The following is a 55957-nucleotide window of genomic DNA, read 5'->3' as shown; positions in this document are numbered from 1 at the left end:
CGTTTATTTCTTAAATTTGTTGACAAGTCACTGTAGAGATGATAATATACAAAAGGTTGATAGTTGTTGACCGTTAACTTTTCAGAAAGAAAAAATGTTCTTTTGAATAAGTGCAAGGCGATAAGCAATCATCATTATAAAATTACAGTAAGCAGAGATCTCTGGAGTTACTGTCACCCGTTTTTGTGTGTGCACGCACAAGAACTTTGTTTTTACTTAAAAATGAACCACCTGGGTGTGTGGTATTATAAAAAACTCGGAAGGAGGAACAACCTGATGCCTACAATTAATCAATTAGTCCGTAAACCTCGTAAATCGAAGTCGGAAAACTCTAAGTCACCGGCTCTAGGAAAAAGCTATAACAGCTTTAAAAAGTCTATGACAAACGTGAACTCACCACAAAAAAGAGGTGTTTGTACACGTGTTGGTACTATGACTCCTAAGAAGCCGAACTCGGCACTACGTAAGTATGCTCGTGTTCGTTTAACTAATACATTGGAAGTAAACGCATATATTCCAGGTGAAGGCCACAACTTGCAAGAACACAGTGTGGTACTAATCCGCGGAGGACGCGTAAAAGACTTACCGGGTGTTCGTTACCATATCGTACGTGGAGCACTTGATACAGCTGGAGTTACTGGCCGTATGCAAAGCCGTTCGATGTATGGAGCTAAAAAGCCTAAAGTTAAGAAGTAATACAAAACTAACAATATTGAAAGGAGGAACTAATTATGCCTCGTAAAGGTCCTGTAACAAAACGTGATGTACTACCTGATCCGATTTATAATTCCAAGCTTGTAAGCCGCCTTATCAACAAAATGATGGTAGACGGTAAGAAAGGTACTTCTCAAAAGATTCTTTATGGAGCGTTCGAAATTGTTAAAGAACGTTCTGGACAAGAGCCAATTGAAGTATTCGAAGCAGCTTTAAATAATGTAATGCCAGTTCTTGAAGTGCGCGCTCGCCGTGTAGGTGGAGCTAACTATCAAGTACCGGTTGAAGTACGCCCTGAACGTCGTTCTACTCTAGGCCTTCGTTACCTTGTAAACTATTCACGTACACGTGGAGAGAAAACAATGGAGGAACGTCTAGCGAACGAAATTCTTGATGCATCAAACAACACAGGTGCTTCTGTTAAACGCCGTGAAGAAATGCATAAAATGGCTGAAGCCAACAGAGCATTCGCTCACTATCGCTGGTAAGGTCGGATAAACAATAGCAGTAATCCGAAACGGAAGGAGATTACAAAATGGCTAGAGAGTTCTCACTAGAGAATACTCGTAACATTGGTATCATGGCTCACATTGACGCTGGTAAGACAACGACAACAGAGCGGATCCTTTTTTACACAGGTAAAATCCACAAGATTGGTGAAACGCACGAAGGTGCATCACAAATGGACTGGATGGAGCAAGAGCAAGAACGCGGAATTACGATTACTTCTGCTGCTACAACAGCAGCATGGAAAGGTCACCGCGTAAACATCATTGATACACCTGGACACGTAGACTTCACAGTTGAAGTTGAACGTTCACTTCGTGTATTGGATGGTGCTGTAGCGGTACTTGATGCACAATCAGGGGTTGAACCGCAAACAGAGACAGTTTGGCGCCAGGCGACAAACTACAAAGTACCACGTCTCGTATTCGTAAACAAAATGGATAAGACAGGTGCTGATTTCCTTTATTCAGTAGGAACACTACGTGAACGCCTACAAGCGAATGCACACCCTATTCAATTGCCGATCGGTGCGGAAGATAACTTCTCAGGAATTATCGACTTAATCGAAATGAAGGCAACTATGTATCCAAACGATCTAGGGACAGATATTACAGTGGAAGAAATTCCTGCTGAACATCTTGAACTAGCTAATAAATACCGTGAGAGCCTAATTGAAGCTATTGTAGATTTCGATGAAGATCTTATGGAAAAATATCTTGGCGGCGAAGAGCTTACAACAGAAGAAATTACAACAGCTATTCGTAAAGCTACGTTGGCAGTAGAATTCTACCCTGTTGTTTGTGGTACTGCTTTCAAAAACAAAGGTGTACAACTAGTACTAGATGCGGTAGTAGACTACTTACCATCACCACTTGATGTACCACCTATGATGGGCTTTAACCCTGAAACTGAACAAGATGAAGTGCGTGAGTCAACTGATGAAGCACCATTCTCCGCTTTAGCATTTAAAGTTATGACGGATCCTTACGTAGGGAAGCTTACATTCTTCCGTATCTACTCAGGAATTCTTCAAGCGGGTTCTTATGTAACAAACTCTACAAAAGGCAAGCGTGAGCGCGTAGGACGTATCCTACAAATGCACGCAAACAGCCGTGAAGAGATTTCTGAAGTTCACGCGGGTGAAATCGCTGCTGCTGTTGGTTTGAAAGATACAACTACTGGAGACACATTATGTGACGAGAAACAATTGATCATTCTTGAATCAATGGAATTCCCTGAGCCGGTTATCTCTGTAGCAATCGAACCGAAAACAAAAGCAGACCAAGATAAAATGGGTCAAGCTCTTGGTAAGTTACAAGAAGAAGATCCAACATTCCGTGCACACACAGATCAAGAAACAGGAGAAGTAATCATCGCAGGTATGGGTGAGCTTCACTTGGATATTATCGTCGACCGTCTACGTCGTGAATTTAAAGTGGAAGCAAACGTGGGTGCACCACAAGTTTCTTACCGCGAAACATTCCGTCAGTCAGCTGAAGTCGAAGGTAAATTCGTTCGTCAATCAGGTGGACGTGGACAGTTTGGTCACGTATGGATCGAATTTGGTCCAAACGAAGAAGGTAAAGGTTTCGAATTCGTGAATAACGTTGTTGGTGGATCTGTTCCTCGTGAATACATCCCAGCAGTTGAAGCAGGAGTTCGTGATTCATTAGATAACGGTATTTTAGCTGGATATCCTTTAATTGATGTCAAAGCACGCCTGTTTGACGGATCTTACCATGACGTTGACTCCAACGAGATGGCATTTAAGATCGCTGCGTCAATGGCTTTGAAAAATGCTGCATCGAAATGTAATCCTGTAATTCTTGAACCGACAATGAGAGTAGAAGTTATCATTCCGGAAGAGTACATGGGCGATATCATGGGTGACATTACATCACGCCGTGGCCGTGTAGAAGGTATGGAAGCTCGTGGTAACGCACAAGTAGTGCGTGCGATGGTTCCACTTGCTGAAATGTTCGGTTATGCAACATCTCTACGTTCAAACACGCAAGGACGAGGAGTATTCTCAATGGTGTTTGATCACTATGAAGAACTTCCAAAATCTATTGCTGAAGAAGTAATCAAGAAAAACAAAGGTGAATAATCAAGTTCATCCTTGTTTCCTATAAGTAATACTTGTAAGATATGGATAGTCGAGGGGACGCTTTCGGCTTCCATACTAAAAAAACTAAACTTGTTCAAATTAAGGGAGGACCTCTAAAATGGCTAAAGAAAAATTCGACCGCTCCAAGGAGCACGCAAACGTAGGAACAATTGGTCACGTTGACCATGGTAAAACAACTTTGACTGCTGCAATCGCAACAGTTCTTTCTAAAGCACAAGGTGGAGAAGCAAAGTCATACGCTGACGTTGATAACGCACCTGAAGAAAAAGAGCGTGGAATTACAATCAGTACTTCACACGTAGAGTACGAAACTGACAAGCGTCACTACGCACACGTTGACTGCCCAGGTCACGCTGACTATGTTAAAAACATGATCACTGGTGCTGCACAAATGGACGGCGGAATCTTAGTAGTATCTGCTGCTGATGGCCCGATGCCACAAACTCGTGAGCACATCCTTCTTTCACGTCAAGTAGGTGTTCCTTACCTAGTTGTCTTCATGAACAAATGTGACATGGTAGATGACGAAGAACTACTTGAATTAGTAGAGATGGAAATTCGCGAACTTCTTTCTGAGTATGACTTCCCTGGTGATGATATTCCAGTAATCAAAGGTTCAGCTCTTAAAGCTCTTGAAGGCGAGCCTGAGTGGGAAGAAAAAATCATCGAACTTATGCAAGCTGTAGATGACTATATCCCAACTCCAACACGCGATACTGAAAAGCCATTCATGATGCCGGTTGAGGACGTATTCTCAATCACAGGCCGTGGTACAGTAGCAACAGGACGTGTTGAGCGTGGAGTAGTTAAAGTCGGAGATGTTGTTGACATCATCGGTCTTGCTGAAGAACCAAAATCTACAACTGTAACAGGTGTAGAGATGTTCCGTAAGCTTCTTGACTATGCAGAAGCTGGCGATAACATCGGAGCTCTTCTTCGTGGTGTAGCTCGTGAAGATATCGAGCGTGGACAAGTTCTTGCTAAGCCAGGTACAATCACTCCACACACTCAGTTCAAATCTGAAGTTTATGTTCTATCAAAAGAAGAAGGTGGACGTCACACTCCATTCTTCTCAAACTACCGTCCTCAGTTCTACTTCCGTACAACTGACGTAACAGGTATCATTCAACTTCCTGAAGGCGTAGAAATGGTTATGCCTGGAGATAACGTTGAAATGACAGTTGAACTTATTTCTCCTATCGCGATTGAAGAAGGTACTAAATTCTCAATCCGTGAAGGTGGACGTACAGTTGGAGCTGGCGTTGTAGCAACAATCACAAAATAATTTTTTGGATCCCGCCCTTGAGGCGGGATTTTTTGTTTTTCGCGAGACTAAAGTTAACGACATATATCGAAAAGTGTTTAAAACCGTTTTATAGGAAACTGTGAACAAGATTCTATAAGTGGACTTCAAATCACGTGCAAATCGCGAGGGAAGGTGGTAGGATAGTAAACGGATTAAAAGTTAAACTAATTTCTTCAAAAGGGTTGCACAATCCTCTTATATTATGTATAATGTTGAATGTTGGTCTTTGACTGCGATGAAGCGAGAGGTTACCGATACACCCGGCCGCTTTGCCATGGCGCGTGTAAGGAAAATTTTCGTGGAGAATTGTCTAGAAAATAGGCGAAAGGGAGGGAAAGTAATGGCAAAACAAAAGATTCGTATTAGATTAAAAGCTTACGATCACAGAATGATCGATCAGTCAGCTGAAAAGATTGTTGAAACGGCTAAACGTTCTGGAGCTAGTGTTTCAGGTCCAATTCCGTTGCCAACTGAAAGATCAGTTTACACGGTATTGCGTTCTGTTCACGTATATAAAGATTCACGTGAGCAATTTGAAATGCGTACACACAAACGTTTAATTGATATCGTGAATCCAACGCCACAAACGGTGGATGCACTTATGAAGCTTGATTTACCGTCAGGCGTCGACATCGAAATTAAACTATAAAACATAAAATTAAACAATATTACAGGAGGTGTGACTAATGACCAAAGGAATCTTAGGAAGAAAAGTCGGAATGACGCAAGTATTTGCTGAAAACGGCGATCTAATCCCAGTAACAGTGATTGAAGCTGCTCCAAACGTTGTTCTTCAAAAGAAGACAATAGAAACAGACGGCTACGAGTCAATCCAACTAGGATTTGATGATAAACGTGAAAAGCTTTCAAACAAGCCGGAACAAGGCCACGTAGCAAAAGCTAACACTGCACCTAAGCGCTTCATTCGCGAAGTTCGCGGAGCTGACGTTAGTGCATACGAAGTTGGTCAGGAAGTCAAAGTCGATACATTCGCAGAAGGCGAAGTAGTAGACATTACAGGAGTTTCAAAAGGTAAAGGATTCCAAGGTGTTATTAAGCGCCACGGTTACTCACGTGGACCAATGACTCACGGATCACGTTTCCATCGCGCGCCAGGTTCACTTGGAGCAGTCGATGCACAACGCGTATTCAAAGGGAAAAAACTACCTGGACGTACTGGTGGCAAAACAGTAACGATCCAAAACGTTGAAATCGTTCGAGTTGACGCTGAGCGCAACTTGTTATTAGTAAAAGGTAACGTTCCTGGAGCTCGTAAATCACTTGTACAAGTGAAAAGTGCTATCAAAGGAAACTGAGTAAAACAGAAAGGAGGAAACAGGAATGCCTAAAGTATCTGTAGTAAGTCAAACAGGTTCTGCTGTCGGCGACATCGAACTAAACGATGCGATTTTTGGAATCGAGCCGAATGAAGCAGTATTATTCGAAGCAATTGTTCAACAACAAGCCTCTTTACGCCAAGGTAACCACAAGGTTAAAACTCGCGCGGAAGTAGCAGGCGGCGGTCGTAAACCGTGGCGTCAAAAGGGTACAGGTCGTGCTCGTCAAGGTTCAATCAGATCACCACAATGGCGTGGAGGCGGTATCGTATTCGGTCCATCACCGCGTAGTTACAGCTATAAAATGCCTAAGAAAGTTCGCCGTTTAGCACTTCTATCCGCTCTTTCTACGAAAGTAGCAGCTGAAGAACTAATCGTTCTAGAAAACTTAGCATTTGATGCACCAAAAACAAAAGGCTTTGTTAAAGTGCTTGAAGACCTTTCAATCACTAAGAAAGCATTATTTGTTACAGCTGATCTAGAAGAATCGGTAGCATTGTCTGCCCGTAATATTCCAGGAATCAGCGTCATTTCAGCGAATGGTATTAATGTTCTTGACCTAGTCGGACATGACCAGCTAGTTATGACAAAAGCAGCAATAGAAAAAGTCGAGGAGGTGCTTGGTTAATGGAAGCACGTGATATTCTGAAACGTCCGGTCATTACCGAGCGTTCTTCTGAACAAATGGAAGACTTAAGAAAATATACATTCGAAGTTGATACACGCGCGAACAAAACGCATGTGAAACAAGCTATTGAAGAAATCTTCGGTGTTAAAGTTGAAAAAGTTAACGTTATGAACTACAAAGGTAAGTTCAAGCGTATGGGGAAACATGCTGGTTATACAAACAAACGCCGTAAGGCAATTGTTACATTAACTACTGATTCCAAAGATATCGAACTTTTTGAAATGTAATTAACTCATACTAAATGAAGGAGGGAACACAAAATGGCGATTAAGAAGTACAAAGCTACCTCCAACGGACGTCGTAACATGACTTCTTCTGATTTTGCTGAGATTACAGCTAGCAAACCAGAAAAATCATTGCTTGCACCAGTCAAGCGTAAAGGCGGACGTAACAACCAAGGTAGAATGACAGTTCGTCACCAAGGTGGAGGACATAAGCGCCAATACCGTGTCATCGATTTCCAACGTCGGAAAGATGGCATTCCAGGACGCGTTGCTACGATCGAATATGATCCAAACCGTTCAGCAAACATCGCATTAATCAACTATGCAGATGGTGAAAAGAAATACATCCTTGCTCCTAAAGGATTGACAGTAGGTTCCACAATCATCTCAGGACCTGAAGCGGATATCCGTGTAGGAAATGCTCTACCACTAGAGAACATCCCTATGGGTTCTACGATTCACAATATTGAAATGAAGCCAGGCAAAGGCGGACAATTAGTTCGTTCAGCAGGAACTTCAGCTCAGTTACTAGGACGCGAAGGCAAATACGTCATCATTCGTCTACAATCAGGAGAAGTTCGTATGATTCTTGCTACTTGCCGTGCTACAATCGGTCAAGTTGGTAACGAGCAACACGAATTGATCAACATTGGTAAAGCAGGTCGTTCACGTTGGTTAGGCAAACGTCCAACTGTCCGTGGATCTGTAATGAACCCTAACGATCACCCACACGGTGGTGGTGAAGGACGTACACCAATCGGTCGTCCAAGTCCTGTTACTCCTTGGGGTAAACCAACTCTTGGATTCAAGACACGCACGAAGAACAATAAATCAGATAAACTTATCGTTCGTCGTCGTAAAAAATAATGTTATTGCACTGCGGTTCAGTAGATGGACCGTAGTACATACTCGGAAGGAGGTTCCAGAATGGGCCGCAGCTTGAAAAAAGGACCTTTTGCAGATGACCATTTACTAAAAAAGGTTGACGCACAAAAAAACTCAGAAAAGAAACAGGTTATTAAAACATGGTCACGCCGTTCAACAATCTTCCCGACTTTCATCGGATTAACGATTGCAGTATATGATGGGCGTAAACACGTTCCTGTCTATGTAACAGAAGATATGGTAGGTCACAAACTAGGTGAATTCGTACCTACACGCACATACAGAGGCCATGGTGCCGACGATAAGAAAACAAAACGCTAATTTGAGAGGAGGTTATCCTGATGCAACAAGCTAAAGCATCTGTACGCACAGTCCGTATTGCTTCTCGCAAAGTTCGTTTGGTCGTTGATCTTATTCGCGGCAAGAATATAGGTGAAGCTATGGCTATTCTACGACTTACGCCTAAAGCGGCATCTCCAGTCGTGGAAAAATTATTGAAATCAGCAATTGCAAACGCTGAACATAACTACGAAATGGATACTGAGAACTTAATCGTCAGTGAAGTATTCGTAGATGAAGGACCAACAATGAAACGTTTCCGTCCACGCGCACAAGGTCGTGCAAGTGCGATTAACAAACGTACAAGCCACATCACATTAGTGGTATCTGAAAAGAAGGAGGGGTAATTAGTGGGCCAAAAAGTACATCCTAATGGACTCCGTGTAGGCGTCATCCGTGACTGGGACTCAAAATGGTACGCGGAAAAAGACTATGCGTCCTTACTACATGAAGACTTAAAAATCCGTGAATACATTGAAAAGCGTCTTATCGAAGCTTCAGTTTCAAAAGTTGAAATTGAGCGTGCTGCTAAGCGTGTTAACATTACAATCCACACTGCAAAGCCAGGTATGGTTATCGGTAAAGGTGGTTCCGAAGTAGAAACACTTCGTAAGCAACTTAACGAAATCACAGGCAAGCGTGTACACATCAACATCGTAGAAATCAAACGCGCTGATTTGGATGCGAGATTAGTCGCAGAATCAATCGCTCGTCAATTAGAAAGTCGTGTATCATTCCGTCGTGCACAGAAACAAGCGATTCAACGTACTATTCGTTCTGGCGCAAAAGGAATTAAAACACAAGTGTCTGGTCGTCTTGGCGGTGCTGATATCGCTCGTGCAGAACACTACAGTGAAGGAACTGTCCCTCTTCATACATTACGTGCAGATATAGATTATGCACATGCTGAAGCTGATACTACTTATGGTAAGCTTGGCGTAAAGGTATGGATTTATCGTGGTGAAGTCCTTCCAGTAAAAGTTAAGAAGAACTCTGGGGAAGGAGGCAAATAATATGTTAATGCCTAAACGTGTAAAACATCGTCGTGTATTCCGTGGGAAAATGCGTGGTGAAACAAAAGGTGGCGCTACAGTTCAATTTGGTGAGTATGGTCTTCAAGCTCTAGAAGCAAGTTGGATCACAAACCGTCAGATTGAATCTGCTCGTATTGCTATGACTCGTTACATGAAACGTGGCGGTAAAGTATGGATCAATATTTTCCCGCACAAACCATATACTAAAAAGCCTCTAGAAGTCCGGATGGGTTCCGGTAAAGGTGCTGTAGAAGGCTGGGTTGCAGTTGTGAAACCTGGTAGAGTAATGTTCGAAATTGCAGGTGTTTCAGAAGAGGTTGCTCGTGAGGCACTTAGACTTGCATCGCACAAACTTCCTGTAACAAGCAAGTTTGTAAAACGACAAGAAATTGGTGGTGAGTCTAATGAAAGCTAATGAAATTCGTGACTTAACAACTGCAGAGATCGAGCAAAAAGTGAAATCACTTAAAGAAGAGCTTTTCAACCTTCGCTTCCAGTTAGCGACAGGTCAATTAGAAAACACTGCACGCATCCGTGAAGTACGCAAATCGATTGCGCGCATGAAAACTGTAATACGACAAAGAGAAATCAGTGCAAATAACTGATGAAGGAGGTTGCAGCCATGACTGAGCGTAACCAGCGCAAAGTATACACAGGCCGTGTGGTTTCCGATAAAATGGATAAAACCGTAACGGTAATGGTAGAAACATACAAAAAACATTCTTTATACGGTAAGCGTGTAAAGTACTCTAAGAAACTTAAAGTTCATGATGAGCTAAACGAAGCGAAAATCGGCGATGTTGTTCGTATTATGGAAACTCGTCCATTATCGGCAACTAAGCGTTTCCGTCTTCTAGAAGTCGTTGAAAAAGCGATCATCATCTAATAGGTTTTTAACCCAGATTTCGGAAGGAGGTAACCTCGATGATTCAACAGGAAAGTAGAATGAAAGTTGCTGACAACTCTGGTGCACGCGAAGTACTAACAATTAAAGTACTAGGCGGATCAGGTCGTAAAGTAGCTAACATCGGTGACGTAGTTGTTGTTACGGTTAAGAAGGCAACACCAGGTGGCGTTGTTAAGAAGGGTGACGTCGTTAAAGCCGTCATTGTTCGTACGAAAAGTGGTGTTCGTCGTAAAGACGGTTCATACATTACATTCGATGAGAATGCTTGCGTTATTATTCGTGATGATAAAGGGCCACGTGGAACACGTATTTTCGGACCAGTTGCTCGCGAACTACGCGACAGTAACTTCATGAAAATTATTTCACTTGCTCCAGAAGTTCTTTAATTCTAATGACAGAGCCAGTCAAGGAGGTGCGATAAATGCACGTTAAAAAAGGCGACAAAGTAATGGTGATCTCTGGGAAAGATAAAGGCAAAACAGGTGTGATCCTAACTGCTTATCCGAAAAAAGACCGTGTGCTTGTTGAAGGTATTAATATCGTCAAAAAACACACAAAGCCGAACCAAGAAAATCCACAGGGCGGAATTGTAAGCCAAGAGTCTACAATTCATGTCTCAAACGTGATGGTAATCGATCCTAAAACAGGCGAGCCGACTCGTGTAGGTTATAAAATGGAAGACGGTAAAAAAGTACGTATTGCAAAAAAATCCGGTGAATCACTGGATAAGTAAGTATTGCATGAAGGGAGGTCCGACTGATGAGTCGTTTGAAAGAGAAGTTTTCTAAAGAAATCACACCTGCTCTAATGAGCAAGTTTGAATATACATCTGTTATGCAGGTTCCTAAAGTAGACAAAATCGTTATCAACATGGGTGTTGGTGATGCTGTCCAAAATACAAAAGCACTTGATGCAGCTGTAGAGGATCTTGCAACTATTTCAGGTCAAAAACCAGTCATTACTAAAGCGAAAAAATCTATCGCAGGATTCCGTTTACGTGAAGGTATGCCGATCGGAGCAAAAGTAACGCTTCGCGGTGAGCGCATGTATGAGTTTCTCGATAAATTAGTTTCAATCTCATTACCACGTGTACGTGACTTCCGTGGCGTTTCTAAAAAAGCGTTTGACGGTCGCGGTAACTATACTCTTGGTGTGAAAGAGCAACTTATTTTCCCTGAAATTGACTTCGATAAAGTATCAAAAGTACGAGGGATGGATATCGTCATCGTGACGACAGCTAACACTGATGAAGAAGCACGTGAGTTGCTTGCACAGTGTGGCATGCCATTCCAAAAGTAAAATAATAGGGAGGCGAAAACGTGGCTAAGAAATCTATGATCGCTAAACAGAAACGTACGCCAAAGTACAAAGTACAAGAATATACACGCTGCGAACGTTGTGGTCGTCCACATTCAGTATATCGCAAATTTAAACTTTGCCGTATTTGTTTCCGCGAACTTGCATACAAGGGACAACTTCCTGGCGTTAAAAAAGCCAGCTGGTAAACCCCTAATTAGGGAAGGAGGTTAATTCAAATGACAATGAGTGATCCGATTGCAGATATGCTTACACGCATCCGTAATGCGAACATGGTTCGCCACGAGAAGCTTGAGGTACCTGCTTCAAACGTAAAGAAAGAAATCGCCGAGATCTTAAAACGAGAAGGTTTCGTTCGTGATGTGGAATACGTGGAAGATAACAAACAAGGCATCATCCGCATTTTCCTAAAATACGGTCAGGATAACGAACGCGTTATCAATGGCTTAAAACGTATTTCTAAACCAGGACTTCGTGTATATGCTAAATCAAACGAAGTACCTAAAGTACTTAACGGCTTAGGTGTTGCACTAGTTTCTACATCAAACGGTGTATTAACAGACAAAGAAGCCCGCGCTAAACAAGTCGGCGGAGAAGTCGTCGCTTACGTTTGGTAATTAGCTACAATTGAATGGAGGTGCAATAGAATGTCCCGTATTGGTAATCGTCAGATCGAAGTTCCTGAAAGTGTTACTGTAACAATTTCAGATGCAAACTTCGCTACTGTTAAAGGTCCGAAAGGTGAACTTTCGAGACAATTAGATAAAGAAATTACGATCACTCAAGAAGGCAATGTAATTACATTTACTCGTCCTTCTGAATCAAAAGCTCACCGTTCAATTCACGGTACTACACGCTCTGTTCTTAACAACATGGTAGTGGGAGTATCTACAGGATTTGAACGCACACTTGAATTGGTTGGGGTTGGATATCGTGCTTCTATGCAAGGGAAGAAACTTGTATTGAACGTAGGTTACTCACACCCAGTAGAGTTCACACCAGAAGAAGGTGTAGAAGTTGAAGTTCCAGCGAACACGAAAATAATCGTTCGCGGATACAACAAAGAACACGTAGGTGCTCTTGCTTCTAACATCCGTCAAGTACGTCCGCCAGAGCCGTATAAAGGCAAAGGTATTCGTTATGAAGGCGAAATCGTTCGTCGTAAAGAAGGTAAAACAGGTAAATAATACCGCTTGAGGTATTTGGAAGGAGTGACTCCGATGATCACGAAACAAGATAAAAACGCTGTCCGTAAAAAGCGTCACGCACGTGTGCGTACGAAAATCAGCGGAACTGCAGAGCGTCCACGTCTAAACGTTTACCGTTCAAACAAACACATCTATGCACAATTGATTGATGATTTGAATGGCGTAACAATCGTTAGCGCTTCTACAAGAGATAACGATGTTGAGGCTGGATCTACAGGTAACACTGAATCTGCAGCTAAAGTCGGCGAGCTTATTGCAAAGAAAGCTGTTGAAAAAGACGTTAAAGCGGTTGTATTCGACCGCGGCGGATATCTTTTCCACGGCCGTGTAAAAGCATTAGCTGACGCTGCACGCGAAAATGGTCTGGAATTTTAATTAAGAGGGAGGGACATATTTCATGCGTCGTAATGATCAGAACAAAAGTGAGTTTGAAGAACGCGTAGTAACGATCAACCGCGTTGCGAAAGTTGTAAAAGGTGGACGTCGTTTCCGCTTCACTGCACTTGTCGTAGTCGGAGATAAAAACGGTCGTGTCGGTTTTGGTACTGGTAAAGCACAAGAAGTTCCAGATGCAATCCGTAAAGCAATTGAAGATGCGAAGAAAAACTTGATTGTAGTGCCAATGGTCAAAGGTACAACTCCACATGAAGTAATCGGACGCTTTGGTGCAGGACAAATCCTCATCAAACCAGCTGCTCCGGGTACTGGTGTTATCGCAGGTGGACCTGTCCGTGCGGTACTTGAACTTGCAGGCGTCACGGATATACTTTCTAAATCTCTTGGATCAAGCACACCGATCAACATGGTACGTGCAACAATCGAAGGGTTGCAGAATTTGAAACGCGCAGAAGACATTGCCAAATTGCGTGGTAAATCCGTAGAAGAACTGTTAGGTTAAGGGGGGAAATACAATGACGAACAAACTTGAAGTCACCCTTACGAAAAGTGTTATTGGTTCAAAGCCAACACAGCGTAAAACAATTGAAGCACTAGGCCTTCGAAAGTTAAATCAAACAGTTGAGCATCAAAGCAACGATGCCATCCGTGGTATGATTACAAAAGTTAGCCACTTGGTAACCGTTAAAGAAATTTAAGTACTATTTTACAATAAGGAGGTGCCGATAAGATGAAATTACATGAGCTAAAACCAGCTGAGGGATCTCGCAAAAACCGCAAACGTGTTGGTCGTGGGATTGGATCTGGAACAGGTAAGACTTCTGGTAGAGGTCATGACGGCCAAAACGCTCGTTCAGGCGGCGGTGTACGTCTTGGTTTCGAAGGTGGACAAATTCCTCTTTTCCAACGACTTCCTAAGCGCGGGTTCACGAACATCAATCGTAAAGATTATGCCATCGTTAACCTCGACACATTAAATCGTTTCGAAGAAGGCACGGAAGTAACGCCGGAATTGTTAATTGAAACTGGTGTTGTAAGCAACGCTAAATCTGGTATCAAGATTCTGGGTAACGGAACACTTGATAAGAAGATCACAGTACGTGCTAACAAATTCTCCGCTTCTGCAAAAGAAGCAATTGAAAAAGCAGGCGGGCAAACAGAGGTGGTATAATGTTTCAGACAATCTCTAATTTCATGCGTGTGAAGGAGATCCGGTCTAAAATAATTTTCACCCTCCTAGTGCTCATCGTTTTTAGACTAGGGACATTTGTTCCGGTTCCAAACGTTGATGCAACTGCTTTACAACAATCAGATAACCAGTTTATCGGATTCTTGAACACATTTGGTGGGGGAGCACTATCCAACTTCTCGATCTTTGCAATGGGGATTATGCCGTATATCACGGCATCCATCATTGTACAACTCTTGCAGATGGATGTTGTTCCAAAGTTTACTGAGTGGTCAAAACAAGGTGACGTCGGAAGACGTAAACTTGCACAATTCACAAGATATTTCACGATCGTTCTAGCCTTTATTCAAGCACTTGCCATGTCGTTTGGTTTCAACCAAACATTTGGCGGTACACTGATTCAAGACAATAGCGTATCTACGTATATCACAATTGCGATTGTGTTGACTGCCGGTACTGCTTTCCTTCTATGGCTTGGTGAACAAATTACTGCAAAAGGTGTTGGAAATGGTATTTCCATCATTATCTTTGCAGGGATTGTTGCCGGCATTCCAAATGCAGTTAACCAGTTGTATGTAACGCAAATTCAAGACGCTGGAGATGCACTATTTATTAGAATTGCAACGATGGTCTTACTGCTGATCGTGATCGTAGCCATAGTGGTCGGGGTTATTTACTTCCAAGAAGCATTGAGGAAAATTCCAATTCAATATGCGAAACGTGTCTCAGGACGCAATCAGTCTGTTGCAAGTCAACAAACACACTTACCTTTGAAATTAAATGCTGCAGGAGTTATCCCGGTAATCTTTGCGGTGGCATTCTTTATAACGCCACAACAAATCGCTCCATTTTTCGGTGAGAACAGTGTAACTAAAACTATTATTCGGATCTTCGATTATACGAATCCGATTGGTATGATTTTGTATGTAACACTTATTATCGCGTTTACGTATTTCTATGCATTCATTCAAGTGAATCCAGAAAATATGGCAGACAATCTGAAAAAACAAGGTGCATACATTCCAGGAATTCGTCCAGGAGCAAACACTCAAAAGTACTTAACAAGTACTCTGTATAGACTGACGTTCGTCGGCTCGATTTTCCTTGCTGTCGTAGCGGTTATGCCGATCTTCTTCATTAACTTGGCGAATTTGCCTCAATCCGCTCAAATTGGCGGAACGAGCTTGCTCATCGTAGTAGGGGTTGCCCTTGAATCAATGAAGCAATTAGAATCACAATTAGTGAAGAGACATTACAGAGGCTTTATGAAATAAAAAGCAATAGCCTGACCTATTGTAAACAAATGGAGGGCAAGGACGTATGAATATCGTATTAATGGGTCTGCCTGGTGCTGGTAAAGGCACACAAGCAGACAAAATTGTCGAGAAATACGGAATCCCTCATATTTCTACAGGCGATATGTTCCGTGCTGCCATCAAAGATGGCACGGAACTTGGAGTTAAAGCAAAATCGTTCATGGATCAAGGAGCATTAGTTCCTGATGAAGTTACCATTGGTATCGTGCGTGAACGTTTAAGCAAACCGGATTGTGACAAAGGATTCTTGCTTGATGGTTTCCCTAGAACGGTCCCACAAGCTGAAGCACTAGATGCTTTACTTGAGGATTTAGGAAAAAGCATTGAGTACGTATTGGATATCGAAGTCGATACGGAAGAATTAGTGGCAAGGTTATCTGGCCGTCGAATTTGTAAAGTATGTGGCACATCGTATCACTTGATCTTTAACCCGCCAAAGGTAGAAGATGTGTGTGATAAAGATGGCGGAGAACTTTACCAACGTGCAGATGACAATCCGGATACTGTCATGAATCGTCTGGAAGTAAATATGAATCAGACAGCTCCTTTACTCGACTTTTATGGCGAAAAAGGTGTACTGACTAAAATTAATGGCCAACAGGATATTAATCTTGTATTCAAGGACTTAGATGCAGTTTTGCAACAAGGTAAAAAGTAATCAATCCTTTTCGGGCACATCTTCTTCATTGTTCGGAAGGTAATGGATGAAATCGAACTGCAAAAGCATTAGGTTCCTGTTATAAGATCAATGAGAGTTTATCATTAATTCCTTGGTAGTTCCGACATGCATTCTATTGCCAATGGCAGTATAATATATAATTGGCACTGCAACGAGGGCAATAAAGGATCTCATTCGTGATTTATGCGAAACAGCGAAATGTGGCAGACGTCTTTCGAACATCACTCATGCTAACTGGACATATGTTGAAGGAAGCCTTTTGAAGGCAACTGATGCCGCTCGATGGTGAAAGCCTTTATTGGGATATAGAAGGGAGACAGGATTGATGGCGAAGGACGACGTAATTGAGGTAGAAGGAACTGTTCTTGAAACGTTGCCGAATGCGATGTTTAAAGTGGAGTTAGAAAACGGACATACTGTGCTTGCACACGTGTCAGGTAAAATTCGTATGCACTTTATTCGTATTCTGCCAGGCGACAAGGTGACATTAGAACTTTCACCTTACGATTTAACACGTGGTCGTATCACATACCGTTTCAAATAAACTTTTGCACTCCCGAAATACTGAAGGAGGTTGGGTAAGATGAAAGTAAGACCATCTGTAAAACCGATCTGCGAAAAATGTAAAGTTATTCGTAGACGCGGCCGAGTAATGGTAATCTGTGAAAATCCAAAGCACAAACAAAGACAAGGCTAAAACACAAGGAGGTGCACAACTTATATGGCACGTATTGCTGGTGTAGACGTTCCGCGCGATAAGCGCGTTGTCATTTCATTGACATATATATTCGGTATTGGTAAAACAACTGCACAATCAATTTTAACTGCAGCTGATATTTCTCAAGAAACTCGCGTTCGTGATTTAACTGACGCTGAGCTTGATAAGATTCGTGAACAAATTGACGGCTTGAAAGTAGAAGGAGATCTTCGTCGTGAAACTTCTCTAAACATCAAGCGTTTGATGGAAATCGGTAGTAACCGTGGTATCCGTCACCGTCGTGGATTGCCTGTTCGTGGACAAAACACGAAAAACAATGCACGTACGCGTAAGGGTCCTAAACGCACAATGGCTAACAAGAAAAAATAATTAGGTAAAGGAGGGTTCTTTCCAACATGGCACGTAAACAACAAACTCGTAAACGTCGTGTAAAAAAGAATATTGAGACTGGTATTGCACATATCCGTTCAACGTTCAATAACACTATCGTAACTATCACGGATAGCCACGGTAATGCACTTTCATGGTCTAGCGCTGGTGCACTTGGCTTTAGAGGTTCCCGTAAATCCACTCCATTTGCTGCACAAATGGCTGCTGAAACTGCAGCGAAAACAGCAATGGAACACGGTTTAAAATCATTGGAAGTAACAGTTAAAGGCCCAGGTGCTGGTCGTGAAGCGGCTATCCGTTCACTACAAGCTGCTGGTCTTGAAGTTACTGCAATCAGAGACGTAACTCCGGTTCCGCATAATGGTTGTCGCCCGCCAAAACGTCGTCGCGTATAATCGGTTTGAATCTATTGGATTAAGAAAGACATTTTTTGTTAATACTGTTAAAATAGACTATCTATTATCAGTGAATTCAATAAGGTTAAACCATTATAGAGACGTTTTGAGGAGGGTAAATTAATGATCGAGATTGAGAAACCAAAGATTGAAACAGTAACGATCGGTGAAGATTCACAGTTCGGTAAGTTTATTATCGAACCATTAGAGCGTGGATATGGAAACACCCTAGGGAATTCCTTGCGCCGCATTCTCTTGTCTTCATTACCAGGAGCTGCTGTGACATCTATTCAAATCGATGGTGTACTTCATGAATTCGCTACAATTGAAGGTGTCGTCGAAGACGTATCTACAGTTATTTTGAATGTGAAGAAACTAGCTCTCAAAATTTACTCAGACGATGAGAAAGTTATTGAGATCGATGTGAAAGGTGAAGGCGTCGTGACGGCTGCAGACATCACACATGATAGTGATGTTGAAGTATTAAATCCAGATCTCCCGATTGCTACTCTCGGTAAAAATGGACATTTACGTATGCGTATGTATGCTGTACGTGGACGAGGATATGTTCCTTCCGATCAAAACAAACGTGAGGATCTAGCGATTGGTGTAATTCCAATCGACTCGATTTACACTCCTGTATCACGCGTTAACTTCCAAGTTGAAAACACTCGCGTCGGACAAAGTACCAACTTTGATAAGTTGACACTCGATGTATGGACAGATGGAAGCATTGGTCCTAAAGAGGCAGTATCACTTGGAGCTAAAATTCTTACAGAGCATTTGAATATATTCGTTGGTATGACTGACGAAGCACAAACTGCAGAAATCATGGTAGAAAAAGAAGAAGACCAAAAAGAAAAAGTTTTGGAAATGACAATTGAAGAACTTGATCTTTCTGTCCGATCTTATAACTGCTTGAAGCGTGCAGGCATCAATACGGTTTTAGAGCTTGCTAACAAGTCTGAAGACGAAATGATGAAAGTGCGAAACTTAGGCCGTAAATCACTTGAAGAAGTGAAAGCTAAATTGGATGAGCTAAACCTTGAGTTACGCTCTGAAGAATAACTGACATATATTGAAGGAGGGTAACTTCAAATGGGATACAGAAAACTTGGACGCACAAGTTCACAACGTAAAGCAATGCTTCGCGACTTAACGACAGATCTTATCATTCATGAGCGCATCCAAACAACTGAAACACGTGCGAAAGAATTACGTAAAGTAGTTGAAAAGATGATCACTCTTGGAAAACGTGGAGATCTTCATGCACGTCGTCAAGCGGCTGAATATATCCGTCGTGAAAAGGTAACTGTTGAAAACGGAGAAGGCGAAGAAGCAACAGTGTTTGCACTTCAAAAACTTTTTGATACAGTAGCACCACGTTATGCAGATCGCCAAGGCGGTTATACACGTATAATGAAAATGGGACCTCGCCGTGGCGATGGCGCACCAGTAGTTATTATCGAACTGGTGTAATTCCAACACTTCGAGGGTGTGTCTGTCACGCACAGCACACCCTCTTATTACAACTACGAGATTTATACGACATAAAAGCTGAGTGTTATGATCCGCGAGTAATCGACTGGTCTAGCTCTACGTACCTCATCTGAGATGTCGGCATGAGCACCCGGCATTTTCGTTTTCAAAGGCGCATTCCTTAGATGAGGTACGCGCTTTTTTTTTATACATAAGAATAATTGATTACATAGAGTTTATATTGATCCATAACATCACCTAAGAGGAGGAATCTAAATGAAGGAAATAGCGTCGATGCACCATGTGGAGTTTTCTTACGATATGGAGGAAGAAGAATCTTCGCCTATGTCAACTAAGGCATTGAATAATGCGTCTTTCACTTTGTATGAAGGAGAATGGCTGGCAGTTGTAGGGCATAACGGTTCTGGTAAGTCGACGCTAGCAAAGCTGTTGATTGGTTTGATGTTTCCTTCATCAGGTGAAGTACATCTCTTCTCGGAACGACTATCAGAAGAGAATCTTTGGGAAACACGTTCGCGTATGGGCATTGTCTTTCAAAACCCGGATAATCAGTTTGTCGGATCTACTGTGCAAGATGATGTAGCCTTTGCATTAGAAAACAACGGCGTACCATACGACATGATGGTAAAACGTGTTCAAGAGGCTTTGGAACAGGTGAAGATGAAGGATTACATTAATCACGAGCCACATCATCTCTCAGGTGGTCAGAAGCAGCGTGTAGCGATTGCAGGTGCGTTAGCTATGCATCCTGAGCTACTTATTTTGGATGAAGCCACTTCTATGCTGGATCCCCAAGGACGTGAAGAAGTAATCGAGATCGTCAAGAAGTTACGATCTGAAATTAACTTGACTGTGTTATCCATTACACATGATTTAGAGGAAGTATTATTGGCAGATCGTATTTTGGTAATGAATGAAGGACAAGTATTGATGGTAGGTACACCGCAGGAAATTTTCCAACAAGGTACTGAACTTGAAAAAGTAGGACTTGATCTGCCATTTGCTTTACGTGTTTCTGAGTTATTAAGAGCCACTGGCGTAGAGTTGCAAGGTAATCATATGACAGAAGAAGAGTTGGTGAATGAATTGTGGACATTTCACTTCAGCAAGTAGGATACTTATACGCTAAAGATTCACCGTTTGAGAAACGTGCTTTGCAGGACGTGACAGCTACGATCCCTTCAGGCTCTTATACATCAATCATTGGTCATACGGGTTCAGGGAAATCGACTTTATTGCTTCATTTGAATGGGTTGCTAAAGCCGTCTGAAGGTATTGTCCAAATAGGTGACACGATGATTACTGCCCAGACTAAAGGTAAGAAGATGAAGGAAGTTCGAAACCACGTAGGGATTGTCTTTCAGTTTCCTGAACACCAGTTATTTGAAGAAACAGTTGAAAAAGATATCATGTTCGGACCTATAAATTTTGGTGTGCCGAAAGAGGAAGCAAGAGCTCGAGCACATGAATTAGTGAAGCTTTTAGGTTTGCCGGATGATGTGCTGCAGAAGTCTCCTTTTGAGCTGTCAGGAGGTCAAATGCGGCGTGTTGCGATTGCGGGTGTCCTAGCATTCAAGCCATCTGTCTTAGTCCTTGACGAGCCTACAGCGGGCTTGGATCCTAAAGGGCGTAAAGAGATTATGGAGTTATTTCATCATTTGCATAAGACAGAGAGTCTAACGACGATCCTTGTGACACATAGTATGGAAGATGCGGCACGCTACAGTGATCGAATCCTTGTGATGCATGAGGGGACGGCTGTGATGGAAGGGACGCCTGAAGAAATATATAGTTTGGAAGATCAGCTTCATTCATTTCGACTCAGCGTCCCGCGTTCCGTGCGTTTTCAGCGTCAGATCGAAAAGATGAGTGGACAGCGTTTTGATCGCATTGCACTTACGGAAGATACATTGGCACAAGAGTTAGCAAAAGCTATTGCGAGAAAAGGGGAGCGGCCATGTTAGAAAAAATGATTATTGGCCGTTTTATTCCAGGTACATCCATTGTGCATCGTATGGACCCCCGTTCCAAGTTGCTCTTTGTCTTTCTGTTTGTAGTAGCGGTGTTCTTGGCCAATAACGTTGTGTCTTATGCCATTTTGCTTGGCTTCACAGCGTTTGCCATTGCACTCGCTCGAATTAGACCATATTTTTTGATCAACGGGTTAAAACCGGTCATCTTTTTGATCATTTTTACTCTTCTATTACATATCTTCTTTACACGTGAAGGACCCGTTATATTTGAATGGAAGTTTATCAAAATTTATGAAGAGGGTTTGCGAATGGGTATATTTATATCCATCCGATTTTTAGTTCTCGTTTTGATTACGACAGTATTGACATTAACAACTTCACCAATCTCAATTACGGATGGATTGGAAACGTTGCTCAATCCTTTTAAAAAGCTGAAATTGCCAGTACATGAGTTGGCATTGATGATGTCGATATCTCTTCGTTTTATTCCAACTTTAATGGATGAAACGGATAAAATTTTAAAAGCACAACTAGCAAGAGGATCTGATTTAAGTACCGGTTCCATCAAAGAGCGGGTGCAGGCAGTCATTCCATTGCTTGTACCACTATTTGTCAGTGCATTTAAGCGTGCAGAAGATTTAGCGATCGCTATGGAAGTGCGTGGCTACCGTGGTGGAGAAGGTCGCACAAGGTTCCGTCAGTTGTCTTGGCACATGAGGGATACTGCTGTTCTGATCACATTTGTGCTATTGGTAGGTGTATTGCTGTGGGTGAGGAAGTGAATAAATTGAAACGAATGAAAGCGACTGTTTCGTATGACGGGACGCATTTTGCTGGATATCAGTCCCAGCCAACCATGCGGACAGTTCAAGCGGAGATAGATAAGGCGCTTGTTAAATTGCATAAAGACCCGACATCACACGCGGTAGCAAGCGGACGAACCGATGCTGGTGTCCATGCGTTAGGTCAGGTCATCCATTTTGACACACCTCTAGATTTAGGTGATCGCTGGCTGATGGCATTGAATGTGCTGCTACCTAAGGACGTACGTATAACTGCGATTGAACAGGTGTCTAAAGATTTCCACGCCCGTTACGGTGCAAAAGGTAAAACGTATCGATATAAATGGTCCTATGGAGAATTGCAAAGTCCATTCGAGCGTAATTTTGCTGTTCATTTAGGTAGGTGGAATCCAGATGTAGAACGAATGAATGCAGGTGCTGTCTATTTAATCGGCACACATGATTTTACAAGCTTCTGTTCGGCGAAGACCGCTACCTCGAATAAAGTCCGTACGATCCGGAAACTTACACTTGAACGGCATCAGGACGAACTAATTCTTGAAGTGGAAGGAGATGGATTTCTTTACAATATGGTTCGTACGATTGCCGGTGCTTTGCTGGCAGTTGGCATTGGTTGGGACGAGCCCGAAGATATCCAAAAAATACTCGAGGCAAAAGATCGCCAAAGAGCAGGGAAAACTGCGGCGGCACACGGTTTGTACTTGCTAGAAGTCACTTATTGAAGTCATGGCAACTAATCCTGGCGTATACATAAAAACGCTTGACTTTATTGGCAATAAAGGATAACATGATAAATGGTATTTCAATAACCCCACAAACAAGCCCCGGAAGTTTATTTGTGTTTAGGGATAGAGAAAACAAGGGAACAGATTTGATATTTTAGGAGGAAATACAATATGCGCACAACATTCATGGCTAAAGGTCACGAAGTCGAACGTAAATGGCTAGTTGTCGACGCTGAAGGACAAACGCTTGGTCGTCTTGCTTCAGAAGTTGCAACTCTTTTACGCGGTAAACATAAACCAACGTTTACACCACATGTTGATACAGGCGATCACGTCATCATCATCAACGCTGAAAAAATCCAATTGACTGGTAACAAGTTGAAAGATAAAATGTACTACCGTCACTCTGGTTACACAGGTAGCATCAAGTCACGTACTGCTCTTGAAATGCGTACGAACTACCCTGTAAAAATGCTTGAACTTGCGATTAAAGGAATGCTTCCAAACGGTCCTCTAGGTCGTCAAACAATCAAGAAATTACACGTATTTGCTGGTCCAGAACATCAGCATGCAGCACAAAAACCAGAAGCTTTCGAGCTTCGCGGTTAATTAAGAGGAGGAAACCCACTTGGCACAAGTACAATATATCGGCACTGGCCGTCGTAAAAGTTCAGTAGCTCGTGTACGTCTAATTCCTGGCGAAGGCAAAATTGTCGTCAATAATCGTGACGTAGAAGACTACGTACCATTCGAAACACTTCGTGAAATCATTAAACAACCACTAGTTACAACGGAAACACTTGGAAGCTACGATATCCACGTTAACGTTCACGGTGGAGGTTACACAGGTCAAGCAGGCGCAATCCGTCACGGCGTTGCTCGTGCATTGCTTACTGTAGATCCTGATTTCCGTGCAGCACTTAAATCAGCAGGATTCCTAACACGTGATCCACGTATGAAGGAACGTAAAAAATACGGTCTTCGCGGCGCTCGTCGTGCACCACAGTTCTCAAAACGTTAATTTGTTTTTTCAAAAGTTCTTCTCATTATTTAATGAGGAGGGTTTTTTTGTGTTTAGCTTGAGTAGTACTTTTCGAAGTAGATATCTCGCCAGCTCCTTATGTAAGCGGGAACACTTGAATCTTCGCCGAGAAACTGTACAATAAATTAGTAGCAGTAACTCCAATTCACTTTCTAAAAAGAAAGTAAACCACCCTTCATTCCCAGTTGTTTTAGCTAGTTGAGAGGCTCACGGATCACCCCCTGATATTATGAGTCTTTAACGAATCAACTGCGACTAGACCATTTATTAAACAACTCGTTACCTAATGATATGATTCGAATTTAGAGACAACTTGACCGAAAAACTATTTTGACCGCTAACAATAGTTTATTTGTCGACGAAGTGTTATGTGGACAACGTTTATGTTAACTTGCATTTGGGTAAACTGTGACAAGTTGAACCTCTCTATACACACACGCTTTATCAATGGAATTATATGAATGAATCAAAATATGTAAAGCAATCAAAAGAGGATAAAAAGTTAATATAATTTTTATGCTTTATAGAATATTACATTTTTAATTGGAGAATTGTATTACTGCAATATATTATTTATTTTAGGAGGTTGAACAATGCGATTACTACCGCGTGAAATTGATAAGTTAATGATCGTTGTTGCTGCAGACGTTGCCAGAAGACGGAGGGAACGAGGACTTAAATTGAATCACCCTGAAGCAATGGCTCTTATTACATATGAGGTGATGGAAGGTGCCAGAGATGGGAAAACAGTTGCGGAACTTATGGCTTATGGTGCGACGATTTTAACTCGTGAAGATGTAATGGATGGGATTCCTGAAATGATTGATGACATTCAAGTAGAAGCAACATTCCCTGATGGGACGAAGTTAGTCACAGTGCATAACCCGATAAGATAGATTGTTTATGAAAAGAAGGGAGACGTAACGATGATACCAGGCGAATATATTTTAAAAGATGAACCAATCATTTGTAATGAAGGTGCAGAAAATATACATGTACAAGTTATTAATCATGGGGACAGACCCATCCAAATTGGTTCCCATTATCATTTTTATGAAGTGAATCTTGCGTTAAAGTTTGATCGGGATGTGACGTATGGTAAACGTTTAAATATTCCTGCAGGCGCTGCTGTTCGTTTTGAGCCGGGCGATGAAAAAGAAGTACAGCTAATTGACTATGCTGGAGAAAGAGAAGTGTACGGTTTTCACAATAAAGTAGACGGAGCATTGGGAGGCGGGAATACAAAATGAGTTTTAAAATGGATAGAGAGCAATATGCTCAAATGTACGGACCGACAACCGGAGACTCTGTCCGACTAGCAGATACAGATTTATTTATCCAAATCGAAAAAGACTACACAAAATATGGAGAAGAAGTTGTGTTCGGTGGCGGGAAAGTCATTCGCGATGGAATGGGCCAACACCCGTACATAACGCGCGAAGAAGATGAACGCGTACCTGATACAGTCATTACAAATGTTGTCGTGCTGGACTATACAGGAATATATAAAGCGGATCTAGCAATTCGAGACGGCAAAATTTCGGGTATCGGCAAAGCAGGTAATCCGCTTGTGCAAGACAAAGTGGATATTATTATTGGAACGTCCACTGAAGTTATTTCGGGTGAAGGTAAAATCATTACTGCCGGTGCAATTGATACGCACGTGCACTTTATTAATCCGGCACAAGTAGATGTCGCACTTACTGCGGGAACGACAACACTAATCGGTGGTGGAGCTGGACCGGGAGATGGTTCTAGAGCTACGACTGCCACACCAGGTGCTTGGCATCTTCATTCCATGCTGAAGGCTTTGGATGGACAACCGATCAATATCGGTTTAACAGGGAAAGGGCATGCAGCAGCAGGAGGCCCATTAGCTGAACAAATAATTGCCGGTGCGATTGGTTTGAAAGTTCATGAAGATTGGGGCGCAACACCGTCTGTTCTCGATCATGCATTACGCATTGCTGATGAATATGACGTGCAAGTCGCACTTCACGCGGATACATTAAACGAATCCGGATTTTTTGAAGATACGATCAAAGCCATTGATGGTCGCGGTATCCATATGTACCATACAGAGGGTGCAGGAGGCGGACATGCTCCGGATTTGATTAAATCTGCAGGCATGATGAACGTGTTGCCGGCTTCTACCAATCCGACATTGCCGTATACAATTAATACGATTGATGAGCATTTGGATATGGTGATGGTAGCGCATAACTTAAATCCTTCCGTGCCAGAAGATATCGCATTTGCAGATTCACGTATTCGCAATGAAACGATTGCAGCGGAAGATATTTTACAAGACCTAGGTGTCTTTAGTATGACAAGCTCCGATTCTCAGGCGATGGGCCGTATCGGAGAAGTTGCACTTCGCACATGGCAAGTAGCCCACAAAATGAAAAACCAGCTTGGAGTTATGGAGGGCGATAGTGAGTATTCGGATAATAATCGGGTAAAGCGCTATGTTGCTAAATATACGATTAATCCTGCTATCGCTCATGGCGTATCCGAGTATATCGGTTCAATTGAAGTCGGGAAAATGGCTGACCTTGTCCTATGGGATCCAAAATTCTTTGGCGTTAAACCGGAAATGATATTGAAGAATGGAATGGCAGTCTTTAGCTTAATGGGAGATGCTAATGCGACGATCCCAACGCCACAACCCATGATTTATCGTCCGATGTATGCAACACTCGGTAAGGCATTGTCGCAAAGTTCTATTACGTTTGTTTCCCAAATTGCATATGATCAAGGAATAAAAGAGAAGCTTGGACTTGAAAAAGTGGTACTGCCTGTTCGTAATATACGCAGTCTCACGAAAAAAGATATGAAATTAAATACAGCTACACCCCATATTGATGTAGATCCACAAACGTATGAAGTGAAAATTGACGGAAAACTTATAACATGTGATCCGATTGACGTAGTACCTATGGGTCAACGCTATTTCTTATTCTGAGGTGAAGAAAATGATTGTAGAAGAAGTCTTAATGAACGTTAGAGATTTAGATCCAAGTAAGTATGACAGCCTTCATAAAGAGAAAGTGTACTTAGAAAGTGCACATTTAATGAAAAGAATTCAACGTGTAGAAACCGATCACGGGCGTGAAATTGGAATTCGATTAAAAAAACCCCGTGATTTGGAAGCGGGAGACATTCTTTTTATGGATGATAAGAATGTTATTTTGATTGACGTACTTTCTGATGATTTAATTATTATTAGCCCGCGGACGATGCTTGAAATGGGAACGATTGCTCATCAGCTCGGAAATCGTCATTTACCTGCGCAGTTTGAGGATGAGGATATGCTCGTTCAGTATGATTATTTAGTCGAGGAATTGCTACAAGAAATGGGTATTCCATTCAAGCGAGAAGAACGAAAAGTTGCGAAGGCTTTCCGTCATATCGGACATAGCCATGACTAATAACGCATTGTCCTTGTTACAGCTATGCGATTCAAGTTTTCCGATCGGCTCTTTTAGCCAGTCATTTGGACTGGAAACGTATATCCAAAACGACAAGGTCACCGATGCCAATACGTTTTCTGAGTGGTTGAATGTCTATCTGCATGAACAGCTTGCTTATGCAGATGGCTTGGCCGTAAGACTCGTTTATGATGCACTTGATGTGGATGATCTTAATAAGATTTGGGAATTGGATCGCATATTGACTGTACAGAATCTTGCCCGTGAATCACGTGATGGAACACAACGTATGGGTGACAGAATGTTAGACATTGCCGAATCCATTTACAAAATACCAGTGTTATCTATCTACGCGCAGAAAATTCGTGACAAACAAGCTTTCGGACATCCAGCTATTGTTTTTACAATGATCGGACATCACCTTCAAGTAGAAAAGACTACAACGATTTTATATTATTTATATTCGACGGTTGTTAGTCTCGTACAAAATGCCGTGCGGGCCATCCCGCTTGGACAGACTGCGGGACAGAAGATTATTTATACGTTTCAACAACAACTTCAGCAAACAACAGACAAAATTATGGAATTAGATCAAGAAGAGTTTGGAGTCGTATCGCCAGGACTCGAGCTTTCACAAATGCAACACGAACGTGTTGGGATACGTATTTTTAGTTCGTAACGAACACAATGAAATTGAGAATAAGGATGTGCTTAGAATGGGAGCAATTAAAATAGGTGTTGGCGGACCAGTTGGTGCAGGAAAAACTATGCTGGTCGAAAAGATTACACGCGCTTTAGAGGGCGAAGTAAGTATGGCAGTCATTACAAATGATATATACACGAAAGAAGATGCCAAGTTTTTAGTTGCGAACGGTATTCTTCCAGAAGACCGCATTGTCGGGGTGGAAACAGGAGGCTGTCCACATACAGCAATTCGAGAAGATGCATCGATGAACTTTGCGGCGATTAATGAATTGCAGGAAAAGCATCCCGACGTAGAGTTGATTTTTGTAGAGAGTGGCGGCGATAATCTAGCGGCTACATTCAGTCCGGAACTCGTAGACTTTTCCATTTATATAATTGACGTAGCGCAGGGTGAAAAAATCCCGCGCAAAGGCGGACAAGGAATGATTAAATCTGATTTGTTTATTATAAACAAAACAGATTTGGCGCCATATGTCGGGGCAAGTCTTGAAGTCATGGAGTCTGACACAAAAGTATTCCGAGGAAATAAGCCTTTCTTTTTCACTAATTTGAAAGACGATCAAGGGCTAGATGAAGTAGTAGAGTGGGTCAGGAAACATGCTTTGTTAAAAGGACTAGGACAAGATGTCTGAATGGACAGGCGTTCTTGACCTTGTCATGGAAAACCGCTTAGGACGCTCCGTGGCAAAAAGTGTCTACTTCCAGGGTGCATTTAAAGTGATGCGCCCTGTCTATTTCAATAAGAATAGTTATCCATGCTACTATTTATTAAATCCTGGCGGTGGCTATTTAGATGGAGATCGGTATCAAATGAAAGTTACGCTTGGTGAACGAGCGATGCTGACGTTGACGACCCAGTCGTCGACGAAAGTATATAGAACGCCCACCAAGCCAGTGTACCAAGAGACGATCTTTCATATGAAAAAAGACAGTTATCTAGAGTACTTGCCGGATGCACTTATCGCATACAAAGATGCCAGTTGTTATCAAAAAAACAGTATATACATGGAAAAAGGCGCAACATTGCTATATTCCGATATACTGACTCCCGGCTGGTCGCCGGAAGGAGAAAAGTTCAGCTACGATATGCTCCGTTTGAAAACGGAGATTTATATGGAAAATCAGCTTGTTGCCTTTGATCATATTAAACTTCATCCAGCGTCTCAGCATATGAATGAGTTAGGTTTTATGGAAGGATACACACATTTAGGTTCCTTGATTGTCGTTGGAGAAAAGACAAGCGATGCTTTATTGGATCGATTGTATGAAACAATTCAACAAGAGGCTGGAGAATTTACATTTGGATTATCCAAGCTTGCTGTTCCTGGCTTCACCATCCGTATATTAGCAAACTACACACAGGTCATAGAACGAATTATTTCAGTGTGCCATCACGTGATTAGCGACGAATGGTATCAAACGAAGCCAAGTTTTTTAAGGAAGTACTAGACAGGGCCCGACAATTCTAAAGAGTTGTTGGGCTTTTCCTGTTAATTTTGCTGCTTATATATAAATTATTATATGACTAGTAGTTCGCGCATTGGAGTGTGTTCGAACAGCTTAGATACCAGTCCAATAAAATAATTAGAGTGTCATTTCAAATGATTGAAACACAGAAATTAGGGTATCATTAAACATATGAGTAATAACACTTGATAGGCTGGAACCAGTCGTCAATCCAAGTGGAATTATAGGTGTTTTAGGTGTATAGGCTCAACATTCGTGCTTATTATGAATGGCTTTAAAAAGACCGTTACCCAAGTGTGAATTTGGCATGCTGACTTGTAATGAGCAAAGGCGCAATAGACTGAACGGCTTTTAATCTGGCCGTGACCATCATTTTTCCACTGAATTTTGCGTTTATAACAAGTGCCTTAGAACAGTGATTGGTTTGACAACAACTTATTGCTTAGATATATGTAAATTTTATTTATATTTGAAAAGGATCTTTATAAGTAAACTTGAACGATGGAAAAATCTCACTTTGTGCCAAATAGCTTGAATTAGTAGTGATGGATGAAGTAAGATGAATTATTCTATAAAAAAGAGACTTGTTACTATTTTTGGAGGTGTTTCCTGTGGTAGACGACTTTGAAGCGGAAAAAGTTTTTGAAGACAGGCAGTACGAGCGAATTCAGTTTAAGCTCATCATAGAAGGTCGTAATTATAAGGGTGACTATCATGATGGTGAAATCCAATGGCTTCATCCACATCCGAAGCAAGACGTCGGTGAAGAAGAAGTAATTGCCATAGAGAACAAAGTGTTGGAATTGTTATCTGAGCAAGGGATTCGAAATGAAGCAGATGATATTGAAATCGAACGTTCGATTAGCAGAAATCAAACTCGGCCACTTCAGTTATTTAAATTAAAGATCCAGGGTGAAGAGTTTAAAGGAACATTTATTAACGGTGAAATCGAATGGTTTCATCCTAAACCAAGACGTAAACTAAAAGAAGAGCGCGTGAAAAAAATAGAAGAAGATGTTCAGAAAAAGCTCAAAGAACATCTAGAATAAAGATTTGAAACTGCGTGACTCTCACTAAAAATAAACCAATAAACTTATTTGGTTAAATGCCATCAAATTGAGGACTGTTGCCATTCACTGTGTTGTATGTTGGGCAGTTTATAACCTCAATTCGTTTGACTTTTCTGACAAGATATACCTATAATGATATACAAATGAAATAGTTGTTACCGCTAGGGGTGCTCTGTGGAGCTGAGAGAAGCATATTGCTTTAACCCTTTAACTTGAACCGGTTCATACCGGCGTAAGGAAGTGGTGCAGATGTTACGTAGCTCATTTCTGGCTCTGTGATGTCTCTCCGCCACTTCTGGTCAAGAAGTGGTTTTTTCATTTACTACGTAAAAGGGGAGAGTATACATGAAGTTCACTGAGCGCTTATTAGAAAAGACATTACCAATTTGGAGACAGAATCATAGTCATCCATTTGTCCAAGAAATTGGAAATGGTACGTTGGATGAGGAGAAGTTTCGATTTTATATGGTGCAAGACTATTTGTATTTAATCGACTACGCGAAAGTGTTTGCTGTAGGCACGATGAAGGCTACCGATGTAGAGATGATGGGGAAATTTGCGGCGTTACTTAACGGTACACTAAACACTGAAATGGATCTACATCGTAAGTATGCAGCTCGCTTTGGCATTACAGAAGAAGAACTCGAGAATGCCAAGCCGTCACCAATTGTCCTAGCGTATACGCACTATATGTTGCATGTTAGTCAAAACGGTTCTTTAGCGGAAGTAGTCGCTGCATTATTGCCGTGTGCGTGGAGCTACTGGGAGATCGGCAAAGAGCTTTCTGAGTTGCCAGGTGCGTTGGATCATCCGTTGTACGGTGACTGGATTCGCATGTATTCATCGGAAGACTTCGGGGAGTTGGCTACTTGGTGCTTAGACTTAATGGATGAAACAGCAAAAGGTAAGCCTGAATCGGAATTAGCGAAGTTAGAGGAGATTTTCCTTAATACGACTCGTTATGAGTATATGTTCTGGGACATGGCGTATACGAGACAAATGTGGCCTGGTGTGAAGGAAGAACAGACAATAAAAATTTAATATACCAGAGACATCTAACTATTTTAGTTGGATGTTTTTTTATTTAGAATTGAATGGTTATAATCAGCGCATGCTATTCTTAAAAGGAGGTGTGCGCCATCTTTGCGAAAATAGGCTTGGCACTTGGAGTTTTATTGACAAGTGGGTCGGGCACTAGTGATGCGCCAGTTGCTGCACTTAGTAAAGTGGAAGTACCGGCATACGCCAAATGGTCAAGGCTTGCTATCAAGCAAACGATGCTCAAGTATCCTCATGCAGATATCAAGGATTATTTGCATATCGCAACTGACTCAAAGAAAGTTACAAACACGGAAAAGTTCCAGCTTTGGTTAAAAGAGGAAGAACGGGAATTTGGTGTGCTAGTGACTGTCACCTATTCAGCAGAAACGGGTAAATTTATTCGCATCGATTTTCAAGAAATACCTGTTAATTAAAACAACACCCCTACGCCATATAACATGGCCTAGGGGTGTTGTTTTATTCGGGAGCTTTTTGATAAAAGAAAATGTAAGTCTTGATGTCGTTGGTGAACCACTTGTGTAGACATGCATCCGAATAGTTTAGGTGAATTGCAGACTTCTTATTTAATCGGAAAGTAAACCGCGTATCATTTCTTGCCCCGCGTCTTTAGGATAGGATCGGTATAGATGACCTGATAAGCGAACCGGATCTCCGAAAAAATACCGTTCATATTGTGTTTGTCTTGTGCCGAACGAACTCATCGTCAAATCCCAGGCCAACCGAAACAGTTGTACACGTTCTACCGCGGTTTTTGTAGCCCCTTGTAAGTACTTTGCGAGATCAGGTTGAATAGCCGAATGGAAATCTTTATCGGTGGGTAACGCAATCATTCCGCTTGCTCCGATTAGCTGAATGATCTCACTGAAACGCGGGTAGACTTTCGGGAAAACATTGCTGGCTACTTGAAGTGGTATTGCACTTGGACACATATACCCCCATTGATCAAGTGTCGCATCGGCTTCAGATTTATCTCGCAGTGCTTTCATTGTTTCGAGTCCAATAATTATTTCAGACAGTTTTTCTTGAATGTGGAGATATTCCGCTATATTAATCGTTTGAACGAGCTGCTCTGCTAAATTCAGCATGAACTCGGTTTTGACGATCTGTCTCGTAATGACTTGATGTGTGGCGAATGGATGGAACGAACTCATGGAAAAAAACTCTGAAGCTACTTCGGCATTGTGATGAAAGAATACACGCTCCCATGGGACGAGAACATTATCGAAAACCACTACAGCATCCATCTCTTCAAACCTTGAACTCAGTGGGTAATTAAATGTGGAACTCCCTCCTACAAATGATTCTCTACAAAGAAAACGCAAACCTTCTGTTCCAGAGGGAATGGAAAAGGCGAAAGCTTCATCAGGATCTCCAAGAAATGAAGGCGTGCTAAATACCAATACTTCATCTGTCACGCCGCCCTGTGTTGCAAGTAGCTTAGCTCCTTTAATGATAAGTCCTTTAGATGTCTTTCCTACAATCTTCGCAGAGACTGGTTCATCTGACATATTAAAGGCACTTTGAGATCGATTAATCTGCGGTGTAATGAAGGTGTGAGTAAAAGATAGGTCCTCTTCTCGTGCTCGTTCATACAGCGCTTGAATATGTTCGGGAAAGCAGTTTTCCTTGCCGAGCAAGTGAGGCGAAGAAGAGGCAAAGCTCATGATTACCGTATTAAGGTAATCGGGACTTCTACCAAGTAAGCCGCAAGAAAGTCTTGCCCATTCTTCTGTCATGACTCTACGATTCTGCAAATCTGTTTTGGTTTTAGGTTGTAAGTAAGAAATTCCAATTCGCTCATTTGTGACTGGTGAAGCGTATGTCATGAGAGATCTATGTGCAGGTGACAGTTGTAAATCATATAGAGAAGCCTTCGTTTCTATAAGCCCTTTAAAAGCGGGATGTTCAGAGATGGGTCCTTTCAATTGTTGCCCATCCAGCCAAATCTCCGCGTTTTGCTCATTTATTCTACGTACAAACTCCTTGCCGTTTATAGCACTCATACTATTCCCCCTGATTTTTCTAGTTGGTATAGTATATTATGACATCGTCTTGAATGATCAAAATAGTTCTCGTACTGGACAATAGTTTTGATACAATACAGAAAGAGTACATAGGGAATTTATCCGGATAAGTGAAAGGCGTGTATATAATGAATGAAGAATTGGTAATGAAGTATATCGTGGCGTGCACAAATCTATATGGGATTGTGCCTGTTGAAAAAGTGGTTGAGATCTACAATAATCAAAACAAAGAAGAGATTTCATTGGATGAAGTGGAAAGATTTTTGCAATCAGAGCAAGTGAAAGAAAAACTAGAGGAGAGCTTCGTTTATATTCAATCAAACGAATTTGTAGCAGAAGCGACTAGCGAAGAGGACGAAAAGGAAAACCTAAAACGAAATGCAGTTGGAAAGCCATATTACATACCTGGAAAAGAAGAATTACTGCGATTCATTGATGAAGAGTACTTTCAAGAAACACCAGAGCAGGTAATAGTAAAGAATATGTTAAGAGAAGACTTCGGTGATCAATTGAATGTAGAGGAAGAAGTCTCCGAACTAGTATATAATTTGCAAGTAAGTGGCGGCGACTTCATGATGGAACTTTCATTATTTGTATCGGGACTGGAACTGCCTATTAAAGAATCCGAGCGCTATATCCCTGCGATTGTTGAATTGGCGGATGCGACCAGATTATGGGAAAACCGAGGGCATACTATGAAAGAGTTACAACAACACTAATTAGTTCATTTCAATAGACAATGCTTAACTCAGCAAGATAGAATAAGGGTACATTAAACACTTTGGAGGATATCATTCATGACTTTAAAAGAATTAACTGCAAAAGAAGTGCAAGAGCAACTAGAAAGCGGTAAAGATCTCAATATCATCGATGTACGTGAAGATGACGAAGTAGCAGAAGGCATCATTCCGGGTGCACAACACATTGCACTTGGCAACCTACCCGTTGTAATGCATGACTTAAATGCTGAAACACCTTACATTCTCGTATGCCGTTCGGGCGGCAGAAGTGGCCGTGCGCAAGAGCTTATGGCAGATGAAGGATTCGATGTAACAAACATGGTGGGCGGCATGTTAGCATGGGAAGGCGAAACAAAATAATAAGCGAAACCAAAGCTGTCGTAAGAAGTGAGAAACTTCTTTCGACAGCTTTTTTGTGTATGCGTTCCACCGTAGAGTGTCGCATTTCTACCTAGTTACGTAGTGTGCGTGCACCTCTAGTGCAACGGTGTCTTCACTCTTACAAATCCCTAGCATAAGCCCATGGTACTCTTCGCTATCTCCTACTCTAAACAGCTTCTCATATGTTACGTAGACATAACCTCAAAAGTCCAAGCGTATAGTGAAAGAAAAAGGCGGTGTCTGTATGAAAAAATGGCTTGTAGCAGGGTTGCTAATAATTTTCTCGTTAGGTGGAGTGTTATACGGCGTCAAAGCATCTGATCGTGGCTTCTTTCTGCCCTCAGAACTTGGTGGGGTAAGCATCCTCATTGATCCTGGGCATGGTGGGGAAGATGGGGGTGCTTCAGCAGGTGAACTCATTGAAAAAGATATTACTTTAAACATCTCCCATGAAGTGAGTAAACTATTAAAGAAAAAAGGGGCAACTGTAGAAATGACGAGGGAGAAAAGTGGCGATGCGGTTGCGGAACATGCACCATCCGAGAAGTTTACCTCGTTGAGAAGTAGAAAGTTCGCAGACCTGAAACTACGTGAAAGCATGGCCGTCGATTCGAAGCCCGACATGTTTATCAGCGTACACGTTAACGCAATTCCAGAAGAACGCTGGAGAGGGGCACAAGTATTTTATCATCCAGGCGGCCATCCAGAGGGTAAGCAACTAGCGACGTCGATCCAAAATGAATTGCGTGATCAGTTGAAAAATACAGAGCGAGAAGCCATGAAAATCACAGGGGTCTACTTATTGAAAAAAGTACCGGTGCCAGCTGTGTTGGTAGAAACAGGCTTCCTGTCCAATCCAGAGGAAAGAAAACTATTGGCAAATAAATCATATCAGAAAAAAGTGGCTGCAGCGATTGTGGATGGAATTGTGAAATACCAACTTGCTGAAGAACAATGAAGCATATGACGTTTTAGTGAATAGGGAATATGATATACTGAAAGGGAGTGAATGAATTCAGTAAGGAGTGTTGAATGTGATTAATGAACAACAAGTCCGTGAACTGATTGGCGCATTGGAAGATCCGTTTTTACATAAAACATTGGCAGAAACGAATGGTATTGTGGGTGTAACCATTAAACCTGAAAAAGAACACGTCAGTGTTAAAATCGCGATTGCGAAAGTGAATACTGGAGAGCAATTGACGCTACAATCAAAAATAGTTGAAATGTTGAAAGAAGCAGGAGCCGACTCGGTGGGCATTCGATTTGAAGAGCTGCCTAAAGAAGTGTTAGAGCAATTCCGGGGCACAGTTACGGAAGCGGAAACACAAGATATCTTATCCCCTTTATCTAATATCGAGTTTATCTCGATTGCATCTGGTAAAGGCGGTGTAGGAAAATCTACAGTCTCTGTCAACTTAGCAGTAGCTTTAGCTAGACGCGGCAAAAAAGTTGGTTTGATTGATGCAGATATTTATGGATTCAGTGTTCCGGATATGATGGGTATTACAGCTATGCCTGAAGTTCGGGAGGATCGTATCATGCCAGTAGAACGTTTTGGTGTCAAAGTGATCTCAATGGGCTTCTTTGTTGAAGACAACGCACCTGTCGTATGGCGTGGACCTATGCTTGGGAAAGTGTTGGATCAATTCTTCCGCGACGTGGACTGGGGCGAGTTGGATTACTTGTTGCTCGACTTACCACCAGGAACAGGTGACGTGGCGCTTGATATTCACCAAATGATTCCAGCATCTAAAGAAATTGTCGTTACTACTCCACACCCAACTGCAGCATTCGTTGCAGCACGTGCAGGGGCGATGGCATTACAGACTGAACATGAGTTACTCGGTGTGATTGAAAACATGTCTTGGTTCTCATCGCAAGCAACAGGCGAGAAAGAGTATGTCTTTGGACAAGGCGGCGGTGTTCGTCTTTCTGAAGAACTTCGTACGGAATTATTAGGACAAATTCCTCTCGGCCAACCTGACTGGAACGAAACGGATTTTGCACCTTCCGTCTACGCAGAAGATCATCCGATAGGAAAAATCTATTTAGACGTTGCCGATACAGTAATTAAAAAAACAGAAAAGTAAAATGTAACAGACGAAGAAAGGATTATTTTCCTTCTTCGTCTGTTTTTTCTTCTTTAGCGTCACCCTTAGCGGATTCCTCACCAGCACCTTTTCCTGCCTTCATAATCAGTTCTTGCCACTTTGCTTGCATGAGAGGACTATTGATTGTATCCTCTATGGCCTTCTCCATTTCCTTCTTGAGCGTTGCTGAATTCACGATATTCTCCATTTGCTTCATCATGTCTGGTTGACCAAAAAACTTCTCCATTTCTTTTTGAAAAGAAGCATCTCCCATCAAATCTTTCATAATATCCGCTTGTTGCTTTTTCATGCTTTTTGCGATGGATTCAGTGAATTTAGGATCTTCAAAAGTTGTTTTCCAAAAAAGTTCTCCTTCTTTAGAAAGTAATACATTCTCAATGCTCTGCTTGACTTCGGGCTGTTCAAGTACTAATAACTCCCTGAACTCAGGATCAGTCATCAATTTACGGAGTGCTTTTTTTCCGTCTTCCGTTTGGATTGCATCCGTCATCATCTTTTTCATCTCATCATAGCTTGGCGCCGCCTGATGACCTCCGCTGCAACCCGTAAGGAATAGAAGGAATAGAAATAGAACTGCAAATTTTTTCATTCCACTCAACCTTCCACTTGTATTTTCATTTATTGTTCACAATATAAGAAGGAATATGCATGAATCGTTCAATGAAATAGATTTTTTTGTCGATCGTTGATACACTAGGATGGACATGATAAAAAGGGGAACAGTACTGTGACAATACGAAATTGGGTTAAATTTTTCTTACGCGCAATGGCAATTGGCGGAGCAATTACAGCGGTTGTCGGTCTAATTGTACGTTGGGATTTTTTCTATGGATACTTACAGGCAGGCGAGATATGGCAATTTCTTGGTGCTTTTTTATGGATGATTTTCTTAGGATTTACAATGAGTGTGATTGCGCAGATGGGCTTCTTCGCCTACTTAACCGTCCATCAGTTCGGCGTGAATATGTTCCGTACGCTAACATTATGGAATTGGGTGCAAATGCTGATCATAGTAGTGGTACTGTTTGATTTAGTCTTTTTCCGTTTTCAATTAACGAAAGAAGATACAAGTCGTACATTTTTGTATATTTTCTTACTCATCACCTTAATTGCAGTATCAGTAGTGACAGCGTACTTTAAAGCACAGTGGACAAAAAAACATGCATTAATTTCAGCATTATTTTTCATGATTGTCATCACGACGCTTGAATGGTTACCGGCACTAATGGTCACTTCAGGTAACAAAGATGAATGGGTAACTATTCTTTTATTTCCGCTTCTCGCAGTGAATGCGTATCAGTTATTAATATTGCCTAAATACAACAAACAATCCGATGTTGATAAAGAAAAGCTGGATCAACGCAGAACGGAAAGAAAAAATGCGAAGAAACAAGCGGGTAAATCCAAAAAAAACTGACAGGAGATTTTTCTCCCGTCAGTTTTTTTATTGTGGAATTTTTTTTGTTTTTACAGTTGACCGAAATAACAGGTCCTCTACGGATTGAAAAGTACGGCTGGCAATTAATCGCTGAATCTCAGCTGTAGCTACGTGTTCGTTACGGGCATATGGAACGGCAATAATTTCACCCTTAGAAGCTTTCGGTAATGCGCCGCCAGACCACTGAACGGTAGATCCAAGGGCGTTGATTTCTGCTTCGCTTAATTTTTGCAGCAGCGCTAAGGGGAATTCTTCATCTGTCGTACGGAACCAAAGAGGTCGCTTGCTAAACAATTCTTCAAACGTTTGAAGTTGCTCGCTCAACAGGTTTGGATCGTTTTCATAATGTTGACCCTCTGTACCGAGTAATGCGACAGGTAGAGAACGCTGTTTAATTTGCTCTGTAATATGAGGGAAGCGTGAAGCCCAGTCACTATCGATAAATAATAAAGGATAGGGCTGCGACAATTTCTCGAGAAGTTCCTCCACTTCTTTATCACCGAATGAAATATTGATGGTCAATGCCGAACCTTGTGTACCTTTCACTATCACTGCAGGTTGTTCGGTCAATCGGAAAACCGCCTTCAAGGTAGAAGAAGGCTTGGCCAATTGAGGGATAAAAGCTAAGAATAGTGCAGTCAATACAAGAAGGAAGAGAAGTTTTTTTATCATGCCAATCTCCTTAACTATGTGAAGTCTAAACTATTGTATGAAAAACCCTTGACGTATATGACTAAGCCCACTATAATTAAAAAAGCTTGAGTGATTTAAAAGTATTTGTTGCAGAGAGTTAGCAAACATGCTATAATGGATTTTGTCGTCAAACGTACTACATATAATATTATTCCGCAGTAGCTCAGTGGTAGAGCAATCGGCTGTTAACCGATCGGTCGTAAGTTCGAGTCTTACCTGCGGAGCCATTTTTTATGCTTCCATAGCTCAGCAGGTAGAGTGCTTCCATGGTAAGGAAGAAGTCGCCGGTTCGAGTCCGGCTGGAAGCTCCATGAACACTTTTATGGCCCCTTGGTCAAGCGGTTAAGACACCGCCCTTTCACGGCGGTATCACGGGTTCGAATCCCGTAGGGGTCACCATTTAAAGTTTTGAAGAAAAACAGCAATGCGAAGCTTATCGCAATTTTAACACGGTGGGGTAGCGAAGTGGCTAAACGCGGCGGACTGTAAATCCGCTCCCTCCGGGTTCGGCGGTTCGAATCCGTCCCCCACCACCATGTTTGTTTTACCTTTAGAAAAGACTAACCAGCTATTCGTTGGGGTATAGCCAAGCGGTAAGGCAACGGACTTTGACTCCGTCACTCGTTGGTTCGAATCCAGCTACCCCAGCCATTTTACTAACGTACGTACAATTCTATATTTAAAATATCCAAACCTTTTATTTTTTAAAAAATAGAGGGTTTTTTTGTTGAATAAAATACTTAAACATATAGAACAATTTGAATAATCATGTATAATAATTTGTAACACATATGGGTATTTAATCTTGTATGCATGACGAAAAATAACCAGATATAGGGATTGTGATATAGCTATGCAAGAATTTCTAAACGGCATGAATGCACTTGTTGAGTCTAGTAGTGAAAAAGAATTGCAAAAGGTTCTTAGTGATATTGCCTATACATTAGAACAGGCAGCTATCGTCGCAATCACCGACTCAAAAGGAACGATTCAATATGCCAACGAACACTTCGAAAAAATTTCAAAATACTCAAGAGAAGAATTAATTGGTGCTAATCAACGCATTGTCAACTCGGGTCATCATGATGCAGCATTCTTTAAAGAGATGTGGGCAACGATTGGGGCGGGCAAGACTTGGCGTGGCGATATATGTAATCGTGCCAAGGATGGAACAACTTACTGGGTAGACACAACGATCGTCGCATTTTTAAATCATAAAGGAAAAGCCTATCAATATATCGCAATTCGCTATGACATTTCCGAGAGAAAGAAAATGGAACTAGAAATCCGAAAAAATGCAGATCTTTACGAAATTATTACAGATAATGCATCTGACTATATTGCCGTCATTGATCGGCACGGGAAGTTTTACTATGTTTCACCATCCTTTCAGAAGCTTCTTGGGCATTCAGTGGACGAACTACATTCCAATTCATTCTATTCATATATTTATAAGCAAAATCGCCAAGAGGTAGAAAAGAAAATTTTGCAATTTGGGAGATATCAGTACCAAGCACTCAATTTGGAGTATCCTTTTTTAGATAGTAAAAATAGATTACACTTCATGGAGGCAAAGATTGATGAAGTGAGGGAATCAGTTGAATATGAAGACAAACTACTAGTCGTCATGCGTGATGTCACAGAACGTGTGAAATCAGACGAGAAAATCAAATACCTTGTCTACAATGACCCATTGACTTCCTTGATGAATCGAAATTCATTTAGGGAACAGATGGCGCTAGCATTTGAAAGAGCACGTACCAGCAAGCAAATATTTGCTCTCGTTCATATTAATATTGATCGACTACGCTATGCAAATGATTTACTTGGGCATGAAGCAGGAGACTATTTATTGGCGATGGTTGGAGAAAGGCTGAAAAAGAGAACAGGTCCTGAAAGCCTGTTAGCCCGTATTGCAGGAGATGAATTTGCCTTCATCATACCTGGATTGCTAGACGCAGAAGCGTTTTATAATCATGCGGAAGATATTCGTACTTTCTTAGAACAACCTATCCAAGTTGGAAAACAAACCTATACATTGTCTATAAGTTGTGGTGTTTCTATGTACCCTGAACACGCGAAACACCCTTCTGATTTGATCACTAAAGCCACATTGGCGTTAAGTAAGGTCAAGTTACGTGGTGGCGGGGATACTGTACTGTACAAGCCCGGTACTTCAAAGATGTCGTTAGAGCGAATTTTATTGGAAAATGAATTACGTAAAAGTGTGCAACAACAACACTTTTATCTTGAGTATCAGCCGAAAGTGTTACTGGATACTGGCGAATTGACAGGCGTAGAAGCGCTTGTACGTTGGAATCATCCAGATTTAGGAGTGATTCCTCCTAATAAATTCATTCCGCTAGCAGAGGAAACGAAAATTATCGTACCGCTAGGTGAATGGATTTTACGTGAAGTGTGTAAGCGTGCAGAGATAGAGGTGGCAGCTGGTGAAACCTGCCGATTCGCTGTAAATGTCTCCACAGTCCAAATGAAAGAAGAGGGCTTTGTTGACACTGTCTTGAATATTATTAAAGAATACCATGTACCACCTCAGATGCTAGAGTTGGAACTGACGGAAAGTTCATTTATCGATACGGAAGGGATGAAAGAATCCATTCAAAGACTTCGAAGTGAAGGTATTACTGTTGCGATTGACGACTTCGGAACCGGTTATAGTACGTTTAGTTATATTAAAGAACTCCCAGCCGATACGTTGAAAATTGATATGGCATTTGTGAGGGATGTATTGGAAAATGAGAACAGTCAAGCTATTATCAAAGCAATTGTAACTCTTGCTGAGACCGCAGGGTTGAACGTAGTGGCAGAAGGAATAGAATTACCAGAGCAGGCAAAAATGCTCTACAACTTAGGGTGCCGCGAAGGTCAGGGCTATTATTATGGTCGGCCCATGTCACTAGAAAACGCGAAAGAGATAAGAGAATACGGTTCTACTTAAAAATATAAATATCAGGTGGGAGGATTAATTATGCGCGAACTAGACATTTCTTTAATCGGAGTGCCCGTAGATCTTGGTCAGAGCCGACGTGGAGTGGATATGGGGCCAAGTGCAATTCGATATGCAGGAGCGATAGAGCGTCTGAAAGCATTAGGTCATCACGTAACAGATGAAGGGAATATTTCTGTTTCTCCTGTTCACAATTTATCTTGCAATGAAGCGGGATTGAAGAACTTAACAGAGGTGACAGAAGCGACCGAAGAGCTTGCTGCGACAGTTTCGGCTATTGTAAAGAACAAGAAGTTTCCGTTAGTGCTTGGCGGAGACCATAGTATTGCAATAGGCACACTAGCAGGGTTGGCGGAACACTATACAAATCTTGGTGTTATTTGGTACGATGCGCATGCAGATATGAATACAAGCGAAACCTCTCCGTCAGGAAATATCCACGGTATGCCACTCGCGGTCAGCATGGGGCTGGGACATGAGCAATTAGTGAATGTGCATAATAAAGGAGCGAAAATCAATCCTGAAAACGTGGTAATTATCGGAGCACGCTCAGTGGATCCTGGTGAACGACAATTGATTAAAGAAAAAGGCATAAAAGTGTTTACTATGCATGAAATTGATTGTTATGGTATGTCAGCAGTGATACAGCAAACGCTTAACTATTTTGCCTCAAGACAAGTAGATGGTGTTCATTTGTCATTAGACTTGGACGGGTTGGATCCGTTGTATACCCCAGGAGTTGGAACACCGGTACCAGGTGGGATCACCTACCGTGAAAGTCATCTGGCGATGGAATTGCTAGAAGATGCAAATGTCATTACATCCGCGGAGTTCGTTGAGGTAAACCCTATTCTGGATGAGTACAATAAGACGGCTGATGTGGCAGTTGGCCTGATGGGTTCATTATTCGGTGAAAAACTACTATGATTTGTCGAAGTGATTAAAGCCTGCCGGTTTTGATCACTTTTTTCTATTAAGGAAATTACTACCACAGATACCTGAAATAATGATAAAGTAGAGATGGACATAATAAATAAAAAAAGTGAAACTAAATGAAGTTTCTAACGTATATAAAGGGACAGCCGCATAGGAGCGGAGAGTGAAGCCTATTGGACGAATTAATTAACAAACGAGTAAAAGAAGTTTTACATGGTAATCAGGAAGCTTTTGAGGAAATCGTCATCCATTTTCAGCACCGTCTATATCAAGTATGTTACCGAATGTTGAACAATGCAGCAGAGGCGGAAGATATTGCTCAAGAAGCCTTTGTGCGAGCCTATGTAAACTTGGAAACCTATGATCAAAAGCGAAAATTTTCTACTTGGTTGTACCGTATTGCGACCAATTTATGTATTGACCGCATTCGTAAGAAAAAACCTGATTACTACTTGGATGCTACGGTGCCAGGGACGGAAGGCTTGGATATGTATTCGCAAATCGCAACGGATCATCAGTTACCGGAAGAAGAAGTAGAGAAGATGGAAATGAAAGATCGTGTTCAATACGAAGTAAACAGGCTGCCCGATAAATACCGTACAATTATTATTTTGCGATATATGGAAGACCTACAGTTGCAGGAAATCGCCGATATTTTGGAGATGCCACTTGGTACGGTAAAAACACGAGTGCATCGAGGAAGAGAAGCGCTTCGACAACAAATGGGTAGTATGTAGGAGGTTGGATTCATGGAAAAATGTCCTAAACATGTTGTCCATTATATGCATGCGTTTTTAGATGGTGAAATCACCAATGAAGAAGAGCAGATTATGAACGAACATCTGAAGTTATGTGAAGAGTGTAGAGAAATATTTGAGGAACTAGAGCAAACTGTTACTTTATTTAAGGGTGTCGATGTAGTGGAAGCGCCCGCTGGATTTGTTGATGGCGTGACGGCAAGATTGCCGAAACAGATGATCAAGAAAGGTCCGAATAAGTGGTTTCGTCAGCATCCATTTATGGTGGCGGCTGCGATGTTTTTACTACTGATGAGTGCATCTTTTTTCTCGAGTTTTGAAAATGAACAGCAGTTTTCATTTACGAAACAGCCTAATATAGTTGTTGAAGGGGAAACGGTGGTTGTACCGGCAGGCGAAACGGTTGTAGGAGACTTAGTCGTGAAGAATGGGGACCTTCGAATTGAAGGGGAAGTGGATGGCAATGTCACAGTCATTAAAGGTTCCAAGTATATGGCTTCAACGGCGGTTATAACGGGATCAAGTGAAGAAATCAATGAGATCTTTGATTGGCTGTGGTATAAGATGAAATCTGTTGCAAAAGATATTATTCCTGCGTCGAAGGAACAAAAGCTTGAAAATGAATGACGAAATAGATTGTAAAGTGATGCGGCTTCCGAGCTTACGCATCACTTTTTTTGATTTACATTCAGATGTTCAATACCTTTTAGTTGGGCATGTTAGTTGGGAATTATGTTATACTAGATGTATAAGAACTTTTTTAAAAGGTAGGGGAAGCACATGCCGGGTTTGGAGCAAGTAACAACATTAGCACCAATAGAAATACTGAAAAATATTGTGGATGTGCTTCTTGTTTGGTTCGTACTCTATAAATTAATTACTATTATTAAAGGAACAAAAGCTGTTCAATTATTGAAAGGTATTTTTGTGATTTTAATCGGTCGCTATATTACGGAATGGCTCGGCTTGAAGACCCTCCAATGGATGATGGAGGAAGTACTTCGATTCGGTTTTTTGGCTGCAATTATCATATTCCAGCCTGAATTACGTAGAGCATTGGAGCAACTAGGACGGGGGAGGCTTTTTGCGCGGACTGCTATGCAGGAGGAAGAAGAACGTGACCGCTTGATTGAGGCATTTGTCAAATCCGTTAGCTATATGGCGAAGCGACGAATTGGTGCGTTGATCACAATTGAGAAAGAAACAGGTCTTAGTGAATATATCGAAACAGGTACCCCTATGAATTCACATATTACTTCCGAACTTCTTATCAATATTTTCATTCCAAACACACCACTGCATGACGGTGCAGTCATTGTGACGAAAAACCGTATTGCTGCTGCGGGTTGTTATTTACCATTGTCGGAAAGTGCATTTATTTCCAAAGAGCTCGGTACACGACATCGTGCTGCGCTTGGTATCAGTGAGGTCACTGATTCGGTAACCATCATTGTTTCAGAAGAAACCGGTGCCATCAGTCTAGCTGTAGAAGGGGAAATCAATCGTAAATTAGATATCGAGGAGTTCGAAAAACTATTACGTATTTCCTGGTTCGGTAACACAACAGGACAAACAGATACTTCTCTATGGAAGTGGGGGAAGAGAAAAAATGGATAAATTCATGGATAGCCCCTGGTTTTTACGACTGACTGCTCTTTTTTTAGCCATTATGCTGTTTTTATCAGTAAAAGCTGAGGATCAATCTAGTCGTAATACAATAGGCGATATGTTTGATCTCATGCAAGATGTACCTGTGGAAGTATATTACGATACGGAGAATTTGGTAGTAACCGGCGTACCTGACATGGTTAATATGACAATTGAAGGGCCGGCCCAAATTGTACAGACTACTAAGTTGTTAAAGGATTTCACATTGAAATTGGATTTGCAAAATTTGACACTTGGTGAACATAATGTACGTATACAAGCAGAAAATTTATCAGATAAACTGGACGTTCGACTTGACCCTGCAACAGTGACTATTAACATTGAGGAAAAGGTAACTCAATCATTTCGTGTTGATCCAGAGATGAATACTAGATTGCTAGCAGAAGGCTATGAAGTGAAAAGCATGGGAGTCCAACCCTCCTCGATTAATGTTACAGGTGCGAAAAGTGTTGTGGATGCAATTAGTTTCGTAAAAGTTTCTATTACAAGTGACGGTAGCCTAGATAAACCTTTTGAGCAAAAATCTCGTGTTCGCGTATTGGATCGCGACTTGAATAAGCTCTCCGTTGCATTGGATCCGGAAGAAGTCACGGTCAAAGTGGATGTTCAGGAATATAGTCGTGAAATTCCGTTGAAGTTGCAACAAAAGGGTCAATCACCGACTGGAATAACTATTGAAAGTGCTGTACCCGAGAGTCAATCAGTCCGCATTCACGGACCAAAGAGTACAGTGGATGCAATCAAAGAAATTCCAGTAGAACTGGATATCACTAAAATAACTAAATCCGGAAAAGTGGAAGTAGATGTAAAGAAACCTGAAGGAATTACTAAAGTGACACCTGCCAAATTAAAAGTTCAGGTGAAAGTTTCAGGTGAAACTTCTAACGTATCGAAAAAGACGGATGATAGTAAAGAATCGTAAAGCTCGTACCAAACGTGATCTACAAAGATCAGATTGAAAGGAAGAATACAACATGACACAGTATTTCGGAACAGATGGCGTCAGAGGTGTAGCGAACAAGGAACTTACACCTGAACTGGCATTTAAATTAGGCAGAATCGGTGGATATTTATTCACTAATGATACAGAAGAAAAAGCAGAAGTGCTAGTGGGAAGAGATACACGGATTTCTGGTTTAATGCTTGAAAATGCTTTAATAGCAGGCCTATTATCTGTTGGTGTGGAAGTTATGAAGTTAGGCGTAATTAGTACACCAGGCGTAGCCTATTTAACACGTGTCATGAACGCGCAAGCAGGCGTTATGATTTCAGCATCACATAATCCGGTTGAGGATAATGGAATTAAGTTCTTCGGAGATACCGGCTTTAAATTAACTGATGCACAAGAAGAGGAATTTGAAAAACTATTAAATGCAGAAGAAGATACATTACCCCGTCCGGTAGGTGGAAGTGTTGGAACCATTACGGAATACTTCGAAGGCGGTCAAAAGTATATTCAATACCTGAAACAAATTGTCGATGAGGACTTCGAAAATATCCATGTAGCGCTCGATTGCGCACATGGAGCGACTTCAGTCTTGGCAACCCATGTATTTGCAGATTTGGATGCAGACTTGACTACAATGGGTGCTTCTCCAAACGGCTTGAATATCAATGATGGCGTCGGATCTACACATCCTGAAACACTTGCAGCACTTGTAGTAGAAAAGAGTGCAGATATCGGTCTAGCATTTGATGGTGATGGCGATCGTCTTATCGCAGTTGATGAAAAAGGAAATATTGTTGACGGTGACCAAATCATGTTCATCGTAGCTCGATATTTACATAGCAAAGGCAGATTAAAATCAGATACTATTGTCTCTACTGTGATGAGTAATCTGGGCTTCTATAAAGCGCTAGAGGAGTTTGGCATGAAGAGTGTTCAAACAGCTGTAGGTGATCGGTACGTTGTAGAAGAGATGCGTAAGAATCATTATAATCTTGGTGGTGAGCAATCAGGCCACATTATCTTCATGGATTACAATACAACGGGTGATGGCTTACTGACGGCATTGCAACTTGTTAATATCATGCAGCAAACTGGTAAAAAATTATCGGAATTGGCTAGTGAAATGAAAGTGTATCCACAGAAACTAATTAATATTCGGGTAATGGATAAATATGCGGTCATGGATAATATGCGTATTGTCGGAGTTATTAACGAGGTAGAGAAAGAAATGAACGGTCAGGGAAGAGTACTAGTGCGTCCTTCGGGTACGGAGCCTCTTGTCCGCGTAATGGTCGAATCTGAAACAGAAGCACAGTGTGCAGACTATGCAGAACGGATTTCACAAGTAGTAAAAGAAGAAATGGGTCTAGAGTAAATATGCGTTTGAGCTGGTAATAGGAAACTCTATATTACCAGCTCTTTTTTTATAGAAGTAGAATACCGGGGAATCAGAAGTACAGGCCGAGCTGGGAATGCTTTCGCTGAACGGAGAGGAAAACAGTGAGTCAAAAAAAATATCAAAATATGCTCGCACAACGAACAGAGAATATCTTTGAAGAGTGGAAAGCGCGTGGTAGTTTAACGGAAAGAGAGTTATATTATTTTCTTCATAAATTGAAGGGAACGTCCGGGACAATTGGATTACAACAGTTGTCTCTTTTTTGCACGTCACAGTTAGAGATTCTGACGTCTTCCAACGATCAGAAAATACCCGTTTCTTCATTAGAAAATTTGAAGAATCGTATTCGTTCGCATTTTGATAATACCGTTGCTGTGAAAAAAGCAGAATTTCAATTGCCTGATCGCTACGTCAATCGCCTTGATCAGGAAACGTTCATTCTAATTATTGATCAAGACTTAGAGTTCGTATCCTATTTAAAAGAGCTGCTTGAGAAGCTTGGAGCTCAAGTAATTATTTCATTGAATGGGAAGCGTGGAATTGAACAGTTTTACTCTATGAGACCAAGTATTGTGATCATAGATGCAAAATTGCCTGATATGACAGGCTTTGAAGTGTTGGATCAAATCGCAGAACCCGCGCGACAAAAAAATACGACTTTAGCCATCTCGAGTGAAGAAGTAACAAAAGAAATGCTAATTGAAACGTATCGTAGAGGCGCTATGGATTTGATACCTAAACCTTTTGATATGGATGTCTTTTTTCCTTATTTGTTCAATCGGCAAATGCGACAGCATGCGGTCAGTAGCAGTATGATTACAGATAGTTTGACGGGTGTTGGGAATCGACGCTACTTTGATGAGACGATTAATACATTGGCGAAAAAAGCCGATCAATCTGAAGCGGTTTTTTCGCTGGTCATAATAGACTTGGATCACTTTAAACAAGTAAATGATCTGTATGGACATCCTGCAGGCGATGAAGTATTGCAGAGTTTTGGCAAAATCATTAAAGAAGAAAAGTTCGAAGGTAATTATGTATTCCGTTATGGCGGGGAAGAGTTTGCTTTATTATTTGATAACATCAAAGCAGAAGATACTGTGCATGCTGTTGAGCTAATTCGAGAAAAGTTCAATGACGCAATATTCACTTCAGGTGAAGGGACGTTTCAGGTGACCTTCTCGGCAGGCAGTGCGACATATGAAGGGAATACTGCCAACTTGATATCTGCTGCTGATCAGGCTCTTTATGAAGCAAAGCGTTCAGGGCGAAATCAAACTGTGATTTACGACCAGAGAAAACGAGTAGTAAAGAGAAAGTTGATCGTCATTATCGTTGACGACGACTCATTCATCAGGCAAATCCTTCAGCAAACGTTGCTGGAATTAACATCTTCGGATATTGATATTACAGTGAAGACATATGCTGACGGCCCTTCGTTTCTTGAAGATGACTGGTATAGCCCTGACGCCTATTTCATAGTACTACTTGATGGTGTCATGCCAAAAATGGACGGTCTTGAAGTATTAAGTCGATTAAAGAGTGACCATGCCAAAACAAACGTCACGGTATCCATGATGACAGCTAGAAAAAGTGCGAATGATATTAAGGCGGCACTCTGGCTTGGAGCAGACGACTATATAATTAAGCCATTCCAACCTTCAGAAGTCCTCGGAAGAATCGATAAATTAGCTAACCGGTTATTTGATAAAAGAGATTAGAAGGAGATGCCCACTTTGACACATGTAGGAAAAAAAGTGTTAGTTGTAGATGATGAAGATATTTTGCGCATGTTGCTCACAGACACTTTGGAATTTGAAGGATTTCAAGTGGAAGAGGCTGAAGACGGGGTAGAAGCTTTGGGAAAAATTCAAAGCCATCCATATGACGCCATTCTTTTGGATTATATGATGCCACGTATGACCGGTTTGGAATTATTAGAGCATCTACAACCGTTAAAACTAACAACACCTATCATTATGCTCACTGCGAAAGCGCAGCAAGCAGATCAGGATCTTGCTTTAGCTAAAGGGGCCTCTTATTTCGTACCCAAACCATTTAGTCCAAATGAACTAGCTGAATTAGTTAAATCATTATTTTAATTACTGTGCATATCTATAAAAAACAGAACGTCCTCTCCATTATGGAAAGGACGTTCTATTTAGTCGTTCTCTGGATATAAAATTAGTCCATCCGACCGTTCTATAGTCTCCATGATAATGGATGATAAATCGCTGAGAGGGTAAGGTTTCGTCAAAAATTCACTGACATGAAACTTTTCCATTAGTAACGGTTCTTTTTCCAATGAAGAGGATATAACAATAGGAATTGATTCAGTTTGAGTATGATTTTTCATTTGGCTAATCAGATCCCAACCATTTTCACCTTCGTCTAACATTAGATCAACGACGACTGCGGTAGGTCGCCTTTTTTCTATACAGGCAAATGCTTTGTTCACCTTGGAATGATGAATGACTGAAAAACCATTGCTTGCTAGCTCTCCACCAAGTAATAATGAAATATTCACATTATCTTCTACTATCACGACCAAAGGTTTATTGGAGTCAATTTTTTCTGTTGGTAATTGCTGTTTTAAAGGAAGAGCAAAGAAAATAGTCGTCCCTACATTTTCTTCGGAATCTACCCAAATTTGTCCATTATGGTGGTGGAGAATCTCTTTACAAATAGATAGACCGAGACCTGTACCACCAATTTTTCTACTGTAACTATTATCGAATCTATAGAATTTTTCAAATAGATGTCCAATAGTATCTGAAGGAATTCCAATGCCTTCATCCGCTATGGAAACGGTAACTGCGTCCTGTTGATTTAACAGAGTGATATTCACGCTTCCGCCGTCAGGAGAAAACTTAATGGCATTTCCGATTAAATTCATGAATACTTGCAAAATACGATCATAGTCGGCTCTGATTATAGATGAATAAGTCAGATCTTGCACGTTTATCGTATGGCGAGGTGATTGAATCAATAAATTAGCCACAGCCTTTTCAGCCACTTCACTGATCGATATATCGTCTACTGTGTACGATTGACGACCAGATTCCATCCGCTGAAGATCTAAGAAGTCATTAATGAGCGCAGTTAGTCGGTTTGCTTCGCTATGAATAGTCTCAAGATAACGTTTCTTGCGTGTATCATCCATATCTTTATTTAGTAAAAGCTCAGAGAATCCGACGATACTCGATAAAGGTGTTCGTAATTCGTGACTGACAGTCGAAACCAATTCTGTTTTCATTTTATTGACTTCGTGCTCATGAGTTATATCACGGTGTACGAAGATCGTACCGACTTTTTCATCTTGAATAATAATTGGGACACTATACACATTCATGACTCGAGATTCGTTAGAAGGTAATGAAAGTATATATTGGTTATTAATGAACTCCGTAGCTTCGGATTGGTTTGCCTCATCAAGAAATACTTTGTATTGAACCGGATCATCGATTTGCTTTAGGAAAACCTCCGTCCACTCTTCTCGAGACCATATCTTGTGTTCCGTTTCAGGTTTCATGCCAAGTAAATCGAATAAGGCTGCATTATACTTATCATTCTCATCTCTATTTGAGACGAAACGAATGCCTTCATTGATGCTATCCAGGATGTTTTGATTCAACTGACGTTCATGACTAATGAGTTCGTATTGCTCAATTCGGTCCACCGCAATGGCAATTCGCTTAAGTAAACCATATAAATCTTTTTGGTCGTCTTCCGTAAATGGCCTACCGATACGCGAGAGGACGGAAACGACGCTTAATTCGTTTGCGACATTATAGACACCTGTCACAAAATCATAGACATATGTAATATTGTCGGCTATGCCTTTTTCATATTCCGCTTCTCGTTTGATAATGAAATAGGGCTCCGTTTCAAGTCTGGTTTTTATATATTCTAACCGTTCTCGTTTAATTTCATCAAAAAACTCTTGTGAAATTCCCTTTAATGTATGAATTCCGCTTCTAGGAAGCCAAAGAAAACCCAAGTCGGATTGATAGATTTGATTTAAATAGTCAGAAGTTTGGTCGCATACTTCTTGCTTATCGAGTGAGAATGATAAGATATGACTCAAACCATTGTAACGTTCCAAACGAATACGTGAAAATCGAGCTTCCGATAAAGCGAATTCCATCTTAGTCTGGCGACTGAATAATTCATCTTGCTGTGTAATTAATTCTTCATTTTGGGAGAGGAGTTCCTGTTCATTCATTTGAATGCGTTCCATCATTTTATGAATGGATTGCGAGAGTGCACCGATTTCATTCTTCCTCTGAATAGGTTGGAATAGCACGGTACCTTCTGTTTCATACTGATCTGCCGCACGCGTAATATCTTCTATTGGCTTAACCACACGGTGAATAACGTTCCAAATCATATAGATTGGAATAAGCAAGAAGATGAAGCCAAATATGGTGATGATCAAAAAGAAATTTTTAGTTTGTTGCATCGTATAATCATCTGCATTTCTTTGCTTATCCTTTGAAGAATTTTCGTATTCACTGGCATATTTAATGAAGCTATTAACGGTTAGGTTGGTACCACTATTTGCTAAGTTCCGTAAGCCATCATAATCATTTTCTTCAACAAATTGAATGGCTTTTGGGAGGGTGACATTTTCGTATTCCGTTAAGAAGTTATCGATTTCGGCAATGATTTGTTGTTCTTCTACATTTAGATGAAACGATTTAAATTCCTTGGAATGAGCATGAATGTCTTCGAGTGCTTGATAAGCATAGTTTAGTTCTTCCTCTATTTGAAAAGCATAGTAACCACGGATCCGAAAGAATAGATCTTGGATCGAATCGGATATTTCTTCCACTAGTTTTGACTTTGTATAAGCGTCTTGCTGTTGATCTTCTAGTTCATCCCAAGAGTTACTAGCATAGAAATACATACTAGCCATTCCGACAATCGTGATGACTATTGAAACGACAAATACTTTTATGTATTGTTGGCGAATTCCTTTTTTCTGCACGATCCGATTGCCCCTTCCACTATCTCATCTACTTCTATTCTACCATTTGCCCCGACTCTATACGTATAGAATTTTCAGTTAAGAAATTATATCTTTGAGATAAGATAGGAAGAAATTATTACGTATGAATACTAGCCAAAATAAATCGGGTTTCAAGTGAAGAGTATAGTAATCAGTGGAAAAAGAAAAAGACAAGCCGATAAATGATAGGCTTGTCCTCTAGTAAGAAATTTGCACATTTACTCAAAAATATATTTCAGAGCTAAGACTGCTTGATCTACCGATTCTACGGTAACATGTGCTTTGCGGGATAGTTCTTTTAGTGGATGATGATGATTTTCCTGACGGATCAGAATAAGTGGTTTCCCGAAAGCGACTGCTGCGCTGGCGTCCATCGCGGTATTCCACTGTTTGTACTGTTCGCCAAATAACGCCATAACGACATCTGATTTTTTCATTAAAATTTCCGTTCGTAAGTTATTAAGGCTAGAAGCTGCGGCATCTTTAAATATTTTATCCGGTTGTTCGCCTAGAATTTCTTCCCCGATATTGTCTGAGCGGTCATGGTCTTCCATGGGTCCGACAAAGTCCACAGGTAATTGTAAATCCTTTGCTTGTTGTTTGATCTCATCTCGCCAAGATGTGTGAATTTCCCCAGCTAAGTATACTGTTAATCGCATGAAAACCCCTCCTAGTTTGATAGCCTTTATTGTATCATGCATTATTCCTTCCTTCATCAGATGTACTTGAAGAGAAAGAGTTCATGAATATGGTACACTAAATAAAAACGAGGAGAGTTGAGTATATGAATGGACAGAATAGAGCAGATGTAAAACCTGGATTACGAGTAGCCGTTATTTTAAAGAAAGATCAGCGAAGCGGCATGAAAACAGAAGGTGTCGTAAAAGATTTATTGACCAATTCCAGTTTTCATCCGCACGGGATTAAAGTACGGCTTGAGGATGGACAAGTAGGGCGCGTAGCAGAAATATTAGAGTAATACAAAAGAGAGGGGAGTACCCTCTCTTTTGTATATAAGATTATTCTCCATCGCGATACGTTACAGCTGTACCGGTTGCGATACACATCATCATACCTTCACGTACCATTTCGAAATCTAAGTCTACACCGATGACAGCGTTCGCCCCCATAACACTCGCTTTCTGGGACATTTCATCAAGTGCTGTTTGACGTGCTTCAGTTAGTTTGCTTTCATAAGCAGCACTGCGGCCGCCTACAATATCGGTGACAGATGCAAAAATATCCCGTACGATATTTGCTCCCATAATGGTTTCCCCTGATACAATCCCGTGATACGTTTCAATTGTTCGGCCTTGCAACATGTTAGTTGTCGTGTGTAACATTTGATCTCCCCCTTTGGTTTGTATCTATACGTTAGGAAGGAGAGAATGGTTTCAAAATATATGTAACATGTGGAAATAAAACATTTTTGTTTTCTATGTCAAATGAAGTAATTTCCCGGGGAATTGTATCGAAAAAATAGTTATATTCTACGAGTCTCGAAATAAAGGTTCAAAGCGCGCTACCTATCAGGTAGTATGAGTACATAGATAGAAAAAAGGAGATGATTGTATGACAGAACAAATGTATCAGCTTATTTCCATAATCGTTTACATGGCGGCTATGCTGTTCATTGGTTGGTATGCGTTCAAACGTACATCGAACCTGACGGATTATATGCTTGGTGGACGTTCGCTCGGGCCGGCTGTTACAGCACTAAGTGCCGGAGCGTCCGATATGTCCGGTTGGCTGTTGATGGGACTGCCGGGTGCAATTTATTTAAGTGGATTAGGTGAAGCATGGCTCGCGATTGGCTTGACGGTAGGTGCTTATTTGAACTGGTTGTTTGTGGCGCCGCGTTTACGTGTCTACACACAAGTTTCGAATAACTCCATCACGATTCCGAGTTTCCTTGAGAATAGATTAAAAGATACTTCTCGTTTATTGCGGGTGGCTTCAGGTATCATTATTTTATCATTCTTCACGTTCTACGTATCCTCAGGTATGGTAGCAGGTGGGAAGTTCTTTCAAAGTTCATTCGGGTTAGAATATCATACAGGGCTCATCATTGTATCAGTAGTAGTGTTAGCGTATACATTGTTCGGTGGATTTTTGGCAGTAAGTTATACCGATTTCATCCAAGGATTGATTATGTTTTTAGCACTGATTTTAGTGCCTTCATTTGGTATTTTCATAACAGGTGGATTTTCAGAAACTGCAGCGAGTATAAGAGAAGTCGATCCTTCGCTCTTTAACTTTGTATCAGGTGTGAGTGTGGTAGGAATCATTTCCTCACTGGCATGGGGACTGGGTTACTTCGGCCAGCCGCATATTATCGTCCGCTTTATGGCGATCAGCTCTGTTAAAGAGACGAAAAGTGCCAGACGGATCGGTATTGGCTGGATGTTACTGAGTTTAATAGGTGCGATTGCTACTGCATTAATCGGTGTCGCGTATTTTCAGCAAAACGGCGCGGACTTGGCAGATCCGGAAACGGTCTTTATCGTTCTCGGACAGATCATCTTCCATCCGTTGATTGCAGGCATCATGCTAGCAGCTGTATTGGCAGCTATTATGAGTACGATATCTTCTCAATTGATCGTGACATCATCTGCTTTGATTGAAGACTTATATAAAGCAGTTTTCAAAACAGACGCTTCGGATAGTCGCTATGTATTTTTAGGCCGCCTAGCCGTTCTGCTCGTGACGATTGTCGCCATGGTGCTGGCTTGGCCAAATAAAGAATCTGTCTTAAAATTAGTTTCATTCGCTTGGGCAGGTTTTGGTGGAGCATTCGGTCCCATTATTCTCTTGTCATTATACTGGAGAAAGTTAACGGCTAAAGGTGCACTATACGGTATGATCGCTGGTGCCATTACAGTCGGTGTTTGGGGTAACGTCAAGTTCTTATCGAGTTCACTATATGAAATCGTCCCAGGGTTCGCGATTTGTCTCCTTGTTGCGGTTGTAGTAAGTAAAGCAACGTATAAACACAACCCCATTATTGAAAAAGAATTCGATGAAACAATGGAGTTGCTTGAAGAAGAAAAGTAAACAAAAAGAGCGATCCTGTAGACTGACCTAGCGATATGAGACACATATAAAACACCATGATTAGGCTGCTTTGACACCATATTTTATCGGTGTCAGGTAGCCTAATTTTTCTTGGATACGTTCTTCATTATAATAATTTAAATAGGCAATTACTCGTTCAACTACAATATTATTGCGTAATGAATTAAATTTAACGTATTGAAATTCTTCAGATTTCAGACTCGAATGAAATGATTCAATCACCGCATTGTCCCAACAGTTTCCTCGACGTGACATGCTGCCGATCAGGTCGTTATCCTTGATATAGGCTTGATACGCGTATGACGTATACACACTCCCTTGATCCGAATGTATAATCACTCCTGTGGG

General features: G+C 41.3%; 72 protein-coding genes, 5 tRNA genes and 1 riboswitch. Of the genes, 70 read left to right on the top strand and 7 right to left on the bottom strand.

What is annotated here, in order from left to right; genetic code table 11:
* Positions 1-276: 276 nt before the first annotated feature.
* The 49 genes from rpsL to H605_RS0105180 all read left to right on the top strand — a co-directional run bounded on the left by rpsL (position 277) and on the right by H605_RS0105180 (position 31868).
* Positions 277-696 carry a 30S ribosomal protein S12 gene (rpsL, locus tag H605_RS0105415; protein WP_029053282.1) on the top strand — a complete coding sequence of 140 codons (420 nt, stop codon included), beginning with the start codon at positions 277-279 and terminating at the stop codon, positions 694-696.
* Positions 697-731: 35 nt separating this feature from the next.
* Complete coding sequence (rpsG, locus tag H605_RS0105410; RefSeq protein WP_029053281.1) at positions 732-1202, top strand: 30S ribosomal protein S7; 471 nt, start codon at positions 732-734, stop codon at positions 1200-1202.
* Between the two features lie 47 nt (positions 1203-1249).
* Positions 1250-3328 (top strand): elongation factor G, encoded by a 2079-nt coding sequence (gene fusA / locus H605_RS0105405; protein WP_029053280.1) that lies wholly within the window; start codon positions 1250-1252, stop codon positions 3326-3328.
* Positions 3329-3446: 118 nt separating this feature from the next.
* Complete coding sequence (gene tuf, locus H605_RS0105400) at positions 3447-4634, top strand: elongation factor Tu (RefSeq protein ID WP_029053279.1); 1188 nt, start codon at positions 3447-3449, stop codon at positions 4632-4634.
* A gap of 361 nt (positions 4635-4995) precedes the next feature.
* Positions 4996-5304 (top strand): 30S ribosomal protein S10, encoded by a 309-nt coding sequence (gene rpsJ / locus H605_RS0105395; RefSeq protein ID WP_029053278.1) that lies wholly within the window; start codon positions 4996-4998, stop codon positions 5302-5304.
* A gap of 37 nt (positions 5305-5341) precedes the next feature.
* Positions 5342-5971 carry a 50S ribosomal protein L3 gene (gene rplC, locus H605_RS0105390; RefSeq protein ID WP_029053277.1) on the top strand — a complete coding sequence of 210 codons (630 nt, stop codon included), beginning with the start codon at positions 5342-5344 and terminating at the stop codon, positions 5969-5971.
* A gap of 25 nt (positions 5972-5996) precedes the next feature.
* Positions 5997-6620 (top strand): 50S ribosomal protein L4, encoded by a 624-nt coding sequence (gene rplD / locus H605_RS0105385; RefSeq protein WP_029053276.1) that lies wholly within the window; start codon positions 5997-5999, stop codon positions 6618-6620.
* Positions 6620-6907 (top strand): 50S ribosomal protein L23, encoded by a 288-nt coding sequence (gene rplW / locus H605_RS0105380; protein ID WP_029053275.1) that lies wholly within the window; start codon positions 6620-6622, stop codon positions 6905-6907. The genes rplD and rplW overlap by 1 nt, the downstream gene beginning before the upstream one ends.
* Before the next feature lie 33 nt (positions 6908-6940).
* Positions 6941-7771, top strand: coding sequence for a 50S ribosomal protein L2 (rplB, locus tag H605_RS0105375; protein ID WP_029053274.1), 831 nt, complete (start codon positions 6941-6943; stop codon positions 7769-7771).
* Between the two features lie 60 nt (positions 7772-7831).
* The gene (gene rpsS, locus H605_RS0105370; protein ID WP_029053273.1) at positions 7832-8110 is read left to right on the top strand and encodes a 30S ribosomal protein S19; all 279 of its coding nucleotides are present in this window, start codon (positions 7832-7834) and stop codon (positions 8108-8110) included.
* Between the two features lie 20 nt (positions 8111-8130).
* Entirely contained in the window at positions 8131-8475 is a 345-nt protein-coding gene (gene rplV / locus H605_RS0105365) for a 50S ribosomal protein L22 (RefSeq protein ID WP_037561627.1), read from the top strand.
* Positions 8476-8478: 3 nt separating this feature from the next.
* Positions 8479-9141 (top strand): 30S ribosomal protein S3, encoded by a 663-nt coding sequence (gene rpsC, locus H605_RS0105360; RefSeq protein ID WP_029053271.1) that lies wholly within the window; start codon positions 8479-8481, stop codon positions 9139-9141.
* Between the two features lies 1 nt (position 9142).
* Positions 9143-9577 (top strand): 50S ribosomal protein L16, encoded by a 435-nt coding sequence (gene rplP / locus H605_RS0105355; RefSeq protein WP_029053270.1) that lies wholly within the window; start codon positions 9143-9145, stop codon positions 9575-9577.
* Complete coding sequence (gene rpmC, locus H605_RS0105350; RefSeq protein ID WP_025783856.1) at positions 9567-9767, top strand: 50S ribosomal protein L29; 201 nt, start codon at positions 9567-9569, stop codon at positions 9765-9767. The genes rplP and rpmC overlap by 11 nt, the downstream gene beginning before the upstream one ends.
* 17 nt (positions 9768-9784) lie before the next feature.
* Complete coding sequence (gene rpsQ, locus H605_RS0105345; RefSeq protein ID WP_029053269.1) at positions 9785-10048, top strand: 30S ribosomal protein S17; 264 nt, start codon at positions 9785-9787, stop codon at positions 10046-10048.
* Between the two features lie 38 nt (positions 10049-10086).
* Entirely contained in the window at positions 10087-10455 is a 369-nt protein-coding gene (gene rplN, locus H605_RS0105340) for a 50S ribosomal protein L14 (RefSeq protein WP_029053268.1), read from the top strand.
* 35 nt (positions 10456-10490) lie between these two features.
* Complete coding sequence (gene rplX, locus H605_RS0105335; protein ID WP_029053267.1) at positions 10491-10802, top strand: 50S ribosomal protein L24; 312 nt, start codon at positions 10491-10493, stop codon at positions 10800-10802.
* A gap of 26 nt (positions 10803-10828) precedes the next feature.
* Positions 10829-11368, top strand: coding sequence for a 50S ribosomal protein L5 (rplE, locus tag H605_RS0105330; RefSeq protein ID WP_029053266.1), 540 nt, complete (start codon positions 10829-10831; stop codon positions 11366-11368).
* Between the two features lie 20 nt (positions 11369-11388).
* Complete coding sequence (locus H605_RS0105325) at positions 11389-11574, top strand: type Z 30S ribosomal protein S14 (protein WP_008298870.1); 186 nt, start codon at positions 11389-11391, stop codon at positions 11572-11574.
* Positions 11575-11604: 30 nt separating this feature from the next.
* Entirely contained in the window at positions 11605-12003 is a 399-nt protein-coding gene (gene rpsH, locus H605_RS0105320; protein ID WP_029053265.1) for a 30S ribosomal protein S8, read from the top strand.
* 30 nt (positions 12004-12033) lie between these two features.
* Positions 12034-12573 carry a 50S ribosomal protein L6 gene (rplF, locus tag H605_RS0105315; protein WP_029053264.1) on the top strand — a complete coding sequence of 180 codons (540 nt, stop codon included), beginning with the start codon at positions 12034-12036 and terminating at the stop codon, positions 12571-12573.
* Between the two features lie 33 nt (positions 12574-12606).
* The gene (gene rplR, locus H605_RS0105310) at positions 12607-12969 is read left to right on the top strand and encodes a 50S ribosomal protein L18 (RefSeq protein WP_029053263.1); all 363 of its coding nucleotides are present in this window, start codon (positions 12607-12609) and stop codon (positions 12967-12969) included.
* A 22-nt stretch (positions 12970-12991) separates the two neighbouring features.
* A complete protein-coding gene (gene rpsE / locus H605_RS0105305) occupies positions 12992-13492 on the top strand; it encodes a 30S ribosomal protein S5 (RefSeq protein ID WP_029053262.1) in 501 nt (166 codons plus the stop codon).
* A 13-nt stretch (positions 13493-13505) separates the two neighbouring features.
* On the top strand, positions 13506-13688 hold the full coding sequence (gene rpmD, locus H605_RS0105300) for a 50S ribosomal protein L30 (protein WP_029053261.1): 183 nt from the start codon (positions 13506-13508) through the stop codon (positions 13686-13688).
* Positions 13689-13720: 32 nt separating this feature from the next.
* Positions 13721-14161, top strand: a complete 441-nt coding sequence (gene rplO / locus H605_RS0105295; RefSeq protein WP_029053260.1) for a 50S ribosomal protein L15 — start codon at positions 13721-13723, stop codon at positions 14159-14161.
* Entirely contained in the window at positions 14161-15453 is a 1293-nt protein-coding gene (gene secY, locus H605_RS0105290; protein ID WP_029053259.1) for a preprotein translocase subunit SecY, read from the top strand. Before rplO ends, secY begins: the two co-directional genes overlap by 1 nt.
* Positions 15454-15499: 46 nt before the next feature.
* Complete coding sequence (locus H605_RS0105285; RefSeq protein ID WP_029053258.1) at positions 15500-16153, top strand: adenylate kinase; 654 nt, start codon at positions 15500-15502, stop codon at positions 16151-16153.
* A 346-nt stretch (positions 16154-16499) separates the two neighbouring features.
* Entirely contained in the window at positions 16500-16718 is a 219-nt protein-coding gene (gene infA, locus H605_RS0105280) for a translation initiation factor IF-1 (protein ID WP_029053257.1), read from the top strand.
* Between the two features lie 39 nt (positions 16719-16757).
* Positions 16758-16871 carry a 50S ribosomal protein L36 gene (rpmJ, locus tag H605_RS18580; RefSeq protein ID WP_076758849.1) on the top strand — a complete coding sequence of 38 codons (114 nt, stop codon included), beginning with the start codon at positions 16758-16760 and terminating at the stop codon, positions 16869-16871.
* Between the two features lie 24 nt (positions 16872-16895).
* Positions 16896-17261: a 30S ribosomal protein S13 gene (gene rpsM, locus H605_RS0105275; RefSeq protein WP_029053256.1), complete on the top strand. Its 366-nt coding sequence runs from the start codon at positions 16896-16898 to the stop codon at positions 17259-17261.
* A 26-nt stretch (positions 17262-17287) separates the two neighbouring features.
* Positions 17288-17677: a 30S ribosomal protein S11 gene (rpsK, locus tag H605_RS0105270; protein ID WP_009499031.1), complete on the top strand. Its 390-nt coding sequence runs from the start codon at positions 17288-17290 to the stop codon at positions 17675-17677.
* Between the two features lie 123 nt (positions 17678-17800).
* Complete coding sequence (locus H605_RS0105265; RefSeq protein ID WP_029053255.1) at positions 17801-18745, top strand: DNA-directed RNA polymerase subunit alpha; 945 nt, start codon at positions 17801-17803, stop codon at positions 18743-18745.
* A 30-nt stretch (positions 18746-18775) separates the two neighbouring features.
* Positions 18776-19156, top strand: a complete 381-nt coding sequence (gene rplQ / locus H605_RS0105260; protein WP_029053254.1) for a 50S ribosomal protein L17 — start codon at positions 18776-18778, stop codon at positions 19154-19156.
* Positions 19157-19432: 276 nt separating this feature from the next.
* Positions 19433-20290: an energy-coupling factor ABC transporter ATP-binding protein gene (locus tag H605_RS0105255; RefSeq protein WP_029053253.1), complete on the top strand. Its 858-nt coding sequence runs from the start codon at positions 19433-19435 to the stop codon at positions 20288-20290.
* Positions 20266-21141 (top strand): energy-coupling factor ABC transporter ATP-binding protein, encoded by an 876-nt coding sequence (locus H605_RS0105250; RefSeq protein WP_029053252.1) that lies wholly within the window; start codon positions 20266-20268, stop codon positions 21139-21141. The genes H605_RS0105255 and H605_RS0105250 overlap by 25 nt, the downstream gene beginning before the upstream one ends.
* The gene (locus H605_RS0105245) at positions 21135-21932 is read left to right on the top strand and encodes an energy-coupling factor transporter transmembrane component T family protein (protein ID WP_029053251.1); all 798 of its coding nucleotides are present in this window, start codon (positions 21135-21137) and stop codon (positions 21930-21932) included. Before H605_RS0105250 ends, H605_RS0105245 begins: the two co-directional genes overlap by 7 nt.
* 5 nt (positions 21933-21937) lie before the next feature.
* Positions 21938-22675 carry a tRNA pseudouridine(38-40) synthase TruA gene (truA, locus tag H605_RS0105240; protein ID WP_029053250.1) on the top strand — a complete coding sequence of 246 codons (738 nt, stop codon included), beginning with the start codon at positions 21938-21940 and terminating at the stop codon, positions 22673-22675.
* A 174-nt stretch (positions 22676-22849) separates the two neighbouring features.
* Positions 22850-23287 carry a 50S ribosomal protein L13 gene (gene rplM, locus H605_RS0105235; RefSeq protein WP_029053249.1) on the top strand — a complete coding sequence of 146 codons (438 nt, stop codon included), beginning with the start codon at positions 22850-22852 and terminating at the stop codon, positions 23285-23287.
* A 19-nt stretch (positions 23288-23306) separates the two neighbouring features.
* The gene (gene rpsI, locus H605_RS0105230; RefSeq protein ID WP_029053248.1) at positions 23307-23699 is read left to right on the top strand and encodes a 30S ribosomal protein S9; all 393 of its coding nucleotides are present in this window, start codon (positions 23307-23309) and stop codon (positions 23697-23699) included.
* 614 nt (positions 23700-24313) lie between these two features.
* Positions 24314-24616, top strand: coding sequence for an urease subunit gamma (locus H605_RS0105225; RefSeq protein ID WP_029053247.1), 303 nt, complete (start codon positions 24314-24316; stop codon positions 24614-24616).
* A gap of 30 nt (positions 24617-24646) precedes the next feature.
* Positions 24647-24970 carry an urease subunit beta gene (locus H605_RS0105220; protein ID WP_029053246.1) on the top strand — a complete coding sequence of 108 codons (324 nt, stop codon included), beginning with the start codon at positions 24647-24649 and terminating at the stop codon, positions 24968-24970.
* Positions 24967-26685 (top strand): urease subunit alpha, encoded by a 1719-nt coding sequence (gene ureC / locus H605_RS0105215; RefSeq protein ID WP_029053245.1) that lies wholly within the window; start codon positions 24967-24969, stop codon positions 26683-26685. The genes H605_RS0105220 and ureC overlap by 4 nt, the downstream gene beginning before the upstream one ends.
* Before the next feature lie 10 nt (positions 26686-26695).
* Entirely contained in the window at positions 26696-27151 is a 456-nt protein-coding gene (ureE, locus tag H605_RS0105210) for an urease accessory protein UreE (protein WP_029053244.1), read from the top strand.
* The gene (locus H605_RS0105205; protein WP_029053243.1) at positions 27144-27830 is read left to right on the top strand and encodes an urease accessory protein UreF; all 687 of its coding nucleotides are present in this window, start codon (positions 27144-27146) and stop codon (positions 27828-27830) included. The genes ureE and H605_RS0105205 overlap by 8 nt, the downstream gene beginning before the upstream one ends.
* 37 nt (positions 27831-27867) lie before the next feature.
* Positions 27868-28488 (top strand): urease accessory protein UreG, encoded by a 621-nt coding sequence (ureG, locus tag H605_RS0105200; protein ID WP_029053242.1) that lies wholly within the window; start codon positions 27868-27870, stop codon positions 28486-28488.
* Positions 28481-29305 carry an urease accessory protein UreD gene (locus H605_RS0105195; protein ID WP_029053241.1) on the top strand — a complete coding sequence of 275 codons (825 nt, stop codon included), beginning with the start codon at positions 28481-28483 and terminating at the stop codon, positions 29303-29305. Before ureG ends, H605_RS0105195 begins: the two co-directional genes overlap by 8 nt.
* Positions 29306-29934: 629 nt before the next feature.
* Complete coding sequence (locus tag H605_RS0105190) at positions 29935-30372, top strand: YheE family protein (protein WP_232321189.1); 438 nt, start codon at positions 29935-29937, stop codon at positions 30370-30372.
* A 174-nt stretch (positions 30373-30546) separates the two neighbouring features.
* A riboswitch (TPP riboswitch) is annotated at positions 30547-30649 on the top strand.
* 89 nt (positions 30650-30738) lie between these two features.
* Positions 30739-31434, top strand: a complete 696-nt coding sequence (gene tenA, locus H605_RS0105185; RefSeq protein WP_029053239.1) for a thiaminase II — start codon at positions 30739-30741, stop codon at positions 31432-31434.
* A 116-nt stretch (positions 31435-31550) separates the two neighbouring features.
* Positions 31551-31868: a DUF3889 domain-containing protein gene (locus H605_RS0105180; RefSeq protein WP_198040308.1), complete on the top strand. Its 318-nt coding sequence runs from the start codon at positions 31551-31553 to the stop codon at positions 31866-31868.
* A 150-nt stretch (positions 31869-32018) separates the two neighbouring features.
* On the opposite strand, the gene hpaB is transcribed toward H605_RS0105180, so the two are convergent.
* A complete protein-coding gene (gene hpaB / locus H605_RS0105175) occupies positions 32019-33458 on the bottom strand; it encodes a 4-hydroxyphenylacetate 3-monooxygenase, oxygenase component (protein ID WP_029053237.1) in 1440 nt (479 codons plus the stop codon).
* 149 nt (positions 33459-33607) lie between these two features.
* Between hpaB and H605_RS0105170 the strand changes: the two genes are divergently transcribed.
* From H605_RS0105170 to H605_RS0105155, 4 genes are all read left to right on the top strand, one after another.
* On the top strand, positions 33608-34198 hold the full coding sequence (locus tag H605_RS0105170) for a hypothetical protein (RefSeq protein WP_029053236.1): 591 nt from the start codon (positions 33608-33610) through the stop codon (positions 34196-34198).
* A 78-nt stretch (positions 34199-34276) separates the two neighbouring features.
* Positions 34277-34579, top strand: a complete 303-nt coding sequence (locus H605_RS0105165) for a rhodanese-like domain-containing protein (RefSeq protein WP_029053235.1) — start codon at positions 34277-34279, stop codon at positions 34577-34579.
* Positions 34580-34844: 265 nt separating this feature from the next.
* The gene (locus H605_RS0105160) at positions 34845-35558 is read left to right on the top strand and encodes an N-acetylmuramoyl-L-alanine amidase (protein ID WP_029053234.1); all 714 of its coding nucleotides are present in this window, start codon (positions 34845-34847) and stop codon (positions 35556-35558) included.
* A gap of 76 nt (positions 35559-35634) precedes the next feature.
* Positions 35635-36693: an Mrp/NBP35 family ATP-binding protein gene (locus H605_RS0105155; protein WP_029053233.1), complete on the top strand. Its 1059-nt coding sequence runs from the start codon at positions 35635-35637 to the stop codon at positions 36691-36693.
* Positions 36694-36715: 22 nt separating this feature from the next.
* Here the strand turns inward: H605_RS0105155 and gerD are convergent, their stop codons facing one another.
* Positions 36716-37303, bottom strand: coding sequence for a spore germination lipoprotein GerD (gene gerD / locus H605_RS0105150; protein ID WP_029053232.1), 588 nt, complete (start codon positions 37301-37303; stop codon positions 36716-36718).
* 138 nt (positions 37304-37441) lie between these two features.
* On the opposite strand from gerD, the gene H605_RS0105145 reads away from it, so the two are divergent.
* A complete protein-coding gene (locus H605_RS0105145; protein ID WP_037561623.1) occupies positions 37442-38131 on the top strand; it encodes a KinB-signaling pathway activation protein in 690 nt (229 codons plus the stop codon).
* 27 nt (positions 38132-38158) lie between these two features.
* On the opposite strand, the gene H605_RS0105140 is transcribed toward H605_RS0105145, so the two are convergent.
* Positions 38159-38824: a polysaccharide deacetylase family protein gene (locus H605_RS0105140; RefSeq protein ID WP_029053230.1), complete on the bottom strand. Its 666-nt coding sequence runs from the start codon at positions 38822-38824 to the stop codon at positions 38159-38161.
* 173 nt (positions 38825-38997) lie between these two features.
* Between H605_RS0105140 and H605_RS0105135 the strand changes: the two genes are divergently transcribed.
* From H605_RS0105135 to H605_RS0105070, 14 genes are all read left to right on the top strand, one after another.
* Positions 38998-39072: transfer RNA gene (locus H605_RS0105135), tRNA-Asn, on the top strand.
* 8 nt (positions 39073-39080) lie between these two features.
* Positions 39081-39156, top strand: a tRNA-Thr gene (locus H605_RS0105130).
* A gap of 13 nt (positions 39157-39169) precedes the next feature.
* Positions 39170-39244, top strand: a tRNA-Glu gene (locus H605_RS0105125).
* A 52-nt stretch (positions 39245-39296) separates the two neighbouring features.
* Positions 39297-39381 (top strand) — tRNA-Tyr (locus H605_RS0105120).
* Positions 39382-39421: 40 nt separating this feature from the next.
* Positions 39422-39496 (top strand) — tRNA-Gln (locus H605_RS0105115).
* Between the two features lie 202 nt (positions 39497-39698).
* Positions 39699-41804 (top strand): sensor domain-containing protein, encoded by a 2106-nt coding sequence (locus H605_RS17410; protein ID WP_081657856.1) that lies wholly within the window; start codon positions 39699-39701, stop codon positions 41802-41804.
* A gap of 30 nt (positions 41805-41834) precedes the next feature.
* On the top strand, positions 41835-42740 hold the full coding sequence (gene rocF, locus H605_RS0105105; RefSeq protein WP_029053229.1) for an arginase: 906 nt from the start codon (positions 41835-41837) through the stop codon (positions 42738-42740).
* A 182-nt stretch (positions 42741-42922) separates the two neighbouring features.
* Positions 42923-43486 (top strand): RNA polymerase sigma factor SigW, encoded by a 564-nt coding sequence (gene sigW, locus H605_RS0105100; protein WP_029053228.1) that lies wholly within the window; start codon positions 42923-42925, stop codon positions 43484-43486.
* 12 nt (positions 43487-43498) lie between these two features.
* A complete protein-coding gene (locus H605_RS0105095; RefSeq protein ID WP_029053227.1) occupies positions 43499-44134 on the top strand; it encodes an anti-sigma factor family protein in 636 nt (211 codons plus the stop codon).
* 153 nt (positions 44135-44287) lie between these two features.
* On the top strand, positions 44288-45124 hold the full coding sequence (cdaA, locus tag H605_RS0105090; RefSeq protein WP_029053226.1) for a diadenylate cyclase CdaA: 837 nt from the start codon (positions 44288-44290) through the stop codon (positions 45122-45124).
* Positions 45117-46097, top strand: coding sequence for a CdaR family protein (locus H605_RS0105085; RefSeq protein WP_029053225.1), 981 nt, complete (start codon positions 45117-45119; stop codon positions 46095-46097). The genes cdaA and H605_RS0105085 overlap by 8 nt, the downstream gene beginning before the upstream one ends.
* Before the next feature lie 52 nt (positions 46098-46149).
* The gene (glmM, locus tag H605_RS0105080) at positions 46150-47499 is read left to right on the top strand and encodes a phosphoglucosamine mutase (RefSeq protein ID WP_029053224.1); all 1350 of its coding nucleotides are present in this window, start codon (positions 46150-46152) and stop codon (positions 47497-47499) included.
* A 125-nt stretch (positions 47500-47624) separates the two neighbouring features.
* A complete protein-coding gene (locus tag H605_RS0105075) occupies positions 47625-49244 on the top strand; it encodes a diguanylate cyclase (RefSeq protein ID WP_029053223.1) in 1620 nt (539 codons plus the stop codon).
* A 15-nt stretch (positions 49245-49259) separates the two neighbouring features.
* Positions 49260-49625 (top strand): response regulator transcription factor, encoded by a 366-nt coding sequence (locus H605_RS0105070; RefSeq protein WP_029053222.1) that lies wholly within the window; start codon positions 49260-49262, stop codon positions 49623-49625.
* Between the two features lie 59 nt (positions 49626-49684).
* On the opposite strand, the gene H605_RS0105065 is transcribed toward H605_RS0105070, so the two are convergent.
* Together H605_RS0105065 and H605_RS0105060 are read right to left on the bottom strand one after the other, a co-directional pair.
* On the bottom strand, positions 49685-52513 hold the full coding sequence (locus H605_RS0105065; protein WP_051210471.1) for an ATP-binding protein: 2829 nt from the start codon (positions 52511-52513) through the stop codon (positions 49685-49687).
* A 239-nt stretch (positions 52514-52752) separates the two neighbouring features.
* Positions 52753-53193, bottom strand: coding sequence for a YtoQ family protein (locus tag H605_RS0105060; protein ID WP_029053220.1), 441 nt, complete (start codon positions 53191-53193; stop codon positions 52753-52755).
* A 125-nt stretch (positions 53194-53318) separates the two neighbouring features.
* Between H605_RS0105060 and H605_RS0105055 the strand changes: the two genes are divergently transcribed.
* Positions 53319-53513, top strand: a complete 195-nt coding sequence (locus tag H605_RS0105055; protein WP_029053219.1) for a YwbE family protein — start codon at positions 53319-53321, stop codon at positions 53511-53513.
* Positions 53514-53553: 40 nt separating this feature from the next.
* Here the strand turns inward: H605_RS0105055 and H605_RS0105050 are convergent, their stop codons facing one another.
* Positions 53554-53877: a YbjQ family protein gene (locus H605_RS0105050; protein WP_029053218.1), complete on the bottom strand. Its 324-nt coding sequence runs from the start codon at positions 53875-53877 to the stop codon at positions 53554-53556.
* 229 nt (positions 53878-54106) lie between these two features.
* Here H605_RS0105050 and putP point away from each other — a divergent pair, with 229 nt between their 5' ends.
* Entirely contained in the window at positions 54107-55588 is a 1482-nt protein-coding gene (putP, locus tag H605_RS0105045; RefSeq protein WP_029053217.1) for a sodium/proline symporter PutP, read from the top strand.
* A gap of 60 nt (positions 55589-55648) precedes the next feature.
* On the opposite strand, the gene H605_RS0105040 is transcribed toward putP, so the two are convergent.
* Positions 55649-55864, bottom strand: a complete 216-nt coding sequence (locus H605_RS0105040; protein WP_476715112.1) for an integrase core domain-containing protein — start codon at positions 55862-55864, stop codon at positions 55649-55651.
* Between the last annotated feature and the right edge of the window lie 93 nt (positions 55865-55957).

The sequence above is a fragment of the Sporosarcina ureae DSM 2281 genome, from assembly GCF_000425545.1.
In the GTDB taxonomy this organism is placed as follows: domain Bacteria; phylum Bacillota; class Bacilli; order Bacillales_A; family Planococcaceae; genus Sporosarcina; species Sporosarcina ureae.
The sequence above is the reverse complement of the archived record's forward strand: the minus strand, read 5'-3'. Positions and strand labels throughout refer to the sequence as shown.

What these genes read in the sequence shown, in the direction of transcription:
- rpsL (WP_029053282.1), top strand. Translation starts at nt 277, where the DNA reads ATGCCTACAATTAATCAATTAGTCCGTAAACCTCGTAAATCGAAGTCG.
- rpsG (WP_029053281.1), top strand. Translation starts at nt 732, where the DNA reads ATGCCTCGTAAAGGTCCTGTAACAAAACGTGATGTACTACCTGATCCG.
- fusA (WP_029053280.1), top strand. Translation starts at nt 1,250, where the DNA reads ATGGCTAGAGAGTTCTCACTAGAGAATACTCGTAACATTGGTATCATG.
- tuf (WP_029053279.1), top strand. Translation starts at nt 3,447, where the DNA reads ATGGCTAAAGAAAAATTCGACCGCTCCAAGGAGCACGCAAACGTAGGA.
- rpsJ (WP_029053278.1), top strand. Translation starts at nt 4,996, where the DNA reads ATGGCAAAACAAAAGATTCGTATTAGATTAAAAGCTTACGATCACAGA.
- rplC (WP_029053277.1), top strand. Translation starts at nt 5,342, where the DNA reads ATGACCAAAGGAATCTTAGGAAGAAAAGTCGGAATGACGCAAGTATTT.
- rplD (WP_029053276.1), top strand. Translation starts at nt 5,997, where the DNA reads ATGCCTAAAGTATCTGTAGTAAGTCAAACAGGTTCTGCTGTCGGCGAC.
- rplW (WP_029053275.1), top strand. Translation starts at nt 6,620, where the DNA reads ATGGAAGCACGTGATATTCTGAAACGTCCGGTCATTACCGAGCGTTCT.
- rplB (WP_029053274.1), top strand. Translation starts at nt 6,941, where the DNA reads ATGGCGATTAAGAAGTACAAAGCTACCTCCAACGGACGTCGTAACATG.
- rpsS (WP_029053273.1), top strand. Translation starts at nt 7,832, where the DNA reads ATGGGCCGCAGCTTGAAAAAAGGACCTTTTGCAGATGACCATTTACTA.
- rplV (WP_037561627.1), top strand. Translation starts at nt 8,131, where the DNA reads ATGCAACAAGCTAAAGCATCTGTACGCACAGTCCGTATTGCTTCTCGC.
- rplP (WP_029053270.1), top strand. Translation starts at nt 9,143, where the DNA reads ATGTTAATGCCTAAACGTGTAAAACATCGTCGTGTATTCCGTGGGAAA.
- rpmC (WP_025783856.1), top strand. Translation starts at nt 9,567, where the DNA reads ATGAAAGCTAATGAAATTCGTGACTTAACAACTGCAGAGATCGAGCAA.
- rpsQ (WP_029053269.1), top strand. Translation starts at nt 9,785, where the DNA reads ATGACTGAGCGTAACCAGCGCAAAGTATACACAGGCCGTGTGGTTTCC.
- rplN (WP_029053268.1), top strand. Translation starts at nt 10,087, where the DNA reads ATGATTCAACAGGAAAGTAGAATGAAAGTTGCTGACAACTCTGGTGCA.
- rplX (WP_029053267.1), top strand. Translation starts at nt 10,491, where the DNA reads ATGCACGTTAAAAAAGGCGACAAAGTAATGGTGATCTCTGGGAAAGAT.
- rplE (WP_029053266.1), top strand. Translation starts at nt 10,829, where the DNA reads ATGAGTCGTTTGAAAGAGAAGTTTTCTAAAGAAATCACACCTGCTCTA.
- rpsH (WP_029053265.1), top strand. Translation starts at nt 11,605, where the DNA reads ATGACAATGAGTGATCCGATTGCAGATATGCTTACACGCATCCGTAAT.
- rplF (WP_029053264.1), top strand. Translation starts at nt 12,034, where the DNA reads ATGTCCCGTATTGGTAATCGTCAGATCGAAGTTCCTGAAAGTGTTACT.
- rplR (WP_029053263.1), top strand. Translation starts at nt 12,607, where the DNA reads ATGATCACGAAACAAGATAAAAACGCTGTCCGTAAAAAGCGTCACGCA.
- rpsE (WP_029053262.1), top strand. Translation starts at nt 12,992, where the DNA reads ATGCGTCGTAATGATCAGAACAAAAGTGAGTTTGAAGAACGCGTAGTA.
- rpmD (WP_029053261.1), top strand. Translation starts at nt 13,506, where the DNA reads ATGACGAACAAACTTGAAGTCACCCTTACGAAAAGTGTTATTGGTTCA.
- rplO (WP_029053260.1), top strand. Translation starts at nt 13,721, where the DNA reads ATGAAATTACATGAGCTAAAACCAGCTGAGGGATCTCGCAAAAACCGC.
- secY (WP_029053259.1), top strand. Translation starts at nt 14,161, where the DNA reads ATGTTTCAGACAATCTCTAATTTCATGCGTGTGAAGGAGATCCGGTCT.
- H605_RS0105285 (WP_029053258.1), top strand. Translation starts at nt 15,500, where the DNA reads ATGAATATCGTATTAATGGGTCTGCCTGGTGCTGGTAAAGGCACACAA.
- infA (WP_029053257.1), top strand. Translation starts at nt 16,500, where the DNA reads ATGGCGAAGGACGACGTAATTGAGGTAGAAGGAACTGTTCTTGAAACG.
- rpmJ (WP_076758849.1), top strand. Translation starts at nt 16,758, where the DNA reads ATGAAAGTAAGACCATCTGTAAAACCGATCTGCGAAAAATGTAAAGTT.
- rpsM (WP_029053256.1), top strand. Translation starts at nt 16,896, where the DNA reads ATGGCACGTATTGCTGGTGTAGACGTTCCGCGCGATAAGCGCGTTGTC.
- rpsK (WP_009499031.1), top strand. Translation starts at nt 17,288, where the DNA reads ATGGCACGTAAACAACAAACTCGTAAACGTCGTGTAAAAAAGAATATT.
- H605_RS0105265 (WP_029053255.1), top strand. Translation starts at nt 17,801, where the DNA reads ATGATCGAGATTGAGAAACCAAAGATTGAAACAGTAACGATCGGTGAA.
- rplQ (WP_029053254.1), top strand. Translation starts at nt 18,776, where the DNA reads ATGGGATACAGAAAACTTGGACGCACAAGTTCACAACGTAAAGCAATG.
- H605_RS0105255 (WP_029053253.1), top strand. Translation starts at nt 19,433, where the DNA reads ATGAAGGAAATAGCGTCGATGCACCATGTGGAGTTTTCTTACGATATG.
- H605_RS0105245 (WP_029053251.1), top strand. Translation starts at nt 21,135, where the DNA reads ATGTTAGAAAAAATGATTATTGGCCGTTTTATTCCAGGTACATCCATT.
- rplM (WP_029053249.1), top strand. Translation starts at nt 22,850, where the DNA reads ATGCGCACAACATTCATGGCTAAAGGTCACGAAGTCGAACGTAAATGG.
- H605_RS0105225 (WP_029053247.1), top strand. Translation starts at nt 24,314, where the DNA reads ATGCGATTACTACCGCGTGAAATTGATAAGTTAATGATCGTTGTTGCT.
- H605_RS0105220 (WP_029053246.1), top strand. Translation starts at nt 24,647, where the DNA reads ATGATACCAGGCGAATATATTTTAAAAGATGAACCAATCATTTGTAAT.
- ureC (WP_029053245.1), top strand. Translation starts at nt 24,967, where the DNA reads ATGAGTTTTAAAATGGATAGAGAGCAATATGCTCAAATGTACGGACCG.
- ureE (WP_029053244.1), top strand. Translation starts at nt 26,696, where the DNA reads ATGATTGTAGAAGAAGTCTTAATGAACGTTAGAGATTTAGATCCAAGT.
- H605_RS0105205 (WP_029053243.1), top strand. Translation starts at nt 27,144, where the DNA reads ATGACTAATAACGCATTGTCCTTGTTACAGCTATGCGATTCAAGTTTT.
- ureG (WP_029053242.1), top strand. Translation starts at nt 27,868, where the DNA reads ATGGGAGCAATTAAAATAGGTGTTGGCGGACCAGTTGGTGCAGGAAAA.
- H605_RS0105195 (WP_029053241.1), top strand. Translation starts at nt 28,481, where the DNA reads ATGTCTGAATGGACAGGCGTTCTTGACCTTGTCATGGAAAACCGCTTA.
- tenA (WP_029053239.1), top strand. Translation starts at nt 30,739, where the DNA reads ATGAAGTTCACTGAGCGCTTATTAGAAAAGACATTACCAATTTGGAGA.
- hpaB (WP_029053237.1), bottom strand. Translation starts at nt 33,458, where the DNA reads ATGAGTGCTATAAACGGCAAGGAGTTTGTACGTAGAATAAATGAGCAA.
- H605_RS0105170 (WP_029053236.1), top strand. Translation starts at nt 33,608, where the DNA reads ATGAATGAAGAATTGGTAATGAAGTATATCGTGGCGTGCACAAATCTA.
- H605_RS0105165 (WP_029053235.1), top strand. Translation starts at nt 34,277, where the DNA reads ATGACTTTAAAAGAATTAACTGCAAAAGAAGTGCAAGAGCAACTAGAA.
- H605_RS0105160 (WP_029053234.1), top strand. Translation starts at nt 34,845, where the DNA reads ATGAAAAAATGGCTTGTAGCAGGGTTGCTAATAATTTTCTCGTTAGGT.
- gerD (WP_029053232.1), bottom strand. Translation starts at nt 37,303, where the DNA reads ATGAAAAAATTTGCAGTTCTATTTCTATTCCTTCTATTCCTTACGGGT.
- H605_RS0105140 (WP_029053230.1), bottom strand. Translation starts at nt 38,824, where the DNA reads ATGATAAAAAAACTTCTCTTCCTTCTTGTATTGACTGCACTATTCTTA.
- H605_RS17410 (WP_081657856.1), top strand. Translation starts at nt 39,699, where the DNA reads ATGCAAGAATTTCTAAACGGCATGAATGCACTTGTTGAGTCTAGTAGT.
- rocF (WP_029053229.1), top strand. Translation starts at nt 41,835, where the DNA reads ATGCGCGAACTAGACATTTCTTTAATCGGAGTGCCCGTAGATCTTGGT.
- H605_RS0105095 (WP_029053227.1), top strand. Translation starts at nt 43,499, where the DNA reads ATGGAAAAATGTCCTAAACATGTTGTCCATTATATGCATGCGTTTTTA.
- cdaA (WP_029053226.1), top strand. Translation starts at nt 44,288, where the DNA reads ATGCCGGGTTTGGAGCAAGTAACAACATTAGCACCAATAGAAATACTG.
- H605_RS0105085 (WP_029053225.1), top strand. Translation starts at nt 45,117, where the DNA reads ATGGATAAATTCATGGATAGCCCCTGGTTTTTACGACTGACTGCTCTT.
- glmM (WP_029053224.1), top strand. Translation starts at nt 46,150, where the DNA reads ATGACACAGTATTTCGGAACAGATGGCGTCAGAGGTGTAGCGAACAAG.
- H605_RS0105060 (WP_029053220.1), bottom strand. Translation starts at nt 53,193, where the DNA reads ATGCGATTAACAGTATACTTAGCTGGGGAAATTCACACATCTTGGCGA.
- H605_RS0105055 (WP_029053219.1), top strand. Translation starts at nt 53,319, where the DNA reads ATGAATGGACAGAATAGAGCAGATGTAAAACCTGGATTACGAGTAGCC.
- H605_RS0105050 (WP_029053218.1), bottom strand. Translation starts at nt 53,877, where the DNA reads ATGTTACACACGACAACTAACATGTTGCAAGGCCGAACAATTGAAACG.
- putP (WP_029053217.1), top strand. Translation starts at nt 54,107, where the DNA reads ATGACAGAACAAATGTATCAGCTTATTTCCATAATCGTTTACATGGCG.
- H605_RS0105040 (WP_476715112.1), bottom strand. Translation starts at nt 55,864, where the DNA reads ATGTCACGTCGAGGAAACTGTTGGGACAATGCGGTGATTGAATCATTT.